Source organism: Anoxybacillus mongoliensis, assembly GCF_014201515.1.
Classification (GTDB): domain Bacteria; phylum Bacillota; class Bacilli; order Bacillales; family Anoxybacillaceae; genus Anoxybacillus; species Anoxybacillus mongoliensis.
In genome coordinates, this window is the sequence record NZ_JACHEQ010000015.1 from 1 (window position 1) to 56,989 (window position 56,989).

Annotated in this window: 51 protein-coding genes, 22 tRNA genes, 2 rRNA genes, 3 pseudogenes and 1 riboswitch; of the genes and pseudogenes, 66 read left to right on the plus strand and 12 right to left on the minus strand. The window is 41.1% G+C overall.

Translation table 11 applies throughout. The features are described 5' to 3' along the window. From rrf to glmS, 18 genes are all read left to right on the plus strand, one after another. A 5S ribosomal RNA gene (gene rrf / locus HNR43_RS11745) occupies positions 1–95 on the plus strand; the annotation flags it as partial. 165 nt (positions 96–260) lie between these two features. Beyond that, positions 261–335, plus strand: a tRNA-Asn gene (locus tag HNR43_RS11750). 2 nt (positions 336–337) lie between these two features. After that, positions 338–410, plus strand: a tRNA-Thr gene (locus tag HNR43_RS11755). Between the two features lie 15 nt (positions 411–425). Continuing rightward, positions 426–497: transfer RNA gene (locus HNR43_RS11760), tRNA-Glu, on the plus strand. An 8-nt stretch (positions 498–505) separates the two neighbouring features. Then, a tRNA-Val gene (locus tag HNR43_RS11765) sits at positions 506–581 on the plus strand. 50 nt (positions 582–631) lie between these two features. Next, positions 632–707: transfer RNA gene (locus tag HNR43_RS11770), tRNA-Thr, on the plus strand. Positions 708–712: 5 nt separating this feature from the next. Further along, positions 713–797, plus strand: a tRNA-Tyr gene (locus tag HNR43_RS11775). 18 nt (positions 798–815) lie between these two features. Further along, a tRNA-Gln gene (locus tag HNR43_RS11780) sits at positions 816–890 on the plus strand. Positions 891–900: 10 nt separating this feature from the next. Beyond that, positions 901–973, plus strand: a tRNA-Lys gene (locus HNR43_RS11785). 6 nt (positions 974–979) lie between these two features. Further along, a tRNA-Gly gene (locus HNR43_RS11790) sits at positions 980–1,054 on the plus strand. A 1-nt stretch (position 1,055) separates the two neighbouring features. Further along, positions 1,056–1,128: transfer RNA gene (locus HNR43_RS11795), tRNA-Ala, on the plus strand. Between the two features lie 152 nt (positions 1,129–1,280). After that, entirely contained in the window at positions 1,281–2,177 is an 897-nt protein-coding gene (gene rocF, locus HNR43_RS11800) for an arginase (protein WP_183244100.1), read from the plus strand. Between the two features lie 122 nt (positions 2,178–2,299). Then, positions 2,300–2,863, plus strand: a complete 564-nt coding sequence (gene sigW / locus HNR43_RS11805) for an RNA polymerase sigma factor SigW (RefSeq protein ID WP_183244102.1) — start codon at positions 2,300–2,302, stop codon at positions 2,861–2,863. 20 nt (positions 2,864–2,883) lie between these two features. After that, entirely contained in the window at positions 2,884–3,498 is a 615-nt protein-coding gene (locus HNR43_RS11810) for an anti-sigma factor family protein (RefSeq protein ID WP_183244104.1), read from the plus strand. 63 nt (positions 3,499–3,561) lie between these two features. After that, positions 3,562–4,383, plus strand: a complete 822-nt coding sequence (gene cdaA, locus HNR43_RS11815; protein WP_183244106.1) for a diadenylate cyclase CdaA — start codon at positions 3,562–3,564, stop codon at positions 4,381–4,383. Next, positions 4,376–5,611, plus strand: coding sequence for a CdaR family protein (locus HNR43_RS11820; protein WP_183244107.1), 1,236 nt, complete (start codon positions 4,376–4,378; stop codon positions 5,609–5,611). The genes cdaA and HNR43_RS11820 overlap by 8 nt, the downstream gene beginning before the upstream one ends. A gap of 16 nt (positions 5,612–5,627) precedes the next feature. Then, the gene (glmM, locus tag HNR43_RS11825; protein WP_183244109.1) at positions 5,628–6,974 is read left to right on the plus strand and encodes a phosphoglucosamine mutase; all 1,347 of its coding nucleotides are present in this window, start codon (positions 5,628–5,630) and stop codon (positions 6,972–6,974) included. 386 nt (positions 6,975–7,360) lie between these two features. Further along, positions 7,361–9,163 carry a glutamine--fructose-6-phosphate transaminase (isomerizing) gene (gene glmS / locus HNR43_RS11830; RefSeq protein WP_183244111.1) on the plus strand — a complete coding sequence of 601 codons (1,803 nt, stop codon included), beginning with the start codon at positions 7,361–7,363 and terminating at the stop codon, positions 9,161–9,163. 69 nt (positions 9,164–9,232) lie between these two features. Here glmS and HNR43_RS11835 read toward each other — a convergent pair. The 4 genes and pseudogenes from HNR43_RS11835 to HNR43_RS11850 all read right to left on the minus strand — a co-directional run. Next, a pseudogene (locus tag HNR43_RS11835) lies at positions 9,233–9,571 on the minus strand (acyl-CoA thioesterase); the annotation flags it as partial. Positions 9,572–9,678: 107 nt separating this feature from the next. Next, positions 9,679–10,910 (minus strand): annotated as a pseudogene (gene tnpC, locus HNR43_RS11840) (IS66 family transposase). 323 nt (positions 10,911–11,233) lie between these two features. Then, positions 11,234–11,494 (minus strand): annotated as a pseudogene (locus tag HNR43_RS11845) (IS1380 family transposase); the annotation flags it as partial. A gap of 122 nt (positions 11,495–11,616) precedes the next feature. After that, complete coding sequence (locus HNR43_RS11850; protein ID WP_183244113.1) at positions 11,617–12,606, minus strand: JmjC domain-containing protein; 990 nt, start codon at positions 12,604–12,606, stop codon at positions 11,617–11,619. Between the two features lie 437 nt (positions 12,607–13,043). Here HNR43_RS11850 and HNR43_RS11855 point away from each other — a divergent pair, with 437 nt between their 5' ends. Genes HNR43_RS11855 through HNR43_RS11875 form a run of 5 tightly spaced genes read left to right on the plus strand, consistent with a single transcriptional unit; the run spans position 13,044 to position 17,976 of the window. After that, positions 13,044–13,748 carry a methyltransferase domain-containing protein gene (locus HNR43_RS11855; RefSeq protein ID WP_183244115.1) on the plus strand — a complete coding sequence of 235 codons (705 nt, stop codon included), beginning with the start codon at positions 13,044–13,046 and terminating at the stop codon, positions 13,746–13,748. Between the two features lie 12 nt (positions 13,749–13,760). Continuing rightward, complete coding sequence (locus HNR43_RS11860) at positions 13,761–14,021, plus strand: PqqD family protein (protein WP_183244117.1); 261 nt, start codon at positions 13,761–13,763, stop codon at positions 14,019–14,021. Positions 14,022–14,037: 16 nt separating this feature from the next. Continuing rightward, entirely contained in the window at positions 14,038–14,532 is a 495-nt protein-coding gene (locus HNR43_RS11865) for a hypothetical protein (protein ID WP_183244119.1), read from the plus strand. A 6-nt stretch (positions 14,533–14,538) separates the two neighbouring features. After that, complete coding sequence (gene asnB / locus HNR43_RS11870; RefSeq protein WP_183244121.1) at positions 14,539–16,764, plus strand: asparagine synthase (glutamine-hydrolyzing); 2,226 nt, start codon at positions 14,539–14,541, stop codon at positions 16,762–16,764. An 18-nt stretch (positions 16,765–16,782) separates the two neighbouring features. Then, positions 16,783–17,976 carry an MFS transporter gene (locus HNR43_RS11875; protein ID WP_183244123.1) on the plus strand — a complete coding sequence of 398 codons (1,194 nt, stop codon included), beginning with the start codon at positions 16,783–16,785 and terminating at the stop codon, positions 17,974–17,976. 142 nt (positions 17,977–18,118) lie between these two features. Here the strand turns inward: HNR43_RS11875 and HNR43_RS11880 are convergent, their stop codons facing one another. Together HNR43_RS11880 and metE are read right to left on the minus strand one after the other, a co-directional pair. Then, complete coding sequence (locus HNR43_RS11880; protein ID WP_035046489.1) at positions 18,119–18,559, minus strand: acyl-CoA thioesterase; 441 nt, start codon at positions 18,557–18,559, stop codon at positions 18,119–18,121. Next, positions 18,550–20,820 carry a 5-methyltetrahydropteroyltriglutamate--homocysteine S-methyltransferase gene (gene metE / locus HNR43_RS11885; protein WP_183244125.1) on the minus strand — a complete coding sequence of 757 codons (2,271 nt, stop codon included), beginning with the start codon at positions 20,818–20,820 and terminating at the stop codon, positions 18,550–18,552. Before metE ends, HNR43_RS11880 begins: the two co-directional genes overlap by 10 nt. Positions 20,821–20,960: 140 nt before the next feature. Then, a riboswitch (cobalamin riboswitch) is annotated at positions 20,961–21,150 on the minus strand. A gap of 334 nt (positions 21,151–21,484) precedes the next feature. On the opposite strand from metE, the gene HNR43_RS11890 reads away from it, so the two are divergent. The 8 genes from HNR43_RS11890 (at position 21,485) to HNR43_RS11925 (ending at position 27,672) form a co-directional block, all read left to right on the plus strand. Further along, entirely contained in the window at positions 21,485–21,835 is a 351-nt protein-coding gene (locus HNR43_RS11890; protein ID WP_183244127.1) for a lmo0954 family membrane protein, read from the plus strand. Between the two features lie 14 nt (positions 21,836–21,849). Continuing rightward, positions 21,850–22,473 (plus strand): PspA/IM30 family protein, encoded by a 624-nt coding sequence (locus tag HNR43_RS11895; protein ID WP_183185875.1) that lies wholly within the window; start codon positions 21,850–21,852, stop codon positions 22,471–22,473. Between the two features lie 73 nt (positions 22,474–22,546). Next, positions 22,547–23,272: a cell wall-active antibiotics response protein LiaF gene (liaF, locus tag HNR43_RS11900; protein ID WP_343055779.1), complete on the plus strand. Its 726-nt coding sequence runs from the start codon at positions 22,547–22,549 to the stop codon at positions 23,270–23,272. Continuing rightward, positions 23,269–24,276: a sensor histidine kinase gene (locus tag HNR43_RS11905; protein ID WP_183244131.1), complete on the plus strand. Its 1,008-nt coding sequence runs from the start codon at positions 23,269–23,271 to the stop codon at positions 24,274–24,276. The genes liaF and HNR43_RS11905 overlap by 4 nt, the downstream gene beginning before the upstream one ends. Before the next feature lie 12 nt (positions 24,277–24,288). After that, on the plus strand, positions 24,289–24,915 hold the full coding sequence (locus tag HNR43_RS11910; RefSeq protein WP_183244133.1) for a response regulator: 627 nt from the start codon (positions 24,289–24,291) through the stop codon (positions 24,913–24,915). 91 nt (positions 24,916–25,006) lie between these two features. Beyond that, entirely contained in the window at positions 25,007–25,768 is a 762-nt protein-coding gene (locus HNR43_RS11915) for a MerR family transcriptional regulator (RefSeq protein WP_246346317.1), read from the plus strand. A 92-nt stretch (positions 25,769–25,860) separates the two neighbouring features. After that, positions 25,861–26,904: an NAD(P)/FAD-dependent oxidoreductase gene (locus tag HNR43_RS11920; RefSeq protein ID WP_183244135.1), complete on the plus strand. Its 1,044-nt coding sequence runs from the start codon at positions 25,861–25,863 to the stop codon at positions 26,902–26,904. Between the two features lie 54 nt (positions 26,905–26,958). After that, positions 26,959–27,672, plus strand: a complete 714-nt coding sequence (locus tag HNR43_RS11925; RefSeq protein WP_343055780.1) for a DUF3298 and DUF4163 domain-containing protein — start codon at positions 26,959–26,961, stop codon at positions 27,670–27,672. A 15-nt stretch (positions 27,673–27,687) separates the two neighbouring features. On the opposite strand, the gene HNR43_RS11930 is transcribed toward HNR43_RS11925, so the two are convergent. Then, a complete protein-coding gene (locus tag HNR43_RS11930) occupies positions 27,688–29,307 on the minus strand; it encodes a carbon starvation CstA family protein (RefSeq protein ID WP_183244139.1) in 1,620 nt (539 codons plus the stop codon). Next, positions 29,304–29,819: a DUF8052 family protein gene (locus tag HNR43_RS11935; protein WP_183244141.1), complete on the minus strand. Its 516-nt coding sequence runs from the start codon at positions 29,817–29,819 to the stop codon at positions 29,304–29,306. The genes HNR43_RS11930 and HNR43_RS11935 overlap by 4 nt, the downstream gene beginning before the upstream one ends. Before the next feature lie 164 nt (positions 29,820–29,983). Here HNR43_RS11935 and HNR43_RS11940 point away from each other — a divergent pair, with 164 nt between their 5' ends. The 11 genes from HNR43_RS11940 (at position 29,984) to HNR43_RS11990 (ending at position 40,902) form a co-directional block, all read left to right on the plus strand. After that, the gene (locus HNR43_RS11940) at positions 29,984–30,619 is read left to right on the plus strand and encodes a TetR/AcrR family transcriptional regulator (protein WP_183244142.1); all 636 of its coding nucleotides are present in this window, start codon (positions 29,984–29,986) and stop codon (positions 30,617–30,619) included. 96 nt (positions 30,620–30,715) lie between these two features. Continuing rightward, complete coding sequence (locus HNR43_RS11945; protein ID WP_183244144.1) at positions 30,716–31,858, plus strand: acyl-CoA dehydrogenase; 1,143 nt, start codon at positions 30,716–30,718, stop codon at positions 31,856–31,858. Between the two features lie 12 nt (positions 31,859–31,870). Further along, positions 31,871–33,511: an AMP-binding protein gene (locus HNR43_RS11950; RefSeq protein ID WP_183244146.1), complete on the plus strand. Its 1,641-nt coding sequence runs from the start codon at positions 31,871–31,873 to the stop codon at positions 33,509–33,511. Between the two features lie 11 nt (positions 33,512–33,522). After that, a complete protein-coding gene (locus tag HNR43_RS11955; protein ID WP_183244148.1) occupies positions 33,523–34,884 on the plus strand; it encodes an acetyl-CoA carboxylase biotin carboxylase subunit in 1,362 nt (453 codons plus the stop codon). Further along, complete coding sequence (locus HNR43_RS11960; protein ID WP_183244150.1) at positions 34,877–35,089, plus strand: acetyl-CoA carboxylase biotin carboxyl carrier protein subunit; 213 nt, start codon at positions 34,877–34,879, stop codon at positions 35,087–35,089. The genes HNR43_RS11955 and HNR43_RS11960 overlap by 8 nt, the downstream gene beginning before the upstream one ends. Before the next feature lie 10 nt (positions 35,090–35,099). Further along, positions 35,100–35,990: a hydroxymethylglutaryl-CoA lyase gene (locus tag HNR43_RS11965; RefSeq protein WP_183244152.1), complete on the plus strand. Its 891-nt coding sequence runs from the start codon at positions 35,100–35,102 to the stop codon at positions 35,988–35,990. Next, a complete protein-coding gene (locus HNR43_RS11970) occupies positions 35,990–36,772 on the plus strand; it encodes an enoyl-CoA hydratase (RefSeq protein WP_183244154.1) in 783 nt (260 codons plus the stop codon). Before HNR43_RS11965 ends, HNR43_RS11970 begins: the two co-directional genes overlap by 1 nt. Before the next feature lie 3 nt (positions 36,773–36,775). After that, complete coding sequence (locus HNR43_RS11975) at positions 36,776–38,323, plus strand: acyl-CoA carboxylase subunit beta (protein ID WP_183244156.1); 1,548 nt, start codon at positions 36,776–36,778, stop codon at positions 38,321–38,323. Between the two features lie 186 nt (positions 38,324–38,509). Continuing rightward, on the plus strand, positions 38,510–39,178 hold the full coding sequence (locus HNR43_RS11980; RefSeq protein ID WP_183244158.1) for a polysaccharide deacetylase family protein: 669 nt from the start codon (positions 38,510–38,512) through the stop codon (positions 39,176–39,178). A 14-nt stretch (positions 39,179–39,192) separates the two neighbouring features. Beyond that, complete coding sequence (locus HNR43_RS11985; RefSeq protein WP_183244160.1) at positions 39,193–39,774, plus strand: DedA family protein; 582 nt, start codon at positions 39,193–39,195, stop codon at positions 39,772–39,774. Positions 39,775–39,789: 15 nt separating this feature from the next. Continuing rightward, a complete protein-coding gene (locus HNR43_RS11990) occupies positions 39,790–40,902 on the plus strand; it encodes an MGDG synthase family glycosyltransferase (protein WP_183244162.1) in 1,113 nt (370 codons plus the stop codon). Between the two features lie 16 nt (positions 40,903–40,918). Here the strand turns inward: HNR43_RS11990 and HNR43_RS11995 are convergent, their stop codons facing one another. From HNR43_RS11995 to HNR43_RS12005, 3 genes are read right to left on the minus strand one after another with little or no spacing between them, the layout of a single operon-like run. Next, complete coding sequence (locus tag HNR43_RS11995; protein ID WP_183244164.1) at positions 40,919–42,046, minus strand: Ger(x)C family spore germination protein; 1,128 nt, start codon at positions 42,044–42,046, stop codon at positions 40,919–40,921. After that, positions 42,043–43,506, minus strand: a complete 1,464-nt coding sequence (locus tag HNR43_RS12000) for a spore germination protein (protein ID WP_183244166.1) — start codon at positions 43,504–43,506, stop codon at positions 42,043–42,045. The genes HNR43_RS11995 and HNR43_RS12000 overlap by 4 nt, the downstream gene beginning before the upstream one ends. Further along, positions 43,503–44,579, minus strand: a complete 1,077-nt coding sequence (locus HNR43_RS12005) for a GerAB/ArcD/ProY family transporter (protein WP_183244169.1) — start codon at positions 44,577–44,579, stop codon at positions 43,503–43,505. Before HNR43_RS12005 ends, HNR43_RS12000 begins: the two co-directional genes overlap by 4 nt. Positions 44,580–44,731: 152 nt before the next feature. Here HNR43_RS12005 and HNR43_RS12010 point away from each other — a divergent pair, with 152 nt between their 5' ends. The 9 genes from HNR43_RS12010 (at position 44,732) to HNR43_RS12050 (ending at position 54,483) form a co-directional block, all read left to right on the plus strand. Continuing rightward, on the plus strand, positions 44,732–45,775 hold the full coding sequence (locus HNR43_RS12010) for a D-alanine--D-alanine ligase (protein ID WP_183244171.1): 1,044 nt from the start codon (positions 44,732–44,734) through the stop codon (positions 45,773–45,775). 9 nt (positions 45,776–45,784) lie between these two features. Next, positions 45,785–47,161, plus strand: a complete 1,377-nt coding sequence (locus HNR43_RS12015) for a UDP-N-acetylmuramoyl-tripeptide--D-alanyl-D-alanine ligase (protein ID WP_183244173.1) — start codon at positions 45,785–45,787, stop codon at positions 47,159–47,161. A 145-nt stretch (positions 47,162–47,306) separates the two neighbouring features. Next, positions 47,307–48,713 carry a degradosome RNA helicase CshA gene (gene cshA / locus HNR43_RS12020; RefSeq protein WP_246346321.1) on the plus strand — a complete coding sequence of 469 codons (1,407 nt, stop codon included), beginning with the start codon at positions 47,307–47,309 and terminating at the stop codon, positions 48,711–48,713. Positions 48,714–48,762: 49 nt separating this feature from the next. After that, complete coding sequence (acpS, locus tag HNR43_RS12025) at positions 48,763–49,125, plus strand: holo-ACP synthase (protein ID WP_183244177.1); 363 nt, start codon at positions 48,763–48,765, stop codon at positions 49,123–49,125. Between the two features lie 74 nt (positions 49,126–49,199). After that, positions 49,200–50,219, plus strand: coding sequence for a LolA family protein (locus tag HNR43_RS12030; protein ID WP_183244179.1), 1,020 nt, complete (start codon positions 49,200–49,202; stop codon positions 50,217–50,219). A gap of 94 nt (positions 50,220–50,313) precedes the next feature. Continuing rightward, positions 50,314–51,471, plus strand: a complete 1,158-nt coding sequence (gene alr, locus HNR43_RS12035; protein ID WP_183244181.1) for an alanine racemase — start codon at positions 50,314–50,316, stop codon at positions 51,469–51,471. Positions 51,472–51,623: 152 nt separating this feature from the next. After that, a complete protein-coding gene (locus HNR43_RS12040; RefSeq protein WP_055441975.1) occupies positions 51,624–51,905 on the plus strand; it encodes a CopG family ribbon-helix-helix protein in 282 nt (93 codons plus the stop codon). Between the two features lie 4 nt (positions 51,906–51,909). After that, positions 51,910–52,260: a type II toxin-antitoxin system endoribonuclease NdoA gene (gene ndoA, locus HNR43_RS12045; protein ID WP_003253417.1), complete on the plus strand. Its 351-nt coding sequence runs from the start codon at positions 51,910–51,912 to the stop codon at positions 52,258–52,260. A gap of 57 nt (positions 52,261–52,317) precedes the next feature. Further along, positions 52,318–54,483, plus strand: coding sequence for a Tex family protein (locus tag HNR43_RS12050; protein ID WP_246346319.1), 2,166 nt, complete (start codon positions 52,318–52,320; stop codon positions 54,481–54,483). On the opposite strand, the gene cmpA is transcribed toward HNR43_RS12050, so the two are convergent. Further along, positions 54,478–54,591 carry a cortex morphogenetic protein CmpA gene (gene cmpA, locus HNR43_RS12055; protein ID WP_183244185.1) on the minus strand — a complete coding sequence of 38 codons (114 nt, stop codon included), beginning with the start codon at positions 54,589–54,591 and terminating at the stop codon, positions 54,478–54,480. The two genes, HNR43_RS12050 and cmpA, sit on opposite strands and share 6 nt — an antisense overlap. A 72-nt stretch (positions 54,592–54,663) precedes the next feature. Between cmpA and HNR43_RS12060 the strand changes: the two genes are divergently transcribed. The 15 genes from HNR43_RS12060 to HNR43_RS12130 form a co-directional block, all read left to right on the plus strand. Continuing rightward, complete coding sequence (locus HNR43_RS12060) at positions 54,664–55,119, plus strand: SprT family protein (RefSeq protein ID WP_183244187.1); 456 nt, start codon at positions 54,664–54,666, stop codon at positions 55,117–55,119. 159 nt (positions 55,120–55,278) lie between these two features. Continuing rightward, positions 55,279–55,416, plus strand: coding sequence for a hypothetical protein (locus HNR43_RS12065; RefSeq protein ID WP_183244188.1), 138 nt, complete (start codon positions 55,279–55,281; stop codon positions 55,414–55,416). After that, positions 55,396–55,470 (plus strand) — tRNA-Asn (locus HNR43_RS12070). The genes HNR43_RS12065 and HNR43_RS12070 overlap by 21 nt, the downstream gene beginning before the upstream one ends. Positions 55,471–55,472: 2 nt before the next feature. Next, a tRNA-Ser gene (locus tag HNR43_RS12075) sits at positions 55,473–55,565 on the plus strand. Between the two features lie 16 nt (positions 55,566–55,581). Then, positions 55,582–55,653, plus strand: a tRNA-Glu gene (locus HNR43_RS12080). A gap of 39 nt (positions 55,654–55,692) precedes the next feature. Next, positions 55,693–55,765: transfer RNA gene (locus HNR43_RS12085), tRNA-Val, on the plus strand. Between the two features lie 7 nt (positions 55,766–55,772). After that, positions 55,773–55,848 (plus strand) — tRNA-Asp (locus HNR43_RS12090). 31 nt (positions 55,849–55,879) lie between these two features. Continuing rightward, positions 55,880–55,954: transfer RNA gene (locus HNR43_RS12095), tRNA-Gln, on the plus strand. Positions 55,955–56,103: 149 nt separating this feature from the next. Continuing rightward, positions 56,104–56,179: transfer RNA gene (locus tag HNR43_RS12100), tRNA-Lys, on the plus strand. Between the two features lie 5 nt (positions 56,180–56,184). Next, positions 56,185–56,268: transfer RNA gene (locus tag HNR43_RS12105), tRNA-Leu, on the plus strand. Between the two features lie 23 nt (positions 56,269–56,291). Beyond that, positions 56,292–56,374, plus strand: a tRNA-Leu gene (locus HNR43_RS12110). Between the two features lie 60 nt (positions 56,375–56,434). Then, a tRNA-Arg gene (locus HNR43_RS12115) sits at positions 56,435–56,511 on the plus strand. A 20-nt stretch (positions 56,512–56,531) separates the two neighbouring features. Next, a tRNA-Pro gene (locus HNR43_RS12120) sits at positions 56,532–56,608 on the plus strand. Between the two features lie 173 nt (positions 56,609–56,781). Beyond that, positions 56,782–56,852: transfer RNA gene (locus HNR43_RS12125), tRNA-Gly, on the plus strand. 61 nt (positions 56,853–56,913) lie between these two features. Next, positions 56,914–56,989: ribosomal RNA gene (locus HNR43_RS12130) — 16S ribosomal RNA — on the plus strand; the annotation flags it as partial.

Here is a 56,989-nt window from a genome sequence, read left to right on the forward strand (position 1 = left end):
TCACACCCGTTCCCATCCCGAACACGGAAGTTAAGCTCTCCAGCGCCGATGGTAGTTGGCGGGACACCGCCTGCGAGAGTAGGACGTTGCCGGGCAAAACATGAATTATTCCGCAGTAGCTCAGTGACGAGCGATGCTCCATTGAGTAAACTGCGAGTTGCCTCGACGCATCCATCATCGCTGAGTATGCGAGTAGAGGAAGAGGCAGTACGCTTTATCTTAAATAATGGTTAAGCAGTATGAAGCCCTTACATCTTTATTCCGCAGTAGCTCAGTGGTAGAGCACTCGGCTGTTAACCGAGCGGTCGTAGGTTCGAATCCTACCTGCGGAGCCAGTGCTTCCATAGCTCAGTTGGTAGAGCACTTCCATGGTAAGGAAGAGGTCACCGGTTCAAGCCCGGTTGGAAGCTTGTGTGTCGTATGTTGGCCCGTTGGTCAAGTGGTTAAGACACCGCCCTTTCACGGCGGTAACACGGGTTCGAATCCCGTACGGGTCATCTTATATGGAGGATTAGCTCAGCTGGGAGAGCACTTGCCTTACAAGCAAGGGGTCGGCGGTTCGATCCCGTCATCCTCCACCATACATTTGGATAAACTGATAGGGAACTGGACAATATAATGTAGTCAGCTTGCCGGCTTAGCTCAATTGGTAGAGCAACTGACTTGTAATCAGTAGGTTGCGGGTTCAAGTCCTGCAGCCGGCACCATCTGCGGAGGGGTAGCGAAGTGGCTAAACGCGGCGGACTGTAAATCCGCTCCCTTTGGGTTCGGCGGTTCGAATCCGTCCCCCTCCACCATCTTCTTTGTTTCATCAATGGGCTATAGCCAAGCGGTAAGGCAACGGACTTTGACTCCGTGATGCGCTGGTTCGAATCCAGCTAGCCCAGCCATTCATATGATGAGCCATTAGCTCAGTAGGTAGAGCATCTGACTTTTAATCAGAGGGTCGGAGGTTCGAGTCCTCCATGGCTCACTGTTTGCGGAAGTAGTTCAGTGGTAGAACACCACCTTGCCAAGGTGGGGGTCGCGGGTTCGAGTCCCGTCTTCCGCTCCATGGGGCCTTAGCTCAGCTGGGAGAGCGCCTGCTTTGCACGCAGGAGGTCATCGGTTCGATCCCGATAGGCTCCATACCATACTATTTAAAACCTTAGGTACTACCTAAGGTTTTTTCTTTTTACTCTTTTTACTATAGAATAAATATTCAAAAAGTTGTCGAGTTGAGCCAACTGTTTCTCCTCATGTACAATAAATATTAGATACAGCAAGGGGAGGAGATCAAGATGAACATTTCGATTATTGGTGTGCCAATGGACTTAGGACAAACACGTCGTGGCGTTGATATGGGACCAAGTGCAATTCGCTACGCTGGCATAGTGGAGCGTTTAGAAAACTTAAATCATGATATTGAAGATTTAGGAGATATTCAAATTGGTCGCGCTGAGCGCGTTCAAGATGTGATGAATCCAAAATTACGAAACTTGAAAGCGGTTGCTGAAGCAAACGAAAAGTTAGCCGTTACAGTGGATGAAGTTGTAACAAGAGGTCGCTTTCCACTTGTGCTTGGTGGCGATCATAGCATCGCGATCGGGACGCTTGCAGGAGTAGCTAAACATTATAAAAACTTAGGCGTGATTTGGTATGATGCGCACGGAGATTTAAACACGGAAGAAACTTCTCCTTCGGGAAATATTCACGGTATGTCACTCGCTGCAAGTTTAGGACTTGGCCATCCAGCTCTAACGATGATTGGTGGATATAGCCCAAAAGTGAAACCAGAAAATATTGTGATTATTGGTGCTCGTGCACTTGATGAAGGTGAAAAACAACTCATTAAGGCAAAAGGAATTAAAATATATACAATGCATGAAATCGATCGTCTAGGTATGACGAAAGTGATGGAAGAGACGATTGCGTATTTAAAAGAACGCACGGACGGTGTACATTTGTCTCTTGACTTAGATGGACTTGATCCACACGATGCACCAGGAGTTGGAACACCGGTAATTGGCGGACTGACATATCGGGAAAGTCATTTAGCGATGGAAATGTTAGCTGAAGCTCAAATCATCACTTCAGCGGAATTTGTTGAAGTCAATCCGATTTTAGATGAGCGGAATAAAACAGCTGCAACCGCTGTTGCTTTAATGGGATCATTGTTTGGTGAGAAGCTTGTATGAGAGGTGGCATGATGCCCCTCTCGATTTTTTTTAAAAAAATTAACATATTCGTTGCGATTTATGGAACTTTGCTTTATGTTATTCGTATAAAATAGTAGCCCCCATGTGGAGGTAAATATGGAATGGACACGTTTATTAAGCAACGCATTAAAGCGGTTAAAAAGGGAGATCAAAGCGCGTTTGCAGATATTGTCGAAATGTACAAAGATAAAATTTATCAACTGTGCTATCGGATGTTAGGAAATCGTCATGAAGCAGAGGACGCGGCCCAAGAAGCGTTTATTCGGGCGTATGTCAACATTCATACATACGATCCGACAATGAAGTTTTCTTCTTGGTTATATCGCATTGCGACGAACTTATCGATTGATCGCATGCGTAAAAAAAAGCCCAATGTTTATTTAGATGCAGAGGTGTCAGGGACAGACGGGTTAACGATGTACTCGCAGCTTGCAGATGAAGGAGCTTCTCCGGAAGATGCGTTAGAAAGCTTAGAGTTACAACAAATGGTACAAGAAGCGATTTTAAAACTACCGGAAAAATATCGCACGGTCATCGTTTTAAAATATATTGATGAATTATCGCTACAAGAAATTAGTGACATTTTAAATTTGCCAATTGGTACAGTGAAAACGCGCATTCACCGTGGTCGTGAGGCATTGCGTAAACATTTAGGCCATTTATGATGAAAAAAGGAGTGAGACAGATGCCATGCTCTGAAAAAATCGTCCAATGGATGCATGATTATTTAGACGGAGACATTCAAAAAGAAGAAGAGCAACAATTGCGTAGCCATATTCAGCAATGTGAAGCATGCCGAGAGCATTTCTATGCATTGAAAAAAACAGTGGCGTTTGTCGAAAATGTTTCTCACTTCACCCCTTCAGACGATTTTATTAAAAAAGTGATGTACAATTTACCTCGTGAAAAACGGCGTGTGCGTTGGAAACGATGGCTTACCCATCATCCGTTTCTGACTGCCGCCTCGTTGTTCCTTTTGCTAAGCACGAGCAGTTTATGGGCAGTTTGGCAAGAAGATAATGAATTTTCGTTTTCTAAACAAGAACATTTAATTGTTCAAAATCATACTGTCATCGTACCAGAAGGGAAAATTGTTGAAGGAGATATTGTTGTCCGAAACGGCGATATTAAAATTGAAGGAGAAGTGCACGGCAATGTGACGGTCATTAACGGTCATAAATATTTAGCTTCTGCTGGCGAAGTAACGGGACAAATTGAAGAAGTTAATGAAGTATTTGATTGGATTTGGTATAATGTAAAAAGAGTCGGTTACAATATCGCCAAAACATTAACGAAATAGCCATCCATATTGATGGCTTTTTTACATGTGAGAGCAATTAGAATGAGTGAAGGAAGTGTAAGAATGCCATTTGGAGAGCTCCCAACATTTGTTAACTACCTCATTAAGTTTGTAGACATTCTTGTCGTTTGGTTTGTCATTTATAAGCTCATTATGGTTGTGCGCGGCACGAAAGCGGTGCAACTGCTTAAAGGGATTATTGTCATTATTCTTGTCCGAATTGTGAGTAGCTTCATTGGGTTAAGCACGTTACAATGGTTGATGGACCAAGCGATTACGTGGGGTTTTTTAGCTATCATTATCATTTTTCAACCAGAATTACGCCGAGCACTTGAACAACTAGGAAGAGGAAAATTGTTTTCGCGAAGTACGACCCCTGAAGAAGAAGAACAAACGTATATGATTGAAGCCATTGCAAAAGCGACAGAGTATATGGCAAAACGACGGATCGGAGCCCTTATTTCTATTGAGCGAGAAACAGGAATGGGCGATTATATTGAAACCGGCATTCCATTACACGCGCATGTTTCATCAGAATTGCTCATTAACATTTTTATTCCAAATACACCACTTCACGATGGAGCTGTCATTATACAAAAAAACCAAATTGCTGCGGCATCATGTTATTTGCCATTGTCAGAAAGTCCGTTTATTTCTAAAGAGCTCGGTACGAGACATCGCGCGGCATTAGGTATTAGTGAAGTGACAGACAGCATTACTGTTGTTGTGTCCGAAGAAACAGGAGCGATTTCTGTTACGAAAAATGGGGAGCTTTACCGCGATTTAAAATTAGATGTATTACGAGAATTGCTGACGAAGGAGCTTGTTCAGCCGAAAGCAACTTCTTCATCTCGTTGGCAGTGGAGGGCGAAAAAAAGTGGATAAATGGATGAATAGCCCATGGTTTATACGCATTTTTTCTTTGTTGTTAGCGCTTATGATTTACGTTTCAGTTAATATTGAAACACAATCGAATAGTATGTCACGAAATACGGTTGGACAAACGGATGTTGAAACGGTGACGGACGTGCCAGTGGTAGCGTATTACGATCAAGAAAACCTTGTTGTTTCTGGCATTCCTCAATCGGTTAACGTGATGCTTGAAGGACCGAAAAGTATTGTCACGCCAACAAAGCTGCAACGAGATTTTGAAGTGTATGTAGATTTATCTAAATTGTCAATTGGTCAGCATACCGTCCCTTTGAAATACCGAAATATTTCTGAAAAGTTACGCGTCACCATTGATCCAGCGACAATTACTGTAACTATCGATGAACGAGTGTCAAAAGACTTTCCAGTGGAAGTTGATTTTATTAATAAATCCCAAATTGCCGATGGTTATTCACCAGAACAGCCAATTGTCAAGCCAAATGTTGTGAAAGTAACAGGAGCAAAATCGTTAATTGACAAAGTGGCGCTAGTGAAGGCACGCGTCGATTTAAAAGGGGTCGAGGAAACGATTGAGCGAGAATCAAAAGTGACGGTGTATGATAAAGAAGGGAATGTATTGCCTCTGGATGTTGAGCCGTCTATCGTAGACATTACCGTCCCAATTAAAAGCCCAAGCAAAACCGTTCCTCTAAAAATTGAACGAAAAGGAACGTTACGAGAAGGATTAAGCATTGTGAAAATGGAAGTCATTCCGAGCGAAGTCACGATTTTCGGACCAAAAGCAAAAATCGATGAGATCGAGTTTCTTAGTGGTATTGAAGTTGATCTAAGCGATATTACAAGTGATACGACGTTACAAGTTGATGTGCCTGTACCAAAAGGAGTAAAGGTGGTCGACCCAGCAAAAGTGACAATTTTAATTGAAGTAGAGCAAGAAAAAGAGAGAACGTTTGACAACGTCCCGATTGAAATTATCGGATTGAACGATGCATATAAAGCGGAACTGATTGATCCTGTTGATCGCAATATTACATTAACAGCTTTAGGGGCTCAACGTGTACTGAATGCTATTCAGTTAAAGGATATTGAGGTATACTTAAACGTTAGTGAATTAGGCATTGGTGAGCATACTGTGCCAATTGAAGTCAACGGGCCTCAAAACGTTCGATGGAAACTACCGCAAAAAGAAGCAACCATCCGTATTATAAGAAATGAGTCATGATAAAAGGAGCGATAGCATGGGTAAGTATTTCGGAACAGACGGTGTTCGAGGAATTGCAAATAGTGAATTAACACCAGAATTAGCTTTTAAAATTGGTCGTTTTGGTGGCTACGTATTAACGAAAGATAAAGAACGTCCAAAAGTATTAATTGGGCGCGATACACGCATTTCTGGTCATATGCTTGAAGGGGCGCTTGTAGCTGGACTGCTCTCCATCGGGGCGGAAGTGATGCGCCTTGGTGTGATTTCTACACCGGGCGTCGCATATTTAACAAAAGTGTTAGGGGCGCAAGCGGGGGTGATGATCTCCGCTTCGCATAACCCTGTTCAAGATAACGGTATTAAGTTTTTTGGTCCAGATGGCTTTAAGCTGTCCGATGAACAAGAACAAGAAATTGAAGCTCTTCTCGATAGTGAAGAAGATACGTTGCCACGTCCAATCGGCAAAGATTTAGGGCAAGTAAACGACTATTTTGAAGGCGGACAAAAATATTTACAATATTTAAAGCAAACAGTAGACGAGGATTTTTCCGGCATTCACGTAGCGCTTGATTGCGCGCACGGTGCGACATCGTCATTAGCGACGCACTTATTTGCTGATTTAGATGCCGATGTGTCTACGATGGGTGCATCACCGAACGGGTTAAATATTAACGACGGTGTCGGCTCAACACATCCGGAGGCGTTAGCGGCATTTGTGAAGGAAAAAGGGGCAGATGTAGGGTTAGCGTTTGATGGAGATGGCGACCGATTAATTGCGGTTGATGAAAACGGTGAAATTGTTGACGGTGACCAAATTATGTACATTTGCGCAAAATATTTACATGAACAAGGGCGTTTGAAACATCAAACGGTCGTCTCAACCGTCATGAGCAACCTTGGTTTTTATAAAGCGCTTGAGGCGAAAGGGATCAAAAGTGTGCAAACAGCCGTTGGCGACCGTTACGTCGTCGAAGAAATGAAAAAGAACGGTTACAATTTAGGTGGAGAACAATCGGGGCATATTATTTTCCTCGATTACAATACAACAGGCGACGGGTTACTAACGGCGCTACAGCTTGTCAACATTATGAAAGTAACGAAAAAGCCGCTTTCTGAGCTAGCAGGGGAAATGAAAAAATACCCACAAAAATTAGTGAACGTAAAAGTAACGGATAAACATGAAGCAATCGCAAGCGAAGAAGTACAACGCGTCATTCGTGAGGTAGAAGAAGAAATGGCTGGAAACGGCCGCATTCTCGTTCGCCCGTCTGGTACGGAACCGCTCGTTCGCGTGATGGCAGAAGCGCCGACAAATGAACTTTGCGATCAATACGTCGAGCGCATTGCGTCTGTTATTCGTGAGCGCTTTGGCGTACAATAATGTTTTCGGTAAACGATATGCATAAATGGAACGATTTATTCCATTTATGCATATTTTGTTTATACAGGGGTAAGCGATACACATTGACGTTTGCCTCTTTATTGTTGTAAACTATTGTTGTTTGACATCTTACATGAAAGGGGGATAGCGGAAAACAACAGTTATTAAAGCGCCTGGACTAAGCTTTGGACGGGAAAAAAGCTTAGTTGACGAGGAGGAGGTTTATCGAGTGTTCGGCGGATGCCTCCCGGCTGAGGCGATGACAGCCGCAAGTTCTTTCTTAAAACAAAGAGGCGACTCTTTGCACAAAGGAAAGAACGTTCATCGCACATACGAATTAAGGGGCAAGAGCCCCTTCTTGCCCCTATTATTAGGGAGGATTTATTATGTGCGGAATCGTTGGTTATATTGGTGAACAACCATCAAAAGAAATTTTATTGTACGGATTAGAGAAATTAGAGTATCGCGGATATGACTCTGCGGGTATTGCGTTATTAAACGAACAAGGTGTCCATGTGTTTAAAGAAAAAGGACGCATCGCTGATTTGCGTGCCATTGTCGCAGAAGATGTAGACGCGCCGCTTGGCATCGGTCATACACGTTGGGCGACACATGGCGTACCGAACCGTGTCAATGCCCATCCACACCAAAGTGCATCTGGTCGTTTTACCCTTGTGCATAATGGTGTGATCGAAAACTACGAATTGCTAAAACGTGATTATTTAGCACACGTGTCGTTTACAAGTGATACAGATACAGAAGTCATTGTGCAGTTAATTGAAACGTTTGTAAACGAAGGATTATCGGTAGAAGAAGCGTTTCGTAAGACGCTTTCGTTATTGAAAGGTTCATATGCGATCGCTTTAATTGATGCAGAAAACGATGGCGTCATTTACGCAGCGAAAAATAAAAGCCCGCTTTTAGCTGGATTAGGCAAAGGGTTCAACGTTGTCGCCAGCGACGCATTAGCGATGTTGCAAGTGACAAACGAATATGTCGAGTTAATGGATAAAGAAATCGTCGTCGTCACAAAAGAAAGTGTAACGATTAAAAAGTTAAATGGTGAAGTCGTAGAGCGTGCACCGTATGTGGCGGAATTGGATGCAAGCGACATTGAAAAAGGAACGTATCCTTACTACATGTTAAAAGAAATTGACGAACAACCGCTTGTCATTCGCCGTTTAATTGAAAAATATCGCAACGAACAAGGTGAATTGGCGATTGACGAAAACATTGTTCAAGCAGTCAAAGAAGCAGACCGTTTATATATTGTCGCATGCGGCACGAGCTATCATGCTGGTTTAGTCGGTAAACAATTGATCGAAAACTGGGCGAAAATTCCTGTGGAAGTGCATATCGCAAGCGAATTTTCATACAATATGCCGCTTTTATCAGAAAAACCGCTATTTATTTATATTTCACAAAGTGGGGAAACAGCGGACAGCCGTGCGGTGCTTGTACGTACGAAAGAGCTTGGTCATAAATCATTAACGATTACGAACGTGCCAGGCTCGACATTATCGCGCGAAGCAGATTATACGCTTCTTCTTCATGCTGGGCCAGAAATTGCTGTTGCATCAACGAAAGCATATACAGCACAAATTGCGGTGCTTGCGATGTTAGCTGCGGTTGCCGCAAAAGCAAAAGGCATCGAGTTGAATGTTGACGTTACAAAAGAACTCGGCATTGTTGCAAATGCGATGGAGACACTTTGCGACGCAAAGCATGAAATGGAACAAATCGCACGTGAGTATTTAGCAACAACACGCAACTGCTTCTTTATTGGTCGTGCAGTTGACTATTATGTCGTATTAGAAGGCGCATTAAAGTTAAAAGAAATTTCTTACATTCAAGCAGAAGGCTTTGCGGGTGGAGAATTAAAGCACGGTACGATCGCTTTAATTGAAAATGGCACACCAGTGATCGCATTAGCGACACAAGAACATGTGAACTTAAGCATTCGCGGGAACGTCAAAGAAGTTGTCGCCCGCGGCGCTAATCCGTGCATCATCTCGATGAAAGGATTAGATATGGAGGACGACCGTTTCGTCATCCCAGCCGTTCATCCGATGCTCACACCACTTGCATCAGTCGTACCATTGCAATTAATTGCTTACTATGCGGCCTTACACCGTGGCTGCGACGTCGACAAACCGCGCAACTTAGCGAAGTCGGTAACGGTGGAATAAAGCTTAAAAAACACACGTCATGGATTACGATGCATGTAATCGGACGTGTGTTTTTTATATGAATGTATGCTATGCCTTGTTGATTCGTTTGTTTTGCTGATACAGTTGTACGATTTGTTCTTCCCGTTCGCTAATGATAACTTTTGGAACAGGGGTTGGTTTTTTGTTTTGATCGATGGCGACCATCGTTAAAAAGCATGTCGTTGTTAAGTGATGTTCGCCTGTAAATAAATCCTCTGTTTCGACTTTGACGAATACTTTCATGGATGTGCGACCGGTCGAGTAGACGAATGCTTCAAGCTTTAAAATATCGCCAACTTTTGCGGACGAAATGAAATCAACTTTGTCGATCGAAACGGTGACGACTGCTTTTCGCGCATGGCGCATGGCGGATATTGCCTGAATTTCTAAAAATATTCTGATCACTTTTAAAGTAAAGAAGGTAACTATTCACCCCGATAGTAGTATGTAAAAAAGCGCAACACAAATAGGGCATCTCCGTGATAGAAAATGCCCTAAGTGGTAGAAAGAATACGATCGAGCGTGTCGCCCGTCAACAGAAGACATAACGAGTCCCACACGTTTTTTTCGTGTTTCGTCAGTGTGGAAACGATGCTTCTTGTGATGCAAAACGACTGGGCGAATGTTTCTTCGCGAAATGTACCCGAAATGTTCTCTTTCACTTTGACCATGCGAAGATCGCGTTCGGCTTGGTTGTTATCAAAGGGAACATGCACTTCACGTAAGAAACGCAACGCTTCTTCCTTTCGTTTCTGAAGCCGTCGAACAAAAGCGAGTGCTTTTTTCGGAAGAGGCGTCATCGTTTCTAATCGGTGCTGTGCTCTTTCTAGAATGCGACCATACACTCGTTCCCATCGTTTCGCTTCTTTTTCGGAAAGTGTACCGTGATGAGCTTCGACGGCCTGTTTGGCGGCTAACAGAAACGTGGTCATGCGCGATGCCCATGTATGCCCTTGTTCGATGAAACCCTTCAATTCACGCAAATGATGGGCGTGACAAAGGGCATGGGTGGCTTGCGTGTATTTTGGATACGTACCGAACCCATCGTGCATCATCGTCCCTTGATATCGCGGAAGAATCCCGATGTCATCGGTCGCTTTCTTTCCGCGAGAAACGTGAGGAGCCAAGTACGTATATTTCGATGTGCACGCGACATGCACCCATGCGAGTTTCCCCTTGATGCGCAAACTTGTTTCTGCACATGATTCGTGACATGTGGTGGAAACTCCGCTTGTTGAACACATCGACAATGTGGACACGATTTCACTTCACGTTCATGTTGTGCCACCTCGATCGTCACAGGAGGGACATCAAACACTTGACGGATATCGACTTTGAACGGTTTGACTTCACGCAAAGAAGCCCCACATCCTTGACACGTATGCACACGATGAACGATGCGATGATGCGGATGTTCCACTTGACGGAGCGTCGTTCCTTGATGCCCTTCTTGTCCGCCTGGCTTGTTGCCAGATGGCTTGCGAGAAGAATGGGTGTGAAAACGGTCAGAAGATGGGGGCAAATGGCTATTGGAGCTGTTTTTTTTCGTGCGTGCTTCCAGCTCTTGAACGCGATACTTCAGTTGTTCATTTTCTTTGCGCAGCTGTTTGATTTCGTGACGCAAATGTTCATTTTCTTGAACAAGTTGATGAATGAGCTGTTTTTGTTGTTGGACTTTGCTGATTAAGCTCTCAACTGTAAATACAGCTTGTTGTACCGTCAACATGCGATTCACCTCCTTGTCTATCAATATTCACATCATAGACAGGAAATACAAAAAATATTCAGCTCACTTTATGATGTGGCTGAATAGTTACTAAAGAAGAACTGGCATGTTTTGAACTCTCTATTTTCCCTATGCATACCTATCTTAAAATCTCAAGTACAACTTGTGGTGAAGAGCAAATATTATTGATAAAAATGCCAAACAACCCTCTTTGGGAGGGTTGTTTGGCATGCCTAAAATGAGAAATATTCTTTTCTTCATCCGATGGGCACAAACACTGTGTATGGATAGAACGATTTTTAGCGCTAAACTTGACGGATATGATGATGAATCCCCATCGATGTCGAAAAAAGATCGTCCTGACGATCCGCTTCGATATGATCAAAACCCGTTTTTCCTGTGGTAAGCAAGAATGACGTCGCTATGTGGGAAATGTGCACGTCTCGACGAACGGTTCGAAGCCGAAGCGCGCTTAGTTGTTTATCCAGTTTCGTTTGGTGTAGTAAGTAGCCCACAAGAGCAAGCCCAGCACTTGGAGTAATCGCTTCATTTGTCAACACAAACCGAATCGGGAAATCTTTCATGACATTCACCTACTTGATGAAAAGTCGTTAACGTAGTTTTCCTTTATCGTACCAATGGTTTGTGATCATTGTAAAGATGTTTTGTCACGGATTCAGGATTTACAAACATTCACTTTTTATTTCTAATAACGAGTTAATAGTTGTCTAAATACTAGTTGGGTAGACTGGTATGGGTCAAAGTCTCCAGATTGATGTTTTAATAAGTCTCCAGGAGTAATCTTTTCTACTTCTTTTCTTAATAAAGAAAGCATACTGTCAATATCTTTGAATACTTTATTTTTCTCTTCATTATTTAGAGAATTATAATTTAGTGCAAGTTCTCTCCACTTATTATTACTTACAAGGCGGCTTCTCATTTCAGAAAGTAGTAGATCCAACCAAGTAGGTTGTCCAAAAGTTATATTAATTGCTAACGTTTCTTCATCTGACTTTGTAGAATGCCATACTCCCCTTGGAAGATATAACATTGATCCTGGTGTCAATTTTACTACATCTGCGTCTGGAAGATCCTCTGCTGGAGGCTCTCCTGTCCAATATTTCTTTAATTCTTCAGGATAATAAGGAGCCTCTGCTAAGTCATAATGTAAGGTAGGGTTTTCTACATTATGATTTTCATATAGTTTCCATATTTTTTCTCCTTTTATTTGGAAAATAAAATTTGTATAAGCATCGAAATGTGCCTTAAATCCCCCACCATTCTTGGCAGCATAAACAATTACTTTAGATAAAGTTCCTTCGGGTAATCGTAAATCACTTTTTAAACTTTCAATCCATCTTCTAGATCGGGGAATAAATAAATCAGTAAAATCAAATTCTAAAGCAGCCCCTTTTTCATACCACTGTAAAGCTTCATTAGATGGAACTAACAATCTATCCATTATACCCCCAGATTCTTCAACAACGGCGTTTCCTACAACCATTACTGGGTTATTATATATTTCCAGAATATCATTTAAATTTTTAATTTGGTCGAATCCTGGAATAACATCAAATCGATTTGGGTCTCCATTAGATACAAGGGGTTTTTTAGGCCAATATGATTTTAAAAAATCATCGATTGTTAATGGATTAATTATTTCATTTAGAACAGAGTCTTTTACTGAATTATACATTTTAATACATACCTCCCTCTTTTTAAAAATAATTTATTAACTAACAAATTATTTTAAATCTATAATTTTCTGAAAATAAATAGTTGAAAAAATTTTTTTAGTTAAATATAATTATCATTAGCGTGATAGCTACTATTTGTTAGGATAATAGGTATTATATAGAAGGTGTGCGATATGAAAAAAGAGTATAAAAAACCACGTGCATTTGAACTTCGTCGTGCAGTAATTGCAGGCGGTCATTAATTTTTAACAATAATTATTTAAGCTATTTTAAAAGATTTGGAGGTGTGCGATATGAAAAAAGAGTATAAAAAACCACGTGCATTTGAACTTCGTCGTGCAGTAATTGCGGGCGGTCATTAATTTTTAATGACGTAATCCCACATAAAAATTTAGTAGCTGTCACGCCCACTTTTATTGTGGGGAGGAATTAAATAGTGATTACAGCAGAAGAATGTGTTTTGTATAAGGAATTTGTGGAAAAATATCAAGGATATCTATATCCCTTGTTAGGGGCTCGACTCGCACGAGATTACAATAAAATAAACGGAATTATAATTGATATGGGAACTGGTCCTGGATATTTAACTACACAATTAGCTAAGAGAACAGGGGCCAAGGTACATGCTGTGGACATAAATCCTGCGATGCATGAGTTAACTCAAAAATTAACAACCGATATGGGTTTAAACAATTTAGTTAGTCTGGATTTAGAAGATGTACATAATTTATCTTATCCAGATAACTTTGCTGATTATATCGTTTCTTATTCATGTTTGCACCATTGGGAAGATCCGGTTTTAGGAATTAAGGAATGTTATCGAGTCCTATCCATTGGTGGAAAAATTGTTATTTTAGATACTCTTCCTACAAATAAAAAAAATTTGGACATTCTTCAGGAAAAGATTAAAGAAGCTCAATACTTTCGATTCGTGAAAGAAGCTTTAGAAGAAAGTTATTCATTAAACGAAGTGGATGAATTTGTAAAACTTGCAGGAATTGAAAACTATTCTTTGGGAATATTTGGGTTTCACCCAGAAGATTTAGTCGATTGTATGGATGATTTAGAGAGTGTAGATTTTTGGGATTTTGAAGGAAGTCAGCCAAAAGTTGAAACCTGGATATTAACAATTACAAAATAGGAGGAACAAGCTATGATAACAGAAAATACTATTTTAATAAAAGATCAATCAAAATCATCTAGAAAATACTTAAAAAGTACAATTATTGAACCTGATATTACATTAAATGAAATAGCTTCTGACATTTACAATTATATTGATGGAAAAAATAATGTTAAAGATATATGCAATCTATTAATTAAAGAATATAACATAGATTACGAAACTTGTTTAAAAGATACTTTGGAACTGATTCAGCAACTTATTGATTATAAAATTATATATGTAAAGTAAAGGAGGGAAATTCAGAATGAATAGTTCGAATTCTCCTTCTTTTTATGAAGAAAATGAGTTGCTAAAGGCTAGATCTAAAACAATTGTTAACTACATTGTAATGTTGATATCATTAGCATCCAAAAAAGGGATGAACCATGAAGATCTTATTGATTGGATTCATAAAACGTACGAGGAACACGGATATTATGATCAGTGGATTTATATAAACGGTTATGGAAACACAGAAGCTTTTGTAAAGATGTTTGCACAAGGTCGTAATCTTTTATATGACAATATTGAAGTAAATAATTTGTCTGATGGTTATGAAGTTAAGACACATACATGGTATGAAAGTGAAATACCAGAAGCTTTTTTCTATTTTGATATGGATGCTGAAGAATTTGCTAACTATTCAGCTAAATTAGCAATTAAAAATGCTGAGAAGCTCGGAATAAATTTATCTATTAAAAAAGAAGGTAATATAGAAATAGCATACATAAAAAAGTTAACAAATCATTCAGTGGAGTGAGCAGAAATGTGTGGTATTGCCGGTATTATTAACCTTAACCAATCTCCAATTAATAAAAATCAGCAAGATATACTAAAAATAATGATGGATGAAATTGCATATCGTGGTCCTGATGATGAACAATATTATATAAAAAATAATGTAGGTTTAGGGTTTAGAAGATTATCAATAATTGATATAAAAAATGGTCAGCAACCCTTACAAAATGAAGATAAATCTGTCATCGTATTAGCGAATGGTGAGATATATAACTATAAAGAGCTAAGAGGAAGATTAGAAAAAAAGCACAGATTTCAATCAAATTCTGATTGTGAAGTAATTGTACATCTTTATGAAGAAAAAGGAATTAATTTCTTAGAAGATCTTATAGGTATGTATGCTATTTCAATATGGGATCGTAGATATAATAAAGTAATACTTGCTAGAGATCGCTTTGGTATCAAACCATTGTACTATACATATAATGAGAATGTTTTCACCTTTGCGTCAGAAATTAAAGCTCTTATAAGATCTCCGAACTGTCCTAAGGAGTTTGACTGGGAAACTGCTTTATCGGATCCTTGGCTTAGTGGATATGTATCTACCAATCTAAATCCTCCTGTCTCATATTTTAAAGGAGTAGAACAGTTACCAGCAGGTACATACTTAGAAATAAATATATGTGATCGTGCCATGTATCAAAGGAAGTATTGGGATATAGAAACTAAAATTCAAAAAGAGAAATATAATAATAAAGATGTTGATTATTGGATATGTGGTTATAAGGAATTGTTAAAGGATTCAATAGAAAAATGCTTACAAAGCGATGTGGAGATTGGTTTGTTTCTTAGTGGTGGGATTGATTCAGCTGCTATCGCAGGAATAGCATCCAAAAGAGAAAATTTCCATACTTTTAGTGTACTGAGTCAAAGTACATTTACAAATGAAGATGCTAAATATGCACACTTAATTTCTAAAACATTTAATTTACCCAACCATCAGGTTATTTTTGATTGGCAAGACAAAGAATTATTGACACCTCAATGTTATAAGCATCTACTATGGATAACTGAGACTCCATTTTGTGGGCCTGAACAATTTTATAAATATAACCTACACAAATATGCCAAAAATATAAGACCTAATATAAAAGTAATACTTACAGGTCAAGGAAGCGATGAGTTTAATGGTGGTTATAGCAGAATGTTCGCTCCAGAGGACGAAAAAAATTGGAATGGATTTATTTCTTCTTTAAATATTCTTGAGAGAAACAGGATAATTAGTTCATTAAAAACTAATATAAACGTTTGGGAAGAACATTTTGTTACAAACCCAATATCTACCAAATTTCTCAAAAATCTAGGGGATAATAGTAATCTAACACCATGGCAATCTTATACTTTAACAAAGTATAGAGATTTACAAATGTATAATTGTTGGCATGAAGATAGGATAGCTGCTGCCAATCATATTGAAAATAGAGTTCCATTTTTAGATCATAGGCTTGTAGAGTGGATATTTTCTATACCTGAAGAACTACACTCGAAATTACTTTGGGATAAAAAGATTTTAAGAGAGGCAATAAAGGAATATCTTCCTAAAGAATACTGTAATCGTGAAAAAGTACCTTTCTTTTATGGAAAAGACGTAAAATATACACATAGGATGATGTTAAATTTATTAAATTTTAATAATTCAGAGTTATTACAAGAAGCCTTTTTAAATGAATATACAGAAAATATTATTGATTTTGATAAGATCAACGTTATCTTTAAAAATATTCAGGAAGATCCGGAAGCCTATGGTACAGAATTTCTATTAAGATTGGTAAACATGGGTTTACTTTCAAATATGATTAATCAAAAAACTGTATTAGAAAGTCCACAAGATAAAATACTAACTGCAATTAATGGGGAATGGACAGATATTGAAAATGAAGTTTCATCTAAATTTAACAAACATAAAGAAATTAACCTTGGACATGTTCCGTCTTTTAAAGAGGGGGTAAAATTAGTAAAGCTATATAATAACAAAGTTGAAAATGATTTATATTACATAGTGGTCAATAACATTATTGAGTTTTCTTTATCAAGAAAAGAAGTTGGCGAATGGATAGACGTATTACAAAATATTGATGGTAATAAAACATTAAATCAGATCTTAATCGATACTAATATAAAATTATCTAATATCGCTAAATATCTTAAGGAAGCCATTGATTTTGAACTTATTGTTCTACAAGATTTTAAATAAGTATAAAGGAGTATAAGTATGCGTACTATTCAATTTTTTGCAGTTCTAAGAGGACTGGCAATGGGATTATTTTCTCCTATATGGATTCTTTACTTGGTGGATCAAGGTTATGATTTACTACAAATCGGATTGCTAGGTACAATTTTCGAAATAGCAAAGTTAATTTTTGAAGTACCATCCGGAACATTTGCGGACCGATATGGCATCAAACTCTCAATTGCGGGTTCTTTTTTTCTCTCCGTTGTAACATGGGCTTTCTTTCCTTTCATTGATACATTAATTATCTGTATATTAGCTATGATTATATGGGCTTTATCAGATGCGCTCATCTCTGGATCACTAGAAACTTGGATGAGTAGAGTTGTAGGAGAAGAGAGATTCGGGAAAGAAGTAATGAAAAATACTCAAATACTCATTGCATTTATTGTTGTTGGTAGTATTATTAGTGGTTACCTATACTCTTACAATATGTTTTTACCATTTATTATCGTAGTAGCACTTTATACAATCTTGTTTATATGGATGTCAATTTTTGTTAAATTACCTATTGTTAAAAGTGAACACGAACAGGAACATATTAAGGAGTCATTTTTAAATATCTTAAAACAAAGTTTAAAAATAGTTTTTCATAAACGAAGAGTATTGTTAATTGTATTATCTGGATTCTTTACCGCTTTAACTTACGATATGGTATCAAGATATTGGCAGCCCTTACTCAATGAGATGGGTTTTTCTGAAACCGGACTAGGCTATATCTTTGCACTAGCAGGAATATTTGCTTTAATTCTCTTAGGAATAACAATGAAATTAGAGAAAAAAATAGAAACAAATCCATATATGTCTTTAACAATTGTAGAATCAGTCAGCCTACTATTAGTAGGAGTATTAACAATAGGTTTCAAACCGTTAGGGGCAATCGCAACTTCAATATTGTTAGCAGTTGAAGATGTTAGACATCCAATTGTTATCAGTTATTTAAACAAATTTTTCCCAGATAATTACAAAAATACTCTATTTTCTTTAAATTCAGGAGTTGGTGCCCTGGGAGAAATCCTATCTGGTGTTATCTTTGGAATTATTGCATTAGAATTTGGACTAACAACAACATTTTTGGTAGCTGCCATTTTTCTATTACCAGCAATTATTATTTATTGGGTAGTACCTAAAATCCATGATAAAACTTCTATTACTGTAGATGAGCAACTTCGCTAACATAAAAAATAAAAAAATAGACTGAAAGAGCCTGTTCGTCAAAATAATCACTATTATTCTCATATTATCGGCATTGGCATAGATAAACAAATGAATATAACCCATGGCGTTAGCTCTCAACTAGCGCCATGGGTATAAATATTTATACCTTATTGTTTTGCTGATACAGTTGTACGATTTGTTCCTCCTGTTCGCTGATGATGACTTTTGGAACAGGCGTCGGTTTTTTGTTTTGATCGATGGCGACCATTGTTAAAAAGCATGTGGTTGTTAAGTGATGTTCGCCTGTAAATAAATCTTCTGTTTCGACTTTGACGAATACTTTCATGGATGTGCGCCCGGTCGAGTAGACGAATGCTTCAAGTTTTAAAATATCGCCTACTTTCGCAGAAGAAATAAAGTCAACTTTGTCAATCGAAACGGTGACGACGGCTTTTCGTGCATGGCGCATGGCGGATATTGCCGCAATTTCATCAATATAAGCTAAAACAGTACCACCAAAAATCGTGCCGAGATGGTTCGTATCAGAAGGCAATACGAGCCGTGTTTGAATCGTTTTCGACTGCTCGACGCTCACTTCCATGACTTCATCCCTCCGTAAGCCAAAAGTCGCTCTCGGTATTCGTGTGCGGCTTCCACCATCGCTTTGAGTGCGGCAATCGTTTCTTCTTCTTTTCGAGTTTTTAATCCGCAATCAGGATTGACCCAAAATTGTTCTGGACGAAGAACGCGAAGTGCTCGTTCGATTTGTTCGCTTAGTTCTTCTTTTGTCGGAATGCGTGGGCTATGAATGTCATACACCCCTAATCCGATTCCCTTCTCATACTCATATGTTTCAAATACAGAAACAAGTTCACCATGGCTTCGTGACGATTCAATGGAGATGACATCCGCATCAAGTTCATCAATGACATGCATCATATGTTCAAATTGTGAATAGCACATATGTGTATGAATTTGCGTTTCCTCTTTCACCGATGAGGTAGCGAGACGAAACGCCATAACAGCATCTTCCCAATATGATGCATGTTTCTCTTTTTTGAGCGGCAATCCTTCCCGTAACGCTGGCTCATCGACTTGAATGATGCGTATGCCTTCCTTTTCTAACTGCAATACTTCCTCACGAATGGCGAGGGCGAGCTGCATCAGCACATGTTTGCGTGAAATATCGTCGCGAACGAACGACCAGTTTAACATTGTCACAGGACCTGTTAACATTCCTTTCACAGGTTTGTTCGTTAACGATTGGGCATACACCGTTTCTTCTACAGTCATTGGATATAAATGAGCAATATCTCCAAAAATAATTGGCGGACGCACACAACGCGAGCCGTATGATTGCACCCAGCCGTTTGTTGTGCATGCCATGCCTTGTAGTTTTTCGCCAAAAAACTCGACCATGTCTGTGCGCTCGAATTCGCCATGGACAAACACATCGAGCTGAAGTTGCTCTTGAATGTCGATCCATTTTGCGATTTCTTTTTTTATAAACGACTTATATTGATTGTCGTTCCATTCGCCTTTTTTCCACTTCATTCGAGCTTGGCGCACGTTGCTCGTTTGCGGGAAGCTTCCAATCGTCGTTGTCGGTAAAAGCGGAAGTTGTAAATGGGCTTGTTGTGCTTTTCGTCGTTCGTTGTAAGGCACGCGGCTTACCGGAACAGTTTCAGTTGTTTGTTCTTGTTCGTGGTGAAGTTTGGCGAAATAAACGTTTGTTTGTTCATCGTATTTGATTAGCTCGTCGATCGTTACGTTTCCGTTCATATACTCTGTCAACATACGTATCTCATCTAATTTTTCATCGGCAAATGATAAAGCCCCAGCAAGCTCCGTCGGCAATGTATGTTCATGTTTTGTCGTGACAGGAACATGCAGTAAGCTGCAAGACGGTTGAATAATGAGTTGTTCGGCAACGTTTGCTAGATGGTGAAGGAGCGTCGCTTTTTGTGCAAGCGAGCTTTTCCATACATTGCGACCGTCTACAATCCCAGCAACTAATATTTTATCTTTCGGAAATCCATAGGTGTTTATGTTTTTCATGTTTTCGCCATTACCATGTACAAAGTCAAGCCCAATGCCTGCGACAGGTAAAGCAACGATTTCACGATAATGCGATACGCTATCAAAATATGTTTGTAAAATAAGGTTTATATTTGGTACATCGCGATGAAAAACTTCATATACATCACGAAATGCATCGATGATGTCATCATCTATATCTTGAACGAGAATCGGTTCATCGATTTGGACGAATGACACGCCCGCTTCGCTTAGTTGTTTTAACAATTCCACATAAACGGGAACTAATTGTGCGAGATGTTTGCGCCACTCGTGTCGCTCGTATTGCTTAGAAAGCAAAAGAAACGTAATCGGTCCAAGCAACACAGGTTTTGTTTCTAAATCGAATGTTTCTTTTACAAGGTTGTATTCTTTCAATAGGCGATTCTCTACTAATCTTGGCTTTGTTTGTCCAATTTCAGGCACGATGTAATGGTAATTTGTATTAAACCATTTCGTCATTTCAAGCGCATGTTGTCCGTTCGTGCCACGCGCCATCGCAAAATATTGCTCAAGCAGATTGTCTATGTGTTGAAATCGTTCTGGAATATACCCAAACATAAATGCTGTATCTAACACGTGGTCGTATAAAGAAAAATCTCCAATCGGAATGAGATCAATTCCTTTCTCAAGCTGTTTACGAATGGAATCCAGTCGAATCGTTTCCATTGTTTTTGTGAATTGATCTTTGTCTATTTGCCCATTCCAAAAAGATTCTAACGCTTTTTTCCATTCTCTTTTTTCACCAATGCGCGGATACCCTACATTTGAACTACGGATGAACATGTGCAAGCACCTCCAGTTATTTATATCCCAATCAAGCAAAAAACCCTCTTTCAACAGAAGGAGGGCATAGCTAGCTCGTATTGAGATACATGAAGTGCCTCAAGATCATATGTCCTCACTCCTCCCTATGACGCGTAGGTCGTAAGTGCATACAACAGGCAGGTCTCCTGACTTAGCTTCATCGCTGCTTATCTCCTTCCCATTTCAAATGAAACAGTGGATGATGATAAACAGCTCTGCATCACAGTGGCGCGACCGTGTTGGATTTTCACCAAACTTCCCTTTTAAGATTCACAACATGTGTGAATCACCTGTTGCGTGAACTTATTATGTTATTGTATAAAATTCAGAATAAACGAACTTTTTGTTTTTTTCAAGAGAAAGGAGTGAATTTAAATGTTACAGCGCAAACAAATGAAAGAGCCGCTTTGTTTTATTGCGGCTCTTTGTTATGAAGGGATGCTTCCATTTCTTTTGATAATCAGCACTTTCGCATTTTCATCCACTCTCATTTTATGGTTATTATACCTCCTTCGCATAAGAATTGAAACGACTTTCATCATTATAAAAATACGCCTCGAGTCGTAGGCGAAAATATAGCTATAGGACATGATGAAGAGAGATGAGAATCGGTAAGATGAAAGCAAGGAAGGAGGCGAAAGGGATGTTAAAAAAAATCGGGTTATTGCTTGCAGGTGGACTTTCTGTGCTCGTGCTTATGTTTCACCTCGGTCCGCTCGTTGGGTTAGCGATCAGCTTGGCGATTTTGTACTATGCGGTCAAAAAGTTTTTCAAAGCCGATTCGACGTTCGGCAAAATCGTTTGGGCGCTCATTGGCTTGGCTGCGCTGATGGTGAGCGTGTCGAATGTGCCGGCGCTTATTGCTATCGTCGCAGCGTATGTGCTGTATGTCGTGTATAAAAAATGGAACGAACCGAAAGAAGTAGTGCAAGTCGTTGACGATCCGTTCGTTCATTTTGAAAAGCAATGGGCAGAACTACAAAAACATTATTAAAGGAGCGAAGAACAATGGGGTTACTTTCTCGCATGAAAACGATGATTTCGGCAGATATTCATGAATGGTTGGACGAAAAAGAAAAGAAAAATCCGATTGCGGTGCTAAATGAATACTTACGCCAATGCGAACAAGAAGTAGAAAAAGTACGGAAGCTGCTGGAACGGCAATACTTGCTGAAAGAGCAGTTTACACGCGAATATCGTGAAGCTATACAGCTTGCGGAAAAACGGAAGAAACAAGCGGATATTGCCTCAAAAGCCGGTGAGTCAGAGTTGTTTACGTTTGCGTCTCATGAGCAAATGCAGTACGAAGAGCGGGCGACGAGATTAAAGCAATTGCTTGAGCAAACAAACGAACAGCTATTGGAACTAGAGAAAAAATATGAACAAATGAAACATCAACTAAAAGATATGCATATGCGCCGCATGGAGCTGATGGGGCGAGAAAATATCGCACGGGCGCATTATCGCATGAATCGAGTGCTAGATGGATATACAAGCCCGACGCTTTCTGCTTTTGCGGATACAGAGTCATATTTAGAGCGCCTCGAGCAACAAGTGCAGTCAGATTATTATCGCCATACGATTGACGCTCGCATCGCGGAATTGGAAAAGCGGTTGCAGCAAGAGCAATAAACATATATGCTAAAGGCGTACGTTGTTGCGCCTTTTTCGTTTTATTGAGTTATTGTTGAAAGGGGGATGCCCCGTGGATAAGAAAAAAACGACTGACTATGTTAGTTGGGTAGTGCTTCTTGCGTTCATAATTTTGGCGCTAGAAATTGCGTTTTTTCATCCAGGCATTATTTTTTCTGTTCTTTTTTCTGCAGGATTCATTTATATCGGGAGAAAAAAATGGCATCGGAAACTTGGGAAAATTACCTTTTGGCTTGGGTGCATCGGTCTTGTTGTCCATGTGCTGACGATGATGACGGTCAGGTTTTTGTTTGTTGCCCTATTGTTTTATGTGATCATTCAGTTTGCCCAGTCAAAGCGACGCCCTATCGTTATTCGTCCAGAGATGAAAACAAACGATGCGGAAACAGAGCTCGTTTTTCGTCGACCGCTTTTTCAAAACATGTTGTTCGGTCGGCAAAAAACACCGGAGCATGCGTATGAATGGAGCGATGTGAATATTCAAACAGGCATTGGCGATACAGTGATTGATTTAAGCTATGCGGTCGTTCCGAAAGGGGAAGCGGTCGTCGTCGTTCGTGGCTGGATTGGCAATGTCCACATTTTCGTTCCGTACGAAATGGAAGTAAGCGTCGTTCATTCCGTGCTGTTTGGGGCAGCGTCTATGTTTTCAAAAGAGACGGAGCGGCTATGGAACCAAACGTTTATTTACCAAACGCCAGCGTATGAAACTGCCGAACAGAAGCTAAAAATCATCACCTCGATGGCGATTGGAAACGTTGAGGTGAAGCGGATATGAATCGGCATATTGTTGGAGGCTTACTTCTTGCTTTGACCGTTGCGGTTATATTATTTCTTTCATACGTTCTCACATTCCCACCTGCGAAGTGGTCGGCACTATGGGACGAAACGGTGCTTGGTGTGCCGTTTATCGTTTTTTTGTTTATGGCAAGCAGCCTAATTGGTTTTTTGTTTGGCGCTGCGTTCGATTGGTTTTGGAGAAAACAATGGAGAGCGGTTGAACATGCGTTGTTTCAAATCGAACAAGGAAATACAGAGCTATCGCCTCAACATACGGCAAAAGAACTCGAGGATGTATGGCGAAGAATCGAGAAACTGCAAAAACATTGGCTCGAACAAACGAAACGTACTCAAAAATTAGCGACAGAAAAGGTAGAAAACGAAGAAGAACTCATCGAGCGAATTATTTCAGAAGAACGAAACCGTCTAGCGCGCGAGCTACATGACTCGGTGAGTCAACAACTATTTGCCGCATCGATGATGATGTCTGCACTGATGGAAACGTATACAGGAAGCGAACAAGCGAAAAAGCAGCTGAAGCTCATCGAACAAATGATTCACCAATCCCAGCTCGAAATGCGGGCATTATTGCTCCATTTGCGCCCCGTTCAACTGAAAGGAAAATCGCTTCAAGATGGAATGAGAGAACTGTTAACGGAACTGGCGCAAAAAGTGCCGATGGAGATCAAATGGAAAATCGAAGACGTGACGCTTGACCGCGGGGTAGAAGATCATTTATTTCGCATTTTGCAAGAATCGGTGTCCAATACGCTTCGCCATGCAAAAGCGAACATGTTAGAAGTGTTGTTGCTTGAACGAGATGGGTTTGTCCTTTTGCGCGTGTCGGATGATGGTGTTGGCTTTGATGTCGAACGAACAAAAAGCGGCTCTTACGGCTTGCAACATATGTACGAACGAGCGGTTGAAATCGGTGGAACGTTAAAAATCGTTAGTGTAAAAAATAAAGGGACGCGCTTAGAAGTGAAAGTACCGCTTTTGTAAGGGGGGAGTAGTGTGATTAAAATATTGCTTGTTGATGACCATGAAATGGTGCGGCTTGGCGTTTCCGCGTACTTATCTGCCCAGCCAGATATGGAAGTCGTCGGGGAAGCCGAAAGCGGGGAAAAAGGGGTCGAACTTGCCCTTCAGCTTCGCCCGGATATTATTTTAATGGATTTAGTGATGGAGCCGATGGACGGCATTGAAGCGACGAAACAAATTATAAGCGCTTGGCCGGAAGCGAAAATTATGATTGTCACAAGTTTTTTAGACGATGATAAAGTATATCCAGCGATTGAAGCAGGGGCAGTCAGTTATATGTTAAAAACATCGAAAGCGAGCGAAATTGCGAATGCGATTCGCGCTACGTTTCATGGACAATCGGTATTTGAACCAGAAGTGATGGGAAAAATGATGAACAGCGTGCGGAAACAATCGCTTCCACACGAACAACTGACGAGTCGCGAGATGGAAGTGTTATTGTTAATGGCGCAAGGAAAAACGAACCAAGATATTGCCGACGAGTTGTTTATTTCATTAAAAACGGTCAAAGTCCACGTCAGCAACATTTTAGCGAAACTAGACGTGCAAGACCGGACGCAAGCGGTCATTTATGCGTTTAAACATGGGTTGGTAAAATAATGCTCGCTCCTATGGCGAGATTTTTTTATTTTTTTTGCTTTACATTGACGTTACGTCAACGTTTATTATGAAATTGTCAGGAGGCGAGCGCATGGAATATACGGTGCAACAACTAGCGAAATTGGCGGGGGTGACGAGCCGGACGCTACGATATTATGATGAAATCGGTCTTTTAAAACCGGCGAGAGTGAATGCATCGGGTTATCGTATATACGGACCGAAAGAGGTAGACCAGCTCCAGCAAATTTTGTTTTATCGCGAGCTCGGGGTTGATTTAGAAACGATTAAGCAAATCATCACCTCCCCGTCATTTGACGACGTACAGGCGTTGAGGCAGCATCGCGAAAAACTCTTGGCAGAACGGAGGCGGTTAGAGGCGCTAATCGCCAATGTCGAAAAAACAATACTAGCGAAAGAAGGGAGAATTATGATGAGCGACAAAGAAAAGTTTGAGGCGTTTAAACAGCAGCTTATTGACGAAAATGAACGAAAATATGGCAAAGAAATTCGGGAAAAGTATGGCGATGAGCAAGTGAACAAATCAAACGAAAAAGTAAAAAATATGACGCAAGCACAATACGAAGAAGCGACAAAGCTCGGCGAAGAAGTATTGCGCGTATTGCATGAAGCGTTTTTGACGGGCGACCCAGCAGGAGAGCTTGCGCAAAAAGCAGCGGACTTGCATCGTCAATGGTTAGGATATTTTTGGGATCATTACTCAAAAGAAGCGCATGCGGGATTGGCGCAAATGTATGTCGACGACGAGCGGTTTAAAGCATACTACGACCAAAAACAATCGGGAATGGCGGAATTCCTTCGTGATGCGATTTTCATTTATACAGGAAAAAAGTAGGCAGGCATTGGCCTGTCTTTTTACATTGTAAAAGTTTGAAAAAAGATGTATATTTAAATGAGAATGATAATCAAATTTAAAAGGTGATACCGATGGAACAACTATACGATGTGACGATTATTGGAGGCGGTCCGGCGGGGCTGTACGCGACGTTTTATAGTGGATTGCGGGAAATGAAGACAAAACTGATTGAATATCAACCACAATTAGGTGGGAAATTGCATGTGTATCCAGAAAAAATGATTTGGGATGTTGGTGGGCATGCCCCGATTACAGGAGAGAAATTACGCGAGCAACTTGTTAAACAAGCGCTTACCTTTCATCCAACCGTTGTATTAAATGAAAAAGTTGAAACGATTCAGCGAAGAGAAGACGGCATATTCATTTTACATACATCATCTGGTCAACGACATATATCGAAAACGGTCATTATTGCAGTAGGAAGCGGTATATTAAAACCGCAAAAGCTTCAAATTGAAGGAGCCGAAAAGTTTGAGATTACAAATTTACACTATACGGTGAAATCGTTAAAACAGTTTAAAGGGAAAACGGTGATCATTTCAGGTGGGGGAAATACAGCGATTGATTGGGCAAATGAGCTCGTATCAATTGCGAAAAAAGTATATGTTACTTATCGCAATGAATCGTTAAAAGGACATGAGGCGCCAGTGACGCAATTATTAAATAGTTCAGCCACCTGCTTTTTCCATACGACTATTACAAAGTTGATCGCTAGTTGCAATCATGAAACGATTGAGCGAGTAGTGCTGACAAATCATGAGACGGGCGATGTGTTGGAACTCGATGTAGATGATGTCATTATTAGCCATGGGTATGAACGAGATGCTTCATTGCTTGCCAATAGTGAACTACCCATTCAAATGGTTGATGAATATTATATTGCGACAAATGCAAAAGGAGAATGTTCTGTTCCGGGGTTATATGCAGCTGGCGATATTTCAAAATATGATGGAAAGTTATATTTACTTACAGGTGCCTTCCAAGACGCAGCGAATGCGGTAAATAGTGCGAAACGTTTCATTGAGCCCACTGCCGATCCGTATGCGATGGTATCTTCACATCACGAAGCGTTTAAGGAGCGAAATCGAGAGTTAGTGAAACAAATGTTGAAATGATAGTAATGCATAAATTCGTTTGTTTGAACGCAAACTTTCGGTAAAACAAACGAGGTGAAAATTTTGCTTAAACAACGAAACATATGGATGATGGTGTTGATGTTATTTATATTGACAGCGTACAGCCCCCCACTTACTGTGACAACGAAGCAAATAAAATATACAAATGAACTGATGGAAGTCGATTTCAACATTCCGATCGTATCCGGATCGATCAACCAATCTTTCCAGCGCCAAGTCAATCGCTTATTGCGTAAGGAGTCGCTTGATTTAAAGCGTGAAGTAGAAAAGCAAGCGCGAGAAAATATGGCAATAAGCAAAAAGGAAGGATTTCCATATCGATTGCATGCAGCAGTCAGCAATTATGAAGTGACGTACAATCAACGTGGCATTTTAAGCATTCCTGTTACGTTATATAGCTATACAGGTGGGGCGCACGGCATGACTGTGAAAGTGCCAAACAATTTCGATTTCCATACAGGGAAATCGTTGCAACTAAGCGATTTATTTAAAAAAGGAACGAACTATAAACAAGTGATCATAGATGAAGTAATTGCTCAAATAAAAAAAGAAAACGATTTGTATTTTGACAACGCCATCGCTGTTGTGCAAAAGATGCCAAATGGTCAACCTTATTATATGACGAAAGATGGTATTGTCGTCTATTACGGCCTTTATGAAATAGCCCCATACGCCGCAGGCATTCGCGAATTTCTTATTCCATTTTCAACTTTGCGACCATATATGAAAATAAAGCTAGCGCGATAAGAGCGCTAGCTTGATTTATTGGTGATAAGAGACGATTTCTTTTTTTGTTGTTTTTGTCATGGCACTCCATCCTTCGATTGCTAAGAAAATGCATAAGACGAATAGGACGAAAGAGGAGCCAGCTAATAGCCAATTTTGTGCTAAAGCGTTTTGATACATTAATACGCAAAGGGCAGCAATGGTCACGACGAGCATAAACACCATCGGAATGACAACATAAAATGATTTGGCACCAATTTTCATGAGCCATGCGGAAACAGCTAACAAAGCAAGCGCCCCTAGCATTTGGTTTGCTGCTCCGAACAACGGCCAAACGGATTGCCATGTTCCCGATAACGCAAGTGCCCCAGCACCAATGAGACCAACTGTTGTGGCAACGTGGTTATTTTTAAATGCTTTTGTCCGCTCTTCACCGAGCTCTTGAATAGCGTAACGCATTAACCGCGTTGCTGAATCTAATGTTGTTAATAAGAAAGCGGATGCTGTCAGTGCGGTAAATGTAACTGCTGTTGCTTCTGGGATGCCGACATGGGACATAAAATAACCAACACCAGCAGAAAATGTACCGATTGGTCCACCAAGCTCACTCATACGAGTTGTGAAGTCAGCTTGTGTTAAATATGCAACCGTTCCAACAGAGATGATGGCTAAAAAGCTTTCTAACAACATGCCACCATAGGCAATAAATTTTCCATTTTTCTCGTTATCAAGCTGTTTTGCGGTCGTTCCTGATGAAACGAGCGAATGGAAGCCGGAAATAGCACCACAAGCGATTGTAATGAACAAAATCGGAAACAAAAATCCGAGCTTTTCATGATAAAAACCTGTAAACGCTGGGAACTGAATAGTTGGCGCCGCGATAATCATACCAACAGCAGCCCCAGCAATCATACCGTATAAAAGAAATGAGTTTAAATAGTCCCGTGGTTGTAACAAAATCCATACAGGCAATACCGATGCAGCGTATGCGTAACCTAGTAAAATAAGTGACCATGTTGTTGCACTTAATGAAAGTGGATATTGAATGCCAATCCATACAGATAGAAGCATCGCAATAACTCCAAGTACGCTAGCTACAAATAAGTTCATTCGCATTTGATTAACAAAAAAGCCAAAAATAATCGCAATGCCAAGGAATAAAACGGATGCTGTAGCCGCTTGTGGAACAGCGACAAACGTATTTGCAACTAGAATAATAAATACACCGACAACGAGCATAAGCGTTGCGATCGAGAAAGTTAAAAACAGCACTTGTCCACGACTTCCCATATATTGTTTGATAATTGTTCCAATTGATTGTGCTTTATGACGAATGGAAGCTTGTAATGACGTATAATCGTGAACGCCGCCAATAAAAATGCTTCCGATCATAATCCATAAAACAGCAGGAAGCCAACCAAACACAGCAGCTGTAATCGGCCCGACGATCGGTCCGCCTCCAGCGATTGTAGCAAAATGATGTCCAAGCAAAACAGGTTTTTTTGCTGGTACGTAATCTATACCATCATACATTTCGTATGCTGGTGTTTTACGGTTGTGGTCCACTTTTAGTTGCTTTTCGAGAAAGCGTCCATACGTAAAATAGGCAATGACTAAAATGACTCCGCAAACAAGTAATAACGTTAATAAATTCAACGCGCATCCTCCTCAAATGGTTTTTCGAAAACATGTGTAAACGACCTAGCTTTTCGGTGAGTAAATAATTGTTTTGAGTCTAAAGCGATGATAGCAATATAACACTCGAGCCAACCGTGTAGTCCGAAGCGAATAAATTGTAGCTTACGAAATCGTTTCACCTCCTTTATCGCTTCATCACATGCATTTGGTGCGACAATTGCCCCAATGAAAACGGTTGACATATGGTCTTGATGGTTGGATATGTAGTTCGGCACATGATTGATAAATGTTTGAGAGAATTGGATGACGTCTTCTTTTGTCACGACACTTTCTTTTTGCCACACAAAAATGAATTGCTCATTTTCAACAGCCCAAATTTTAGACTTTTTTGTCATAAAATATTTCTCATCACGTCGGTGATAATGCGCATAAAAAGGTAAAGACAATGTGCCGAGCTTTTCATCCCGATAAATGTTGAAATAGGGTGTAAGAATTGTTGTGAGAGTATTGATGTATTTGTTCGTATTCATTGCAGCCACCTTTTAAAATTTTCTGAATATTATTATATTTGAATATGTAAAACATTTCAATAATTTTATTGTTTTTCCTTTAAAACTATCTAATAGAATTGCAAAAAAATATTAATTTTTTCAGAATATTGTGTTAAAATACAAACAAAAAGGAGTTTATGTGTATGGTTGAAAAGCAATTAAAAGATCGCATTATTGAGACGGCGCTTACGTTGTTCGAAAAATATGGGTATCATGGAGTGACGGTTGATCGAATTGTTGCTGAATGTGGGGCATCAAAAGGAGGATTTTATCATAATTTTAAGTCGAAAGATGAATTGCTTTACCACATTCACGATGTATTTATTACGTATGTGCTAAATAAAGCGCAAGAAGCATATGTAAAATATAAGACGCCAACAAAGCGGTTATGTGCGATCATTCATTCATTTGTGAGAGTTTTTCATATATATAAACCGCACATTACAGTATTTAATCAAGAGGCGGCATATTTAAAGCCAGCATACGCTGAAAAAATTAATGCAAAGCGTGAGCAGTATAAGCAAATTATTTTTCAAGTACTTCGGGAAGGCATTGAAGCAAAGGAATTTCGCTCAGAAATATCTATCGAATTGGCGGGTTTATCAATTATTGGAATGGTGAACTGGATGTATAAATGGTACAAACCAGATGGACCGATGTCGATTGAGCAAATTGCTACTGCTTTCAATGATTTAATTTTACATTCGCTATTGACAGAGGAAGCGAAGCGAGATGAAGATATTTCATCATTTCTTTTATCGCATGTAGGCGAAGAATGACGATTTTTGCAAGGTGAACAGACCAACTAGTCGGTTTGAAATAAAAACAGGCTTGTTGGTTTCATATACTTTCATTTTATAAAGGGGGAAAAGCAAATGCATTTTGAATTAACGAAAGAACAACAAATGATTAAAGAAATGGTTCGTGATTTTGCGGAAAAGGAAATTGCCCCATACGCGTCGAAATGGGATGAGGAGGCGATTTTTCCAATTGAGACGTTTAAAAAAATGGGCGAGCTCGGTCTGTTTGGCATTCCGTTTCCTGAACAATATGGCGGCTCTGGTGGAGATACGATTTCGTATGCGATTGCGGTTGAAGAAATTGGTCGAGCGTGCGGTGGAACAGGGTTAAGTTATGCGGCCGCTGTATCGCTCGGTGCTAGTCCGATTTACTATTTCGGAACAGAAGAACAAAAAGAAAAATGGCTCGTGCCGATGGCGAAAGGTGAAACGTTCGGTTCGTTTGGATTGACAGAACCGAATGCAGGATCTGATGCAGGGGGAACGCAAACGCGTGCTTTTTTAGATGGCGATGAATACGTCATTAACGGCGAAAAATGTTGGATTACAAATGCAGGCTATGCCCGCCAAGTCATTGTAACCGCTGTCACTGGTAAAGATGAACGAGGAAAAAATATTATTTCCGCTTTTATCGTTCCAACAGATGCGCCTGGGTTTACGATTAACTGCCATTATGACAAAATGGGCGTTCGTGCATCGAATACGTGCGAGCTTATTTTACAAGATGTGCGCGTGCCGAAAGAAAATATATTAGGCGATCCGAAAAAAGGATTTAAGCAATTTTTATATACGCTAGATGGCGGACGCATTTCTATCGCTGCATTAGCTGTCGGAATCGCGCAAGCTGCATTTGAAAAGGCGATTCAATATGCGAAGGAACGAAAGCAGTTTGGTCAACCGATCGCTAAGTTTCAAGCGATTCAATTTAAACTTGCCGACATGGCGATGCAACTTGAACTCGCGCGCAATATGGTGTACAAAGCGGCATGGTTAAAAGATCAAGGCAAGCCGTTTACAAAAGAAGCGGCGTATGCGAAATTATTTGCTTCTGAAACAGGATTTCATATTTGTAATCAAGCGATTCAAATTCACGGTGGATACGGGTATATGAAAGAATACGGTGTCGAACGTCATCTTCGCGATATGAAGTTGATGGAAATTGGTGAAGGGACGTCAGAAATTCAACGGCTCGTCATTGCCCGTCAATTAGGGTGCTAAAGGAGGGGGCATATGCTTCATATTACAGTTGGACAATTGCTTGAGCAAAAGGCTTTGGCGCATCCCGCTCATGAGGCAGTTGTGTACGCAGACCGTCAGTTGCGCTGGTCATATCGACAATTTAACGATTATTGTCGCCTCGTTGCGAAAGGATTAATGAAACTTGGCGTTGAAGCTGGGGAACATATTGCCATTTGGGCAACGAATAAACCGGAGTGGCTGGCATGTCAGTTTGCGACAGGGAAAATGGGAGCGGTACTTGTTACGGTAAATACGAACTACCGCACAGCAGAACTCGAATATTTGTTAAAACAATCCGATGCCACAACGATTATTTTAATGGAACAATACCGCGATACCTCTTATATTGACACCATTTACGAGATTGCACCTGAGTTAGCTTATTGCGAACCCGGAAAGCTACAAGCGACACGACTTCCACAACTAAGAAACGTTATCGTATTAGGTGAGCAACGTTATCCTGGAACATTTTCATGGAATGACCTCTTAGCCATGGCGGAAGATGTCGAAGATGCAGCACTTGATGCACGAATGAATTCCCTCGATCCACACGATGTCATCAACATGCAATATACCTCAGGAACGACAGGATTCCCAAAAGGCGTCATGCTTACACATTACAACATTGTCAATAACGCGTATTACATTGCCGAATGTATGAAGCTAACAAAAGAAGATCGTTTATGTATTCCCGTACCTTTTTTTCATTGCTTTGGTTGCGTTCTCGGTACGCTTGCTTGCGTAACGGTTGGTGCAACGATGGTACCGCTTGAGCAATTCCATCCGAAACAAGTGCTACAAACCGTGCAAGATGAGAAATGTACAGCTCTTCATGGGGTACCAACGATGTTTATTGCTGAATTAAATGATCCAGATTTTGCGTCATATCATTTATCTTCTTTACGCACAGGCATTATGGCTGGATCGAACTGCCCGATTGAAGTGATGAAAGCAGTCATCGAAAAGATGGGGGCAACAGAAATTACGATCGCCTATGGACAAACAGAGTCTTCTCCTGTCATTACACAAACGCGTACGGATGATCCAATTGAATTACGGGTGGAAACAGTCGGGCGCGCCCTTCCGCATGTAGAAGTGAAAATTGTCGATCCAGCAACAAATAAAGAAGTGCCGCCTGGTGTGCAAGGAGAGTTATGTACGCGCGGATATCATGTGATGAAAGGATATTACAACAATCCTTCAGCAACACGCGAGGCCATTGACGAAGAAGGATGGTTGCATACAGGCGACTTAGCGGTAATGGATGAAAACGGTTACTGCCGTATTACAGGAAGGTTAAAAGATATGATCATTCGCGGAGGAGAAAATATTTATCCGCGCGAAATCGAAGAGTTTTTATATAAACATCCGAAAGTGCTCGATGTGCAAGTTGTCGGTGTTCCAGACGAAACGTATGGGGAAGAAGTCATGGCGTGGATCATTTTAAAAGAGGGAGAACATGCGACCGCAGAAGACATTCGTTCGTTTTGTGAAGGGTATATATCGCGCCATAAAATTCCGCGATATATCGAATTTACAACATCGTATCCGATGACGGCATCAGGAAAAATTCAAAAATTTAAATTGCGCGAATGGGCGCGCGAACGAGTAAAGCAGAAAAAGAACGTGTAAGGGGGAAGAAAATGTTTTCAAAAGTACTTATCGCTAACCGAGGAGAAATTGCGTTGCGCATCATTCGCACGTGCCAAAAACTTGGCATTCAGACAGTTGCCATTTATTCGGAAGCTGATGCCGACTCGCTTCATGTAAAGCAAGCGGATGAAGCGTATGTCGTTGGAAAAGCACGCGTGAATGAGAGCTATTTAAATATCGAAAAAATTATTTCGATCGCCAAAGAAACGAAGGCAGAAGCTATTCATCCAGGTTACGGCTTACTTTCAGAAAATGCAACGTTTGCTCGGCGATGCGAAGAAGAAGGAATCGTATTTATCGGTCCAAAACCTGATGTGATTGCGAAAATGGGAAGCAAAATTGAAGCGCGACAGACGATGGCGGAAGCCGGAGTGCCGATTGTGCCCGGCATCTCCTTTCCGCTTGCCGATGTTGATGAGGCAGCAAACGTAGCAAGCGAGATTGGCTATCCTGTTATGTTAAAAGCGTCCGCAGGCGGTGGGGGGATTGGCATGCAGCTCGTTCATGATGAAGAGCAACTGCGGAAAGCGTTTGAAGGAAATAAAAGTCGTGCAGCTTCCTTCTTTGGAGATGGGGCGATGTATGTTGAAAAATATATCGACAATCCACGCCATATTGAAATTCAACTGTTAGCTGATGCATACGGAAACTGCGTGTATTTATGGGAAAGGGAATGTTCCATCCAACGCCGCCATCAAAAAGTTGTCGAAGAAGCCCCTTCACCGTTTTTAGATGAAGAGACGCGTCGGGAAATGGGAGAAGCAGCTGTGCGAGCGGCAAAACATATCGGATATACGAACGCAGGAACGATCGAGTTTCTCGTAGATGAGCAAAAAAACTTTTATTTTTTGGAAATGAATACACGTTTGCAAGTCGAGCACCCAGTAACAGAAGAAATTACAGGCATTGATATTGTCGAACAACAACTACGCATTGCTTCAGGAGAGCCACTATCTTTTACACAAACTGAAGTGAAGCGAGAAGGACATGCGATTGAAGTGCGGATTTACGCTGAAGATCCGAATACATTTTTCCCTTCACCGGGGACGATTACCTCGTTACAACTGCCAAGAGGGAAACATATACGTCATGAAATTGCGGTGCAAAGTGGCTCGGTCGTTACCCCTTTTTACGATCCGATGATTGCCAAATGCATTGTCAAAGGGGGCGATCGGCAAATGGCCATCGCCAATATGATTACGGCTTTACATGAATACAAAGTCGAAGGAATTAAAACGAACATTCCTATGTTAATCGATGTATTGACGCATGAAGCATTTCAACAAGGGCATACGACAACAAACTTTGTGAATATGTACTTGAGCAAAAAAGGAGGTAAAACACATGCATGAAGTAGTTGCATTGATGGCAGGAAACGTATGGAAGATTGTCGTTCAAGTAGGTGATGTTGTGGAAGAAGGACAAGATGTTGTCATTTTAGAATCGATGAAAATGGAAATTCCCATTACTACGGAAGCGGGGGGAGTTGTTAAAGCGATCCGCGTGCAGGAAGGAGATTTCGTAAACGAAGGGGACGTATTACTTGAAATCGAATAGGGGGAAATGTATGCGCGTGAAGGTGAAAGAAGTCGGTCCACGTGATGGATTACAAAATGAACCGCTCTTTATTCAAACGGAAGATAAAATTGCGTGGATTAATCAGCTATCAAAAACAGGATTGTCATATATTGAGGTGACATCGTTTGTTCATCCAAAATGGATTCCTCAGCTTGCCGATGCGTATGAAGTTGCTTCTCGCATTGAGCGAGTAGAAGGAGTGACATATGCTGCACTTGTCCCAAACAGAAAAGGATTAGAAGGTGCTTTAGCAGCCAATATGGATGAAGTGGCTGTATTTATGTCGGCAAGTGAAACGCACAATCGAAAAAATATTAATAAGTCGATTGAAGAAACGTATCCGGTGTTAAAAGAAGTCATTGATGAAGCGAAGCGAGCAAACAAAACGGTGCGTGGCTACGTATCAACGGTTTTCGGTTGTCCATATGAAGGGAAAGTGAGCATCGAGCGCATTATTGCTATTTCTGATCGACTGTTTGAACTGGGCATTGATGAGCTGTCGCTTGGGGATACGATCGGTGTCGCTAACCCGATCCAAGTCCAGCGAACGTTAGAACGACTATTGAAGCAGTTTCCAGTGGAAAAGATGGCGCTTCATTTTCATAATACGTACGGCATGGCGCTTGCGAATGTGTTTGCTTCCTTACAAATGGGGATGACCATTTTTGATAGCTCGCTTGGTGGGCTCGGTGGTTGCCCATATGCCCCGGGGGCATCTGGCAATTTAGCGACAGACGACTTAGTGTATATGCTTACTCAAATGGGTATCGACTGTGGTGTTCAACTTGAGCCGTTAACGAAAGCAGCGCAATGGATTGAAGAAAAAATTGGCCGTCCGCTTACGAGCCACCATTCACACGTTGTAAGGGGGAATGCATGATGATGGAAGCCGTCCTTTATTCCACAATTGATGCGGGTGTGGCGGTTGTTACGCTAAATCGACCAGATGCCGCAAACGCTCTGTCCATAAAAATGTTAAACGAATTGCAACGCATTCAAGCGGAACTGAAGTTGAATCGCAACGTACGTGCTGTCATTGTCACAGGAGCAGGACAAAAAACATTTTGTGCGGGAGCAGATTTAAAAGAACGGACAAAAATGAGCGAAACTCAAGTGCGTCAGACAGTTGCGCTTATTCGGGAGACGATTAACGGATTCGAGCAACTGCCTCAGCCGGTCATTTGTGCATTAAACGGAGGGGCGTTTGGTGGTGGTCTCGAATTGGCGCTCGCATGTGACATTCGTATTGCTGCTGAACATGCGGTGATGGGATTGACTGAGACATCGCTTGGGATTATCCCTGGTGCCGGTGGAACGCAACGCCTTCCGCGACTAATCGGCATTGGTCGGGCTAAGGAGATGATTTATACGGCAAAACGTATTTCTGCTCAGGAAGCGGCGCGAATTGGTTTAGTCGAGCGCGTCGTTTCTACTGAACAATTGTTAGAAGAAGCGTTTGTGATAGCCACTACGATCGCCAATAACGCTCCGATTGCCGTTGCACAAGCAAAAGCATCGATTAATCATGGAATGCAAGTCGATATACAGACAGGGCTTGTTATTGAACAAATGGCATATGAACGAACAATTCATACAAACGACCGACGAGAAGGATTGCAAGCGTTTAAAGAAAAACGAAAACCGGTGTACAAAGGGGAGTAAGATATGATTTCAAACGAACAATTATCGCTCGTTGAACAACTACAACAAAAACGAAAACAAATTGAGCAAGGGGGAGCGCGCAAATACCATGAAAAAAATGCTGAGCAAGGAAAATTGTTTGTGCGCGATCGCTTGAAACTGTTATTTGATGATGGTTTGCAGTTTGAAGATGCATTTTTTGCAAACTGTTTAGCGGACGGACTGCCGGCAGATGGTGTCGTGACAGGGGTCGGGAAAATTAACGGGCAAACGGTATGCGTCATGGCAAATGATTCGACCGTCAAGGCAGGGTCATGGGGAGCAAGAACAGTAGAAAAAATTATTCGCATTCAAGAAACAGCAGATAAATTACGTTGCCCGATTTTATACCTGGTTGATTCGGCAGGTGCTCGCATTACAGACCAAATTGAAATGTTCCCCGGACGTCGTGGGGCGGGACGCATTTTTTATAATCAAGTGAAACTGTCTGGCAAAGTGCCGCAAATTTGTTTATTGTTCGGACCATCAGCAGCAGGCGGTGCATACATCCCTGCGTTTTGTGATATCGTTATTATGGTCGAAGGAAACGCGTCGATGTATCTCGGTTCACCGCGCATGGCTGAAATGGTGATTGGTGAGAAAGTGACACTTGAAGAGATGGGCGGTGCGCGCATGCATTGCTCGGTTTCAGGTTGCGGTGACGTGCTTGTGAAAACGGAAGAAGAGGCAATTGCGTTTGCTCGCAAATATTTATCGTACTTTCCACCGAATTTCAGTGAAAAACCGCCAGTGGCTGAGCCGAAAGAACCGAAATCGTTTCAGAAAACGATTGAAGAGATTATTCCACAAAACCAAAATGCACCGTTCAATATGTATGATTTAATTGATCGTGTCATTGATGAAGACTCATTTTGTGAAATCAAAAAATTATTTGCGCCTGAGTTAATTACAGGTCTTGCCCGTATAAACGGACAACCGATTGGAATTATTGCGAATCAGCCTCGCATGAAAGGCGGCGTATTATTCCACGATTCCGCAGATAAAGCGGCGAAATTTATTACACTTTGCGATGCGTTTCATATTCCGCTCATCTTTTTAGCGGACATCCCCGGTTTTATGATCGGGACGAAAGTCGAGCGTGCGGGCATTATTCGCCACGGTGCAAAAATGATTTCGGCGATGTCAGAAGCGACCGTCCCGAAAATATCAATTATTGTACGAAAAGCATACGGAGCAGGATTATATGCGATGGCAGGTCCAGCATTTGAACCAGATTGTTGTTTAGCTTTCCCACATGCACAAATTGCCGTCATGGGACCGGAAGCCGCCGTGAATGCGGTGTATGCCAATAAAATTGCTGAACTGCCAGAAGAAGAACGCGCTGCATTTATTGAACAAAAACGTGAAGAATATCGAAAAGACATCGATATTTATCGCCTCGCTGCCGAGATGGTTGTCGATGGTATTATTGCACCAAATGAGTTACGTTCCGAGCTTATTCATCGTTTAGATGCATACATGTCGAAATATGTTGTATTTTCTGAACGAAAACATGGGGTTTACCCTGTGTAGCTGTCAACACATATGGTACAATGAGGGCGATGGATTGTGACATCGCCTTTTTTTTTCGGGAAATTTCCCCGGAAATCGACAACATTTTTGTCGAATGAGAAAAATGTAAGACGAGCGTTGTTGATAGAAACGAGAAATTTCACTCGCACGGCTTCTTTTTGTATAATCAAGAAAGGGGTTTGACATTTGACGTACATATGGTTGATTGCACTATTTTTTATTTATAGTATATTGCCGACATCGTTCCTCCGTTTTTTTTCGTTCCGTGTACAAAAAAAAGTAAAAAGCGGTGTAGCGTTAACGTTTGACGATGGGCCTGATCCGATATATACACCGCAACTTCTTGATGTATTAAAAAAATACGACGTAAAAGCGACGTTTTTTGTTGTTGGATGGAAAGCAAAAAAATATCCACATCTTATTAAAAGAATGAAAGAAGAGGGACATACGATCGGTTTACACCATTATTATCATACGAGCAATTGGCTTCTTCCTCCGTTTTTCACACAATGGGAGCTTGAACGATCAGCACGTATCATCGAACAGATCACAGGTGTCCCCCCTGTATACTACCGCCCGCCATGGGGACATATAAACATATGGACGTTGTTCATGCAAAAAAAGTATAAAATCGTGATGTGGACATATATTCTTGGTGATTGGAATGCTACATTAGGTGTAGATCGCCTTTATGAACGATTAAGGAACAGTATAGAAGATGGAGCGATCATCGTGTTGCATGATAGTGGTTCAACATTTGGAGCTGATGAACATGCGCCCGCAAATATGCTACAAGCGCTAGAACGGCTATTTCAACATGTGAATGTAAAATGGGTAAACCTCAATGAGGAGTAAAGGGGAATGGGAAATTGGAAGCGAACAGCGTGTTAACATATATTCAATCTCACGGTTATATTGTGTTATTTCTTTCTTTATTTTTCGGCATTGTTGGTATTCCTGCGCCGGAAGAGTCGCTTCTGTTTTTCATTGGCATTTTTATTTCACACGACCAATTACATTTATTAAAAAGTTTATTTTTCGCGATTTCTGGCGCAACTGTTGGCATGGTTGTCGCCTATATTGCTGGCTATACATTTGGATCCCCGCTATTGTTTAAATATGGACATTTTATTGGTTTCCATCGTCGTCGTTATCGTTATGTGTATCGTCACTTTCGAAAACGTGCTTTTTTAGTTATTCCTTTTGGCTATTTTGTTCCCGGTATTCGTCAATTATCTCCGTATATGGCTGGAGTTGTTCGTTTTCCGTTTTTTCCATTTCTCTTTTTGTCGTTTCTCGGAGCGGCGTTCTGGGTTTGTTTATTTATATTTGTAGGCAAGTTTCTTGGGGAGCGTATTCATATTCCGCTTCATGTATTACCATGGCTCACGGTATTATTTTTTAGTTTATTTTTTGTTGCTTTATATGTAAAAAGTAGAAAACAAAAATAAAAGGGAGTTCGCATAATGATGAACATTCTCGTACTACCTTTGTTTCAAATGCCATCTGGTCATCATCAAGTGGCCGATGCACTCATCTATTCATTATACCATCGTTTTCCCAACGTCTCTTGCGAAAAACTTGATTTTCTTAGTTATTGCAATGAACAAATGGAAAAGAGAGTAGCTGATTTTTACCTCCGCTGGATTTCACTATCACCACATTCGTATGAATGGATGTATCGACGATGGATGAAAAAGTTTGAACAACCGACGATGGAGCCATGGTTACTTTATTTTGAAAAGAAGATGAAACGTCTCCTTCAAGAAAAAAAGCCCGATCTCGTTGTGTGCACGCATTCATTTCCTTCTCACGTTTTGCAAAGGTTGAAACAAAAAAGAATCATAACCGTTCCTGTTGTAAACGTATATACTGATTTCTTTTTAAGCGGTATTTGGGGAAAAACAGCGATTGATTATCACTTCGTTCCCCATAAAGAAGCAAAACAGTCCATATGCACAACATTTCGCATCGAACATCATCGCGTCATTGTGACAGGCATTCCGATTCATGAGCATATCGTACCTGTACAAAAAAGAAAGCGACGAAAAAATAAACGTATTTTAGTGGCGGGTGGCAATCAAGGGTTAGGGAAAATGAAACAATTTTTAATGAACGCTACCCATACACAACTGACGTATGACGTACTATGTGGCAAAAATGAAGCGTTATATCATGAATTAAAAAGTTGGAACAATCCGCGCATTCGTCCATATCGGTACATTTCCGACCCAGCGAAAATGAATGAATTGTACGATGAAGTCGATGCAGTTGTGACAAAACCAGGTGGTGTCACGATGAGCGAAGTGCTAGCGAAACAGCTACCTGCTTTCACACTTTCATATTTGCCTGGTCAAGAACAAATGAATTTGCACTATTTAAGAAAAAAAGGACTTATTTATCTTCTTCATGACAATGAACCGTATGACCAACAATTGATGCGTGTATTAATGAATGAGGAGGAAATGAACGAATTAGAAAAGCGTATCGAGCGCTATTCACTCGAACGTGAAAAAACGGCACAAGATGTGCTTAGCGAGTGGATCGAAGCGAATATATATGCGATAAAAAAGCGATGAGGCTGGCTCATCGCTTTTATTTCTTCGATTTTCCGTATGTGTCAATGCTTAATTCCACGTTAATTTTCTCTAGTGTATCCTTTGTGAGTGAAATTAATCCGTTTGTCGTATATTTCTTCCAGTCCTTCACATTTTGACGATACAAGGCGTTCGATAGTTGCAAAGTATCAATCTGTTTTTTTACACCGAGCTCGAATAAGCTTTTTATCTCTTTTTCGACCGTTTTTGAGGCGTATTCAATAATTTGTTTCTCAGACATGTGCTCGCGCAGTTCAATAATGCTTCCCGTAGCTTGCACATGAACGGTAAACAAAGGGCGACCATTTTTTATTTTGTACGATATGCTTGCCTTTGGTCCACGTACAACGAGCGTACCGATCATTTTACCATTTGGATGAATGTAAATCGGTGTTCGCCCCGTGCCTTTCGTCACCCATCGTAAACCATCGAGTTTATGGCGTGGGACACATGCTTGTTTGTTGTAGCGATGTAAAAAACAGACACCATCCATTTTTAACATCGGTTTCTTCTTTTTATTTTCCGTCCAACTTTTCTCCTCAACTGTAAAGGAAGGGAGAGGGAAAACGACCGCTTTTTCGTTGGAAGCGGCAACGAGTTGATTGAGCCGTTTCGGTTGAATAAATGAACTTTGTTCGTAAATATCTGTCGGGTTAGCGAGCAGTGAAAAATATGGTGAATAGTCTAAAAACGGTGTTGTTTCAAAAATGAGTTCGATCGGTTGTTTCGTGGCGAATGCCCAAATCGTATGACGAATTTCATTGTAACGATCAAGCACATCGATCACATCGCGGACAAGCCCTTTTTTGAGCGCCCGTTCTGTAAAGACGATTCCTTTCACATGTCCCCATGATACACCTTGTTGAATCGCTTGATACAACCGGTCGGTTGCCACGTTAAACGTCTCTCCTGTTGCTTTTCCGATCGTAACCGTTGATTTTTGTCTTCCACCGCCCGCTTCGACTTTCGCAAGTCCTGTAAAACTAATAAGTTGAGCATAAGCGACGACCTGCCCGTCTTTATAGTCCACACCGATCGCATGAATATACGCAAGATGATCAATTTCTTTCATCCCCCAACACCCCGCTAAAAATAAACAAAAACAACAAATGATTAGCCTTGTCATGCTTCGTCACCTGGTGTATTATCATTCGTCTTTAACATTTTTGGACGCATTTTAAATTTTTTCCATCCGCTCGTAATCACTACTTTCCATATATCTCCTGTCGCTGGGGAAAGCGGTGCTAAATACGGAACGCCAAACGATGTTAAATTTGCCGTATAAACGAGAAGAAAGAACATGGATGTAATAAAACCGAAAAGTCCAAGCATCGCTGAAGCGGCAAGGACGATAAAACGTAGAATGGACACTGTTCCAGCAAGTGATTGATTGACGAGCGTAAACGTCGCAATAACAGATGTTGCGATAACGACGAGTGTGCCAGGGGCTGCAAGCCCTGCGTTTATCGCTGCTTGCCCGATAATTAAACCACCAACGACTGATAACGTTTGTCCAATGGCAATCGGGAGCCGCATGCCTGCTTCTTTAAAAATTTCAAATAAACTAACCATAATAAACGCTTCAAGCGGAGCAGGGAGCGGTACCCCTTGTCTTGCAAGTGTGATGGTGGCTAGCAACGTAAACGGTAGTTGGTCTTGATGATATGTTACAATTGCGACCCAAAGCCCTGGTAAAAAAACGGCGACGCTGACGCCAATGAGCCGAATGATTCGCTGAAACGTAACGAACACAAATGATGTGCTATTGTCTTCCGATGTATTTAACAAAAATGTTAAATTGGTCGGGCCGATTAATGCGGTCGGTGATCCGTCGATAAAGACAGCAAATCGTCCGTTCAATAGCGCATTGACAACAAAATCAGGACGACCAGAGTAAGCGAAAACAGGAAATAAAGAAACATATTTTTCGCTTAACAATTCTTCTAACTGATTTGTTCCTGTTAAGGCATCAATGTTGATTGTGCTTAATCGCCGCTTTAATTCAGCAACTGTCTCATGATTAATAATATCTTGAATATATAAAATATCGACTTTCGTTCGGCTTCGTTTCCCGATTAATACTTGTTCGACATGCAAACTGCTCGTTTTTAAACGTTTTCGTATGAGCGCCACGTTTTTCGCCACTTCTTCAATAAAACCGTCCTTCGGTCCACGAATCGACACTTCTGTATTTGGTTCTTCTGGGTTTCGGTTTGGTGGATTGGCAAGAGAAATAGAATACATTGCACCCGCTTCCACGAAATAAATGACTAAATCTCCGTTAAAAACGATAAAATCGAGCTGTTGGGCAGAAACAGATTTGCCGATTAAATGAAGCGGCATTTGTTTATATTTTTCAATGTCTGTGACTGAATATAGCGGATATTGTTGCCCCATACGCGTAATGGTTGGAAAAACAAATTGTTTCAGTAACTTTGTGTCACATAATTCTTCACAATAAATGAAAATAAGCGATAGCGGCTTTCGTTCCTCTGAATAAATCGTGGCGGGCATTAATACGACGTCTTTACATTGCGCAAAATGTTCTTTTAACGTTCGTTCATCGACGATGATTTCGGCAGTCATGCGGATGCTCTCCTTTCTTTTATACGTATTGCTAATGCTAGGACGAACAATAACGTCGCAAGAAAACAAATGAAGAAAAACGAAATCGGTAACAGCCATTTTTTTAACATATGAAAAAACGTATCATCGCTCATCGGCGTCATGGCGGCAAAGAAAATAACGGTATATACGAATAGTAAAATCCATCGTCGCGATGTTTTATTTGTAATATCAAATAGCTCTGGAATGAGCGCTGTCGCAAGTGAAATACGAATAAACGCCCCTGCTAGCCATTGATAAACTGATAAAAAATCAAAATGTTCTAAATATGTTCCTAAGTTCACCATTCGCCATTGTTCAAAGGCTGGATAACGTAAATGGCTCGCTTCTGTCGGTCCAAATTCCGTAATAGCCCCGATTGTCGGTCCGAGTGATAAGCTGGCAGCTACAACTCCAAACAAAACGAGTTTCATAAAAGAAATGTTCGTTTTCATTTGTTGTTGCATGAATAATAAAAGAACAATTTCTCCATAGCCAGCAGCGACATACATCACTCCTTTCCACACCGGTTCCCATCCGTTCTCAAGCATTGGCTTTAACAGCTCATAATTTTTGTGTGGGGTCGTCGCTAAAGCAACAAAAATGCCGAACAATACGACGAAAGGTAAAAGAATGCCTGATGTTTTCGCGATCGATGGCAACCCAATCGACGCGTTATAAAAACAAATGATGCAAAGTGTAACGACAATTGCCCAGTTTGGTGTAGCTGTTAAGTACGATGTTGTTGTGAACGTTGTCGTATCCTTTAATGTCACAATGCTAATGATAAGTAAATATAAGCATGTGACAGAAGCGATAAAATAGGCGATTGGTGCCCCTATATTTTCTTTTAGCCATTGAAAGATATGTGTTTGTTGCGATTGTTTTATAGGGAAATAAATAACAGGGAGAAATATGACGAGTAATATAAGTCCGATGATGGTTGAAATCCATGCATCACGTCCGGCAATTTCAAGCAACACCGGAATGATGATGACGTGATTCATCAGTCCAATTGATAACATTAAGATGAATAACATTTGTACTGTATTCATAAGCACACACCTTTTATCTCTTTGTATTTTTTATCGTTTCCAAGTTGGGAAATGATATGCATTGTCACCATCTAGGCTCGTTTCGCCATATAAATAAAAAAGTAGTTGTGCTACAATAAATGAAGTGAATGAACAGTTGAGGAGGAACGAACATGAAAATCACATTAGGCGTATTATACGGCGGCAAATCGCCTGAACATAAAGTATCGTTACAAACGGCACGCTCTGTCATTAATGCGGTAAATAAAGAAAAGTTTACAGTTGTTCCGATTTACATTACGACAGATGGGGAATGGTTGCGTGGGGAGGCGATTGAAGGGGAAGTGAAAGATGTCAACCAGCTCGCTTTTCAACAAGGTTTACCAGCGCTCGCGTCTATTGCAAACGGCATTGATGTTATTTTCCCTCTTTTACACGGGCCGAATGGGGAAGATGGAACGGTACAAGGAATGTTAGAATTATTAAACGTACCGTACGTTGGGAACGGCGTGTTAGCATCAGCTGTCGGTATGGATAAAGTTGTGATGAAACAACTGTTTGCGCAAGCAGGGCTAAAACAAGCGCATTACGTCTTTTTCTTGAAAAAAGAATGGGAAAAACATAAAGAAAACGTATATGAAACGGTAGAACGTGAGCTTGGCTATCCGTGTTTTGTTAAGCCAGCTAACGCAGGTTCAAGTGTAGGAATAAGTAAATGTAAAAATCGTGAACAATTGCAAATAGCTTTTCAAGAGGCGTTTCGTTACGATCGAAAAGTCATCGTGGAGGAAGCGATTATTGGTCGGGAAGTGGAAATTGGCGTGATCGGAAACGACGAGCCGATTTGTTCGATTGTTGGGGAAATTGTGCCGAAAAAAGAATTTTACGATTACGAAGCAAAATATGTTGATGGAAACACAGAGTTAGTCATCCCAGCAAACATTACGGATCAAGAATATGAAACGATAAAACAAATGGCACTTACCGCTTTTAAAGTGCTCGATTTAGCTGGATTAGTCCGCGCTGACTTTTTCTTGACAGCAAATGGAGAGGCGTATATTAACGAAGTCAATACGATGCCGGGCTTTACGCCATTCAGCATGTTCCCGCTTCTATGGAAGCATACAGGTGTATCGTATGAACAGTTAATTGAACGTCTCATTCAACTGGCGATCGAGCGATATGAAGAAAAACAAAACATTACGTACGTATTTTAAGGTGATCATATGATTACACGTTCACTAGCTGATGTTCAAATGATGATTCCAGAAAGTACAATGAATGATCGATATGCTTCCGTCGAAATTCGAGGGGTGTCTACAGATACGCGTACAATTGAGCCCGGAAATTTGTACGTTCCGCTAAAGGGAGCGACATTTAACGGCCATCAGTTTGTGAAGGAGGCGTTTGACAAAGGAGCAGTCGCTGCACTATGGAGCAAACATGAGCCGAACGCCCCGACAGATGTGCCGCTCATTTTTGTTGAAGATTCACTCGTTGCATTGCAACAGCTGGCCCATGCGTATCGAAAACAACTTCGTACACGTATTATCGGGGTGACTGGAAGCAACGGAAAAACGACAACGAAAGATATGATTGCATCACTGCTTGGGACAGTATATCGTGTGCAAAAGACAGAAGGGAATTTAAACAATCATATCGGTGTGCCACTGACATTGCTTCGTTTAAAAGAAGAAACAGAGTATGCCGTCGTTGAAATGGGGATGAGCGGCTTTGGAGAAATTGAGTTACTTTCTACCCTCGCAGAGCCTGACATTGCAGTGATTACAAACATTGGTGAATCGCATTTACAAGAGCTCGGTTCACGTGAAGGAATTGCAACAGCGAAGTTTGAAATCGTGAAAGGGCTACAACGTAATGGGTTGTTTATTTATCACGGGGATGAACCGCTGTTGCAAACACGTGTGGAAAACGCTAATCTTTCGCATGTTCAAACGTTTGGAGTGGAACGAACAAACGATTATTATCCCCTAGACATTCGTGTTCAAGCGGATGGAACAGCGTTTACGGTAAATTGTTGGCCAGACGAAACGTTTCATATGCCTCTTCTTGGTCGGCACCATGTGATGAATGCGCTAGCAGCGATTGCGGTTGCACGTTTCGCTTCTGTTGATGTGGCTCATATGAAAGAAGGTTTTTTACGTTTATCTGTAACAAAAATGCGTACAGAAGTCATAAAGCGTCCTGACGGGGTAACAATTATTAACGATGCATATAACGCCAGTCCGACATCGATGCGCGCTGCGCTTGAATTGCTTGGACAATTGACTGGATATCGTAAAAAAATAGCCATTGTTGGCGACATGCTTGAATTAGGTGAACAAGAAATTACTTTTCATGAACAAATTGGCGAGATGATCGATCCGCAAAAAATAGATTATGTGTTGACATACGGTGAGCGTGCAAAGGCAATTGCTGAGCAAGCGAGCAAGCGATTTAGCAAAGGGCATGTTCGTTCTTATGACGATAAGGCGAAGCTAGCAGCGGATGTGCAAAAAATGATAGAAGCAGGTGACATCATTTTACTAAAGGCATCTCGGGGGATGAGACTAGAGGAAATCATTTCTTTGTTAAATAAATAAAAAGAAGCGTTCAATTTGTTGAAAACATATGCATAAAATGGTATGATGAACGAGAGCTGTTTACGGAATGAATTTCAACAAGGCACTTCCGTCTATACGGGAATGCCTTTTTTCGTAAGTTATTTGAAGAAGGAGTATGAAAACATTGGTTACATTTAAAGAATTTGGATTAAGTCCAGAGTTGATGAAAGCAGTTAGTAAAATGGGATTCGAAGAGGCAACGCCAATTCAAGCGGCAACGATTCCGCTTAGTTTGCAAAATCGTGATGTCATTGGTCAAGCGCAAACAGGAACAGGAAAAACGGCAGCGTTTGGTATCCCGCTTATTGAAAAAATTGATATGAACAACGATGCGGTGCAAGCAATCGTTGTTGCGCCGACGCGAGAATTAGCGATTCAAGTATCCGAAGAGCTATATAAAATTGGTTCAACGAAGCGTGTGCGTGTTTTGCCGATTTATGGAGGACAAGATATTGAACGTCAAATTCGCGCATTAAAAAAACATCCACATATTATTGTCGGTACACCGGGACGGGTGCTTGATCACATTCAACGTCGTACGCTCCGTTTACAAAATGTGCATACGGTCGTATTAGACGAGGCGGATGAAATGTTGAACATGGGCTTCGTTGAAGACATTGAAGCAATTTTAAGCCATGTGCCAACAGAGCGTCAAACACTTCTTTTCTCAGCGACGATGCCTGAACCGATTCGTCGTATTGCTGAACGATTTATGAACAATCCAGAGCTCGTTCGCGTAAAAGCAAAAGAAATGACCGTTCCAAACATTGAACAATATTACATTGAAATTCAAGAGAAGAAAAAGTTTGATACGTTAACTCGCTTATTAGATATTCAATCCCCTGAATTAGCGATCGTTTTCGGAAGAACGAAGCGCCGTGTCGATGAGCTAGCAGAAGCTCTCAATTTGCGTGGCTATACGGCAGAGGGGATTCATGGTGATTTAAGCCAGGCAAAGCGTTTATCCGTATTGCGTAAGTTTAAAGAAGGTTCTATTGATATTTTAGTGGCGACAGACGTAGCTGCACGTGGTTTAGATATTTCTGGTGTCACACACGTGTACAATTTCGACATTCCACAAGACCCAGAAAGCTATGTTCATCGTATCGGTCGGACAGGGCGTGCTGGTAAGACAGGAATGGCGATTACGCTTGTTACTCCACGTGAAATCGGACAGTTGCACCACATTGAAAAAACGACGAAACGAAAAATGGAACGGATGAAACCACCAACGTTAGATGAGGCGCTTGAAGGTCAACAACGAGCAGCAATTGAAAAATTGCTTGAGACGATCGAGCATAACAATTTATCGTTTTATAAACGCGCCGCAGAAGAATTGTTGGAAGAACACGACTCTGTTTCGCTTGTTGCCGCGTGTATTAAAATGTTAACAAAAGAACCGGATATGACGCCGGTGCAGTTGACAGAAGAACCGCCAATTATGAAAAAAGAGAAGAAGCGGCAAGTACAAACGCGCCAACGTCGAAACGAGACGCGAGGCCGTGGATCGAAAACGCGCACAAAACGATAGAAGCTGTCTGAACAGATAGCTTCTTTTTCTTTATTTGGAGGGATACGAGATGATTATCGGCATTGGTATTGATATTGTCGAATTAAATCGCATTGCAGAGCTAATAAACCGACAGCCGAAATTGATTGAACGTGTTTTAACAGACAATGAACGTAATTGTCTTCATGACCGATCAGCAAAGCGAAAAATTGAATTTGTGGCAGGGCGATTTGCGGCAAAAGAGGCGTACGCGAAAGCGTTAGGGACGGGGATTGGTGCCCATGTTTCTTTTCATGATATTGAAATAAAAAATGACGAAAATGGCAAACCGTATATTGTTTCTTCTTCTCCAGATGAACGTGTGCACGTTTCCATTTCACATAGCGAACATTATGCGGTGGCCCAAGTAATTATTGAACGCTTGTCAAGCTAGTCTGCATATTCTCCCGTTTGACCTCATATGATGGCTTATGAAGGAAGTCCAAATGAGGTAAAGGGGTTGAAAAAATGAGACGAACATGGCTTTTTTGGTGCCTACTTCTTTTCGTTGTAGGCAGTCTGGCCGCTTGCGGAGAAAAGTCGCAACAAGATGTGTTAAAAGCGCTCGATGAGAAAGTACAAACGATGTCTGGGTACAAAGCCGAAGCAAAAATGACGCTTCAGACAGGGACGGAGCCACAAGTGTATGAAATCGAAATTTGGCATAAGTCCCCAAATTACTATCGTGTGAACTTGAAAAATGCCCAGCGTGATCAACATCAAATGATTTTGCGTAACGACGAAGGAGTATTTGTATTGACGCCTGCACTAAATAAAAGTTTTCGTTTTCAAAGCGACTGGCCGCAAAACGCAAGTCAAGTGTATTTGTATGAATCGCTCGTAAAAGACATTTTAGCTGACTCGAAAGCAGATTTTAAAGCAACAAAAAACCATTACGTATTCCAGACAAAAACAAATTATGAAAACAAAAAAATGCTACCAAAACAAGAGATCACATTAAATAAAAAAGATTTAACGCCAGTGAAAGTGACCGTCATGGACATTGACTCACAACCGATGTTGACTGTGGAATTTTCAAAAGTAGAATGGAATGCTGCGTTTGACGATAACGCTTTTGATGTAAGTAAAAATATGACGAGAGCGAAGTTGGAAAATGAACAAGAAGTGACAAAAGAAGCTAATCAACAAGCAGTGCCAGTTATGTATCCGACATATGAACTCGACGGTGTGAAACTTGTCGAAGAAAAAGAATTTACAACAGCAAACGGGAAACGAATTGTTATGACATTTTCTGGGGAAAAATCGTTTACGCTTGTACAAGAAAGAGCCCATGCTGTGCCGACGGCAAACGTATCGACAACGGTTAAGGGTGAGCCTGTTGATTTAGGATTTGCCGTTGGAGCGATGGCAAACGGCACATTGACGTGGACGTATAAAGGTGTTGATTTTATTCTTGCTTCACAAGATTTAACGGAAGATGAGATGGTTGCGATTGCACGTTCGGTGCAAGGTAAGGTGATGAAGTAAGACTCGCGTGGCGGGTCTTTATTTTTTTGTTGACATGATGCAAGGACAAAAGAAATAATCAAACGTGAATATATTGTTGAAGGGGCTTTGAAGGATGGATCGAGCATTTTATCGCGATACATGGGCAGAAATTGATTTAGATGCAATTTTTTATAATGTGCAATCAATGAAACAACACGTCGGCACTCATGTCGATGTCATTGCTGTTGTAAAAGCAAACGCTTATGGACACGGAGATATTCAAGTAGCGAAAACAGCGCTTGAAGCAGGTGCCACACGTTTAGCCGTCGCCTTTTTGGACGAAGCGCTCGCACTAAGAAAAAAAGGGATCCCTTTAGCCGTCCCAATTATCGTACTTGGGGCGACAAACCCTTCATATGCGCCGTTAGCGGCTAGCCAAAATATTGCGTTAACCATTTTTCGAGCGGATTGGTTGGAGCAAGCGGTGATGTATGCGCCATATGAACAACCGTTGAACGTTCATATGAAGCTAGATACGGGGATGGGACGATTAGGAGCGAAAACAAAAGAAGAAGTGCAACAAATGGTACACGCCATCGAACAGCATCCATGTTTCGTGTTTGAAGGGGTATACACACATTTTGCGACAGCAGATGAACAAAATATAGACTATTTTTCGTTTCAATATGATACGTTTCTACACATGCTAGAGTGGTTGCCAGTTAAGCCGCCGCTCATCCATTGTGCCAATAGCGCAGCGGCACTACGCTATCCTGATCGCGTATTTAATGCAGTTCGTTTTGGTATTTCTATGTATGGATTGACACCGTCACAAGAAATGAAGTCGTTTTTACCGTATCCGTTAAAAGAAGCATTTTCGCTCCATAGTCGTTTAACCCATGTAAAAAAGGTGAAGGCAGGGGAAAAAATCAGTTATGGGGCGACATATGAGGCGGAAGCAGATGAGTGGATTGGTACCGTTCCAATCGGCTACGCAGACGGTTGGTTGCGTCGCATGCAACACTTTTCAGTTCTTGTTGATGGAAAACGTGCCCCAATTGTCGGACGGGTTTGTATGGATCAAATGATGATTCGTTTACCTTATGAGCTTCCAGTTGGCACAAAAGTAACGCTCATTGGTGAACAACAAGGAGACCGTATTTCTATTGATGACGTTGCCGCGCATGTAAATACGATTAATTATGAAATTCCTTGTACAATTAGTTATCGCGTCCCCCGTATTTTTTTAAAAAACAAGAGTATAATTGAAGTGAGAAATGCGGTATTATAGTAGATGGGTGCAACGAGAATGATCGTTTTCGAAAAATTTCTACAAAAAATGGGCGAATGATGCTGGAAATGACTTTGCATCGCGAAGATGAAATGGTATGATGTAAATTGGGAGCGACTATGTGGTTGTAGTTTAGTTGGAGGTGTGTGTTTGTGTCTGAATCCAGCGCAACAACAGAAATTGTTATTCGGTTACCGCAGGCGTTAGTGAGCGAATTAGATGGCATTGTGAAGCAAGAAAATGGCAACCGAAATGAACTTATTTATCAAGCGATGAAAATGTACATTCGTGAGCGGAAAAAACGTCAAATTCGAGAAGCGATGAGACGTGGATATATGGAGATGGCGAAAATTAATTTGTCGCTTGCGTCGGAAGCTTTTCTTGCGGAATATGAAGCTGACCACACCGTTGAACGCTTAGTTAGCGGGGGGTAATCTTTTGATTGTCAAACGTGGTGACGTGTATTTTGCCGATCTCTCTCCAGTAGTTGGATCAGAGCAAGGGGGCGTGCGCCCTGTGCTTGTTATTCAAAATGACATCGGGAACCGTTTCAGTCCAACCGTCATTGTTGCTGCCATTACTGCGCAAATCCAAAAAGCGAAGTTGCCTACACATGTTGAAATCGATGCAAAGCGCTACGGATTTGAACGGGACTCTGTCATTTTGCTTGAACAAATTCGGACGATTGATAAACAACGTCTGACAGATAAGATTACCCATCTAGATGACGAGATGATGGATAAAGTAGATGAAGCGCTGCAAATTAGTCTTGGTCTTATTGATTTTTAATATGCTGGAAAAATAGCTACATTGCGTAGCTATTTTTGTTTAGGGGAGGCATTTTCTTTGGAACTACTAAAGCAATTGGCTACGAAATTAAACATTCCATTTGTGCATGTGCAACAAGTCATTCAACTTCATGAGGAAGGAAATACAATTCCGTTTATTGCTCGCTACCGAAAAGAAATGACTGGTGCGCTCGATGAAGTACAAATTCGAACCATTTTAGATGAGTGGAATTACTTGCAAAACTTAGAGAAGCGAAAAGAAGAAGTCGTTCGCCTAATTGATGAGCAAGGAAAGTTAACGGACGAACTGAAAGAAGCGATTACGAGAGCAAAGAAATTACAAGAAGTGGAAGATTTATATCGCCCATATAAACAAAAACGCCGAACAAAAGCAACAATCGCAAAAGAAAAAGGGTTAGAACCTTTTGCGGAATGGTTGTTAACTTTTCCAAATGAGTCGGTGACAGAACGAGCGCAACTGTTTATTGATACACAAAAAGAAGTACATACAGTTGAAGAAGTCATTCAAGGTGCAAAAGATATTATCGCTGAAAAAGTGTCAGATGATGCCACGCTTCGTCAATGGATTCGTGAGCAAACGTGGCGAATGGGTACGATTGTTTCTTTTGGAAAAGAAATAGAAAAAGACGAAAAGCGTGTATTTGAAATGTATTACGATCATCAGGAACCGATCGCTAAAGCACCTGCTCATCGTGTTTTAGCGATGAATCGGGGTGAAAAAGAAGGAATTTTACGTATTGCCATTGACGTAGACGGGAACCGAATGATTGAGTACATTCGTAAACAAGTCATAATAAATGAGCAATCGCCGGCGGTTGACATTGTAGCTGAAGCGATTGAAGATGCATATAAACGTTTAATTGCCCCATCGATTGAACGGGATGTGCGAAATGAGTTGACAGAACGCGCGGAAGAACGGGCAATTCACATTTTCGCTGAAAACTTGCGCAATTTATTGTTGCAACCACCATTAAAAGGGAAAGTTGTTTTAGGGATAGATCCAGCGTATCGTACAGGATGTAAGTTAGCTGTTGTCGATGAAACCGGAAAAGTACTTCATATTGATGTCATTTACCCACATCCGCCGAAAAATGAGGTGGAAAAATCAAAAGAAAAATTAAAGCAATTACTTCATACGTATCAAGTGGAGTTAATTGCCATCGGCAACGGAACGGCATCGCGAGAAACGGAGCAGTTTATCGCTGATACAATTGCAGAGTGGGAAGGAAACGTGTTTTATTTGATTGTCAATGAAGCGGGGGCAAGTGTATATTCTGCATCAGATTTAGCACGCAAAGAGTTTCCACATTTGCAAGTCGAAGAGAGAAGCGCGGTCTCGATTGCCCGGCGCGTGCAAGATCCACTTGCCGAATTAGTAAAAATTGATCCAAAGTCTGTTGGGGTCGGTCAATATCAACATGACGTGTCACAAAAAAAGCTAGAACAGTCGTTGCAGTTTGTTGTTGAAACAGTCGTGAACCAAGTGGGTGTAAACGTCAATACCGCTTCCCCAACGTTATTGCAATATGTATCTGGTCTAACGAAGACTGTGGCTGAAAATATAGTCAAATATCGCGAAGAGCATGGGAAGTTTACTAATCGCATGCAATTAAAATGTATACCGCGCCTTGGGGCTAAAACGTATGAACAATGTATCGGTTTTTTGCGTATTTTAGACGGAGATGAGCCGTTAGATCGCACACCAATTCACCCTGAACGGTATGAGGAAGTGCATCAATTGCTTCGTCGTCTCGGTTTTTCGACAGAAGCGATCGGAAGCGAACAGTTGCGAGTTGCACTTGAAGGGATTAACATCGAACAAGTAGCACAAGAACTGAATATCGGAATATTGACACTTCAAGATATTATCGATGCGCTGAAGCGTCCAGAGCGCGATCCTCGTGATGATTTGCCGAAGCCGATTTTAAAGCAACATGTGTTAAAGATGGAAGATTTGAAAAAAGGAATGGAGTTAGAGGGGACGGTACGAAACGTTGTCGATTTTGGTGTATTTATAGATATTGGTGTGAAGCAAGATGGACTTGTTCATATTTCGAAATTAAGTAATCGTTATGTGAAACATCCACTTGATGTCGTTTCAGTAGGTGATATTGTTAAAGTATGGGTCGACTCGGTCGATTTACAAAAAGAGCGCATCGCTTTAACAATGATTCCGCCAACATTGGAAAACACACTGTCATGAGCAGTGTGTTTTCTGATAAAAAAACCAACATTGATTAAGAAGTTTAATTTGTGCGCGATTTTTTTCATAGTATGCACGTCGCATTTGATTTTTTAACCACATTGGCATAATGATCACCTTCAAATTATTTTTTATTATGTTATGAGTAAAAGAGCCCAATGGTGAAAGGATGGAAGTAAAATGGATGAGCGTGAATTACAGACGCTTGTTGAGCGGATATCGTTGGATGTATTTCATAAACCATTTCGTCATAGAGCGGTATTCAATGATCGGTTACGAACGACCGGTGGGCGATATGTGCTTTCTACACATCATATCGAACTAAATAGAAAATATTATGAGCAGTATGGAAAAGAAGAGCTCATTCAGGTCATTAAACACGAATTATGTCATTATCATCTGCATCTTGAAGGAAAAGGGTATCGCCATCGTGATCGTGATTTTCGCGAATTATTACAAAAAGTACAAGCTCCCCGTTTTTGTAAGCCGGTTTTATTATCGAAGACAAGAAATGAACATTATTACAAATGTACATCATGTCGTTATATGTATGTGCGAAGAAAAGCAGTGGATACAACTCGATACGTATGTGGCTTTTGTCGAGGGAAATTAAAAAAAATAAAAAGAGAGTGTTGACAAGCTAAATCTTTCTGTGCTAAATTATAAAAGCCGTCGTTATTCGACGAAGAAACAAAATAAAAAAGACAGTTGACAGATCAAAAAAGAGTAAATATAATATAAGCAGTCCTAATGATTGAGTTATTCCGCAGTAGCTCAGTGACGAGCGATACTTCGTTGATTAAGCTACGAGTTGCCTCGACGCATCGATCATCATTGATTAGACGGGCAGAGGAAGAGGCAGTAAGTTTAATTGAAATCACGGTCAAGCAGTATGAGTCACTTGCTTTTTATTCCGCAGTAGCTCAGTGGTAGAGCACTCGGCTGTTAACCGAGCGGTCGTAGGTTCGAATCCTACCTGCGGAGCCATTGGAGAAGTACCCAAGTGGCTGAAGGGGACGGTTTGCTAAACCGTTAGGTCGTTTTTTTACGGCGCGCGGGTTCAAATCCCGCCTTCTCCGCCACGAAAATAATAAACATGGCCCGTTGGTCAAGTGGTTAAGACACCGCCCTTTCACGGCGGTAACACGGGTTCGAATCCCGTACGGGTCATCTTTTGGAGTGCTCATTTTGTCCACTCCATTTTATTTCGGAGGATTAGCTCAGCTGGGAGAGCACTTGCCTTACAAGCAAGGGGTCGGCGGTTCGATCCCGTCATCCTCCACTCTTTTGGTCCCGTGGTGTAGTGGTTAACATGCCTGCCTGTCACGCAGGAGATCGCGGGTTCGATCCCCGTCGGGACCGCCACTCAAGAACTGAGCTTTTTAAGGGTGTTTGTTGGGCTATAGCCAAGCGGTAAGGCAACGGACTTTGACTCCGTGATGCGCTGGTTCGAATCCAGCTAGCCCAGCCATTTGTGTGATGAGCCATTAGCTCAGTAGGTAGAGCACGATTGATTTAGCTTCTTTGAAAAGGCAACAGCGTACCGCTCGAGCTTCTACTTGATTAAGCATACTGAGAGCGGGACGTCAAAAACTTTGTTTAAAAACTCTTTTTCGAGATGAGCCATTAGCTCAGTAGGTAGAGCATCTGACTTTTAATCAGAGGGTCGGAGGTTCGAGTCCTCCATGGCTCACCATGTACGCGGGTGTGGCGGAATTGGCAGACGCACCAGACTTAGGATCTGGCGCCTTTGGCGTGGGGGTTCAAGTCCCTCCACCCGCACCAGTCGGTCGGTTTTTTAGTGATATGCGGTCGTGGCGGAATGGCAGACGCGCTAGGTTGAGGGCCTAGTGGGGGCAACCCCGTGGAGGTTCAAGTCCTCTCGGCCGCATCTAAAAATGCTTGACTTTGAATGGTGAAATATGATATATTGAAAAGGTCGTTAAAAAATGCGCCCGTAGCTCAATTGGATAGAGCATCTGACTACGGATCAGAAGGTTAGGGGTTCGAATCCTCTCGGGCGCGCCATGTTTATACTATAATGAGAACGGGAAGTAGCTCAGCTTGGTAGAGCACATGGTTTGGGACCATGGGGTCGCAGGTTCGAATCCTGTCTTCCCGACCATCTTATTTATGATCATGCGGGTGTAGTTTAGTGGTAAAACCTCAGCCACGAGCGGCACATCGTTGAATAAGCTACGAGTTGCCTCGACGCATTAACCATCTTTGATTATGCTAGTAGAGGAAGAGGCATGATTGTTCGTGGTGCTTGATGTCGATATAAATTTCAATTAACGTGCGGGTGTAGTTTAGTGGTAAAACCTCAGCCTTCCAAGCTGATGTCGTGGGTTCGATTCCCATCACCCGCTTTGATGTTCCTTGAAAACTGAACGAAGCGAAAAGCGTTAAAGAAGCTAGAGATATGAACTTTCTATGGAGAGTTTGATCCTGGCTCAGGACGAACGCTGGCGGCGTGCCTAATACATGCAAGTCGAGCGGACGAATC

Bases quoted from the DNA above. Each gene is read 5' to 3' on its own strand.
- rocF (WP_183244100.1), top strand. From the start codon at position 1,281: ATGAACATTTCGATTATTGGTGTGCCAATGGACTTAGGACAAACACGT.
- sigW (WP_183244102.1), top strand. From the start codon at position 2,300: ATGGACACGTTTATTAAGCAACGCATTAAAGCGGTTAAAAAGGGAGAT.
- HNR43_RS11810 (WP_183244104.1), top strand. From the start codon at position 2,884: ATGCCATGCTCTGAAAAAATCGTCCAATGGATGCATGATTATTTAGAC.
- cdaA (WP_183244106.1), top strand. From the start codon at position 3,562: ATGCCATTTGGAGAGCTCCCAACATTTGTTAACTACCTCATTAAGTTT.
- glmM (WP_183244109.1), top strand. From the start codon at position 5,628: ATGGGTAAGTATTTCGGAACAGACGGTGTTCGAGGAATTGCAAATAGT.
- glmS (WP_183244111.1), top strand. From the start codon at position 7,361: ATGTGCGGAATCGTTGGTTATATTGGTGAACAACCATCAAAAGAAATT.
- HNR43_RS11850 (WP_183244113.1), bottom strand. From the start codon at position 12,606: ATGTATAATTCAGTAAAAGACTCTGTTCTAAATGAAATAATTAATCCA.
- HNR43_RS11860 (WP_183244117.1), top strand. From the start codon at position 13,761: ATGATAACAGAAAATACTATTTTAATAAAAGATCAATCAAAATCATCT.
- HNR43_RS11865 (WP_183244119.1), top strand. From the start codon at position 14,038: ATGAATAGTTCGAATTCTCCTTCTTTTTATGAAGAAAATGAGTTGCTA.
- asnB (WP_183244121.1), top strand. From the start codon at position 14,539: ATGTGTGGTATTGCCGGTATTATTAACCTTAACCAATCTCCAATTAAT.
- HNR43_RS11875 (WP_183244123.1), top strand. From the start codon at position 16,783: ATGCGTACTATTCAATTTTTTGCAGTTCTAAGAGGACTGGCAATGGGA.
- HNR43_RS11880 (WP_035046489.1), bottom strand. From the start codon at position 18,559: ATGGAAGTGAGCGTCGAGCAGTCGAAAACGATTCAAACACGGCTCGTA.
- metE (WP_183244125.1), bottom strand. From the start codon at position 20,820: ATGTTCATCCGTAGTTCAAATGTAGGGTATCCGCGCATTGGTGAAAAA.
- HNR43_RS11890 (WP_183244127.1), top strand. From the start codon at position 21,485: ATGTTAAAAAAAATCGGGTTATTGCTTGCAGGTGGACTTTCTGTGCTC.
- HNR43_RS11895 (WP_183185875.1), top strand. From the start codon at position 21,850: ATGGGGTTACTTTCTCGCATGAAAACGATGATTTCGGCAGATATTCAT.
- HNR43_RS11905 (WP_183244131.1), top strand. From the start codon at position 23,269: ATGAATCGGCATATTGTTGGAGGCTTACTTCTTGCTTTGACCGTTGCG.
- HNR43_RS11915 (WP_246346317.1), top strand. From the start codon at position 25,007: ATGGAATATACGGTGCAACAACTAGCGAAATTGGCGGGGGTGACGAGC.
- HNR43_RS11920 (WP_183244135.1), top strand. From the start codon at position 25,861: ATGGAACAACTATACGATGTGACGATTATTGGAGGCGGTCCGGCGGGG.
- HNR43_RS11935 (WP_183244141.1), bottom strand. From the start codon at position 29,819: ATGAATACGAACAAATACATCAATACTCTCACAACAATTCTTACACCC.
- HNR43_RS11940 (WP_183244142.1), top strand. From the start codon at position 29,984: ATGGTTGAAAAGCAATTAAAAGATCGCATTATTGAGACGGCGCTTACG.
- HNR43_RS11945 (WP_183244144.1), top strand. From the start codon at position 30,716: ATGCATTTTGAATTAACGAAAGAACAACAAATGATTAAAGAAATGGTT.
- HNR43_RS11950 (WP_183244146.1), top strand. From the start codon at position 31,871: ATGCTTCATATTACAGTTGGACAATTGCTTGAGCAAAAGGCTTTGGCG.
- HNR43_RS11955 (WP_183244148.1), top strand. From the start codon at position 33,523: ATGTTTTCAAAAGTACTTATCGCTAACCGAGGAGAAATTGCGTTGCGC.
- HNR43_RS11960 (WP_183244150.1), top strand. From the start codon at position 34,877: ATGCATGAAGTAGTTGCATTGATGGCAGGAAACGTATGGAAGATTGTC.
- HNR43_RS11965 (WP_183244152.1), top strand. From the start codon at position 35,100: ATGCGCGTGAAGGTGAAAGAAGTCGGTCCACGTGATGGATTACAAAAT.
- HNR43_RS11970 (WP_183244154.1), top strand. From the start codon at position 35,990: ATGATGGAAGCCGTCCTTTATTCCACAATTGATGCGGGTGTGGCGGTT.
- HNR43_RS11975 (WP_183244156.1), top strand. From the start codon at position 36,776: ATGATTTCAAACGAACAATTATCGCTCGTTGAACAACTACAACAAAAA.
- HNR43_RS11990 (WP_183244162.1), top strand. From the start codon at position 39,790: ATGATGAACATTCTCGTACTACCTTTGTTTCAAATGCCATCTGGTCAT.
- HNR43_RS11995 (WP_183244164.1), bottom strand. From the start codon at position 42,046: ATGACAAGGCTAATCATTTGTTGTTTTTGTTTATTTTTAGCGGGGTGT.
- HNR43_RS12000 (WP_183244166.1), bottom strand. From the start codon at position 43,506: ATGACTGCCGAAATCATCGTCGATGAACGAACGTTAAAAGAACATTTT.
- HNR43_RS12005 (WP_183244169.1), bottom strand. From the start codon at position 44,579: ATGAATACAGTACAAATGTTATTCATCTTAATGTTATCAATTGGACTG.
- HNR43_RS12010 (WP_183244171.1), top strand. From the start codon at position 44,732: ATGAAAATCACATTAGGCGTATTATACGGCGGCAAATCGCCTGAACAT.
- HNR43_RS12015 (WP_183244173.1), top strand. From the start codon at position 45,785: ATGATTACACGTTCACTAGCTGATGTTCAAATGATGATTCCAGAAAGT.
- acpS (WP_183244177.1), top strand. From the start codon at position 48,763: ATGATTATCGGCATTGGTATTGATATTGTCGAATTAAATCGCATTGCA.
- HNR43_RS12030 (WP_183244179.1), top strand. From the start codon at position 49,200: ATGAGACGAACATGGCTTTTTTGGTGCCTACTTCTTTTCGTTGTAGGC.
- alr (WP_183244181.1), top strand. From the start codon at position 50,314: ATGGATCGAGCATTTTATCGCGATACATGGGCAGAAATTGATTTAGAT.
- cmpA (WP_183244185.1), bottom strand. From the start codon at position 54,591: ATGCCAATGTGGTTAAAAAATCAAATGCGACGTGCATACTATGAAAAA.
- HNR43_RS12060 (WP_183244187.1), top strand. From the start codon at position 54,664: ATGGATGAGCGTGAATTACAGACGCTTGTTGAGCGGATATCGTTGGAT.